We start from the raw sequence: 57,671 nt of genomic DNA, 5'->3' as shown, positions 1-57,671 counted from the left end.
ACCGGCAAGCCGAAGGGTGAAGCGGGGGCAATGTCAGAGCTGACCCTCACGGTCATGCGGCTGGGTTTCCTGGCCGTACTGTGGCTGTTCGTGATCGTGGCCGTGCAGGTCATCCGCAGCGACCTGTTCGGAACGCGTGTCACACAGCGCGGCTCGCGCAGGGAAGCCGCGAGGCCCCAGCAGGCCGCGCGACAGGCCGCGCCTCCGCAGCAGCGCCAGCAGCAGGCGCCCGCGAGCGGCGGGCGGCAGCGCCGTGGCGCACCGTCCAAGCTGGTCGTCTCGGAGGGCACCCTCACGGGCACCACCGTGGCGCTCCAGGGACAGACCATCACCCTGGGCCGTGCGCACGACAGCACCATCGTGCTGGACGACGACTACGCGTCCAGCAGGCATGCCAGGATCTACCCCGACCGGGACGGCCAGTGGATCGTCGAGGACCTCGGCTCCACCAACGGCACGTATCTCGACCGGAGCCGGCTGACGACCCCGACGCCCGTTCCGCTGGGCGCGCCGATCCGCATCGGCAAGACCGTCATCGAGCTGCGGAAGTAGTACGACAATGAGCGAGCGGAGCGAGCACGCAGCGGCGGTCCACACAAGGGACCCCGGCGCGCTCCCGACCGGAGGGTGGGCACCGTGCGGATGTACCCGGAGCCGACGGGCGAGGTGCGCATGAGTCTGTCACTGCGCTTCGCCGCCGGATCGCACAAAGGCATGATCCGCGAGGGCAACGAGGACTCGGGCTACGCCGGTCCCCGCCTGCTCGCGATCGCCGACGGGATGGGCGGCCAGGCCGCCGGTGAGGTCGCCAGCTCAGAGGTGATCTCCACCATCGTCGCGCTCGACGACGACGTGCCCGGATCCGACATCCTCACCTCGCTCGGCACCGCCGTGCAGCGTGCCAACGACCAGCTCCGGATGATGGTCGAGGAGGACCCGCAGCTCGAGGGCATGGGCACCACGCTCACCGCCCTGCTGTGGACCGGCCAGCGGCTCGGTCTCGTCCACGTCGGCGACTCCCGCGCGTACCTGCTGCGGGACGGCGTGCTGACGCAGATCACCCAGGACCACACCTGGGTGCAGCGTCTCGTCGACGAGGGCCGCATCACCGAGGAGGAGGCCACCACCCACCCGCAGCGCTCCCTGCTGATGCGCGCGCTGGGCAGTGGCGACCACGTCGAGCCCGACCTCTCGATCCGCGAGGTCCGCGCCGGCGACCGCTATCTGATCTGCTCCGACGGCCTCAGCGGCGTCGTCTCCCACCAGACGATGGAAGACACCCTCGCCAGCTACCAGGGCCCGCAGGAGACCGTGCAGGAGCTCATCCAGCTCGCGCTGCGCGGCGGCGGCCCGGACAACATCACCGTCATCGTGGCCGACGTCCTCGACATCGACTCCGGCGACACCCTCGCCGCACAGCTCTCCGACACCCCCGTGGTGGTCGGCGCGGTCGCCGAGAACCAGCATCAGCACCAGCTGCACGACAACGGCGCCATGCAGACCCCCGCCGGACGCGCCTCCGGCCTCGGCCGGCCCGTGCCCGGACAGGGCGGCGGCGGTGAATTCGGCCCGCCCGGAAGCGGCGACACCACCGGCTACGTCTCCAACGGCAGCTTCGGCGACTACACCGACGAGGACTTCGTCAAGCCCCGCGGCGGACGCAGGTGGCTGAAGCGATCCTTCTACATCGTCCTGACGCTCGCCGTCATCGGCGGCGGCCTCTACGGCGGTTACCGCTGGACGCAGACGCAGTACTACGTCGGCGCCCAGGACGAGCACGTCGCGCTCTACCGCGGCATCAGCCAGGACCTGGCTTGGGTCTCGCTCTCGAAGGTGGAGAAGAACCACCCCGAGATCGAACTCAAGTACCTTCCGCCCTACCAGCAGAAGCAGGTCAAGGCGACCATCGCCGAAGGCGGCCTCGCCGACGCGCAGGCCAAGATCGACGAACTCGCCGTGCAGGCGTCCGCCTGCCGCAAGGACGCAGAGCGCCGCGCGGCCGAGAGCCAGAACAGCGCGAAGCCCAGCGCGAGCAAGGCCGCCGGAACCACGGGAACCACAAAGGCCTCCCTCACGTCCAAGGCCACGTCCAGCCCGAGCCCGAACCCTTCGAGCTCGGCACCCTCGTCCTCCAAGTCCACGACCGCACCCACTCCCACACCCGGCCCCAGCCTCTCCGACGAGGAGCAGAAGCTGGTCTCGCTGTGCGGTAAGCAGTAAGAAGCCGTGAGGGGCCCTGTCACACGATGAGCAGTAGTACGAACACGCCGACGCACCACACGTCCACGATCGGATCGATCGGCACACCGAGCCGACGCAACACCGAACTGGCCTTGCTGGTGTTCGCCGTTGTCATCCCGGTGTTCGCCTACGCCAACGTGGGCCTCGCCATCGACGACAAGGTGCCCGCCGGCCTGCTGAGTTACGGCCTGGGCCTCGGCCTGCTGGCCGGCGTCGCCCATCTCGCCGTACGCAAGTTCGCTCCGTACGCGGACCCGCTGCTGCTGCCGCTGGCCACGCTGCTGAACGGCCTCGGGCTGGTGATGATCTGGCGGCTCGACCAGTCCAAGCTGCTCCAGTCGATCAAGCAGGCGGGCACCGCCGCGCCCCGCCAGCTGATGTACACGGCCCTGGGCATCGCCCTGTTCGTCGGTGTGCTGTTCTTCCTGAAGGACCACCGCGTCCTTCAGCGCTACACCTACATCTCCATGGTCGGCGCCCTGGTGCTGCTGCTCCTGCCGCTCGTGCCGGGCCTCGGCGCCAACATCTACGGCGCCAAGATCTGGATCCACATCGGCAGTTTCTCCATCCAGCCCGGTGAGTTCGCCAAGATCGTCCTGGCGATCTTCTTCGCCGGCTACCTGATGGTGAAGCGGGACGCGCTCGCCCTCGCGAGCCGCCGCTTCATGGGGCTGTACCTTCCCCGCGGCCGCGACCTCGGCCCGATCCTCGTGGTCTGGTTCATCTCGATCCTGATCCTGGTGTTCGAGACCGACCTCGGTACGTCGCTGCTGTTCTTCGGAATGTTCATCATCATGCTGTACGTCGCCACCGAGCGCACCAGCTGGATCGTCTTCGGTCTGCTGATGTCCGCGGCCGGCGCGGTCGGTGTGGCGACCTTCGAGACGCACGTGCAGCAGCGTGTCCAGGCCTGGCTCGACCCGATGCACGAGTTCATGCTCAGCCGCCAGAACGTCGGCGGTCACACCGAGCAGTCCATGCAGGCACTGTGGGCCTTCGGCTCCGGCGGCACGCTCGGCACCGGATGGGGCCAGGGCCACTCCGAGCTCATCCGCTTCGCCGCCAACTCCGACTTCATCCTCGCCAGCTTCGGCGAGGAACTGGGCCTCGCCGGGATCATGGGCATCCTGGTCATCTACGGCCTGATCGTGGAACGCGGCATCCGCACCGCGCTCGCCGCCCGCGACCCCTTCGGCAAGCTCCTCGCCGTGGGTCTCTCCGGCGGCTTCGCGCTCCAGGTGTTCGTGGTCGCCGGCGGCGTCATGGGCCTGATCCCGCTGACCGGTATGACGATGCCGTTCGTGGCCTACGGAGGCTCCTCCGTCATCGCCAACTGGGCGCTGATGGGCATCCTGATCCGCATCAGCGACACCGCCCGCCGCCCGGCGCCCGCTCCCGCTCCCAGCCCCGACGCCGAGATGACCCAGGTGGTCCGCCCGTGAACAAGCCCCTGCGCCGGATCGCGATCTTCTGCGGGCTCCTGGTCCTCGCCCTGCTCCTCCGCGACAACTACGTCCAGTACGTCCAGGCGGACAGCCTGCGGACCAACTCGAACAACCGCCGTGTCGCCATCGAGCGGTACGCCACTCCGCGCGGCGACATCATCGTCGACGGCAACCCGGTCACCGGGGCGGCCAAGTCGAAGAAGACCGGGATCAGCGACTTCGTGTGGAAGCGCACCTACAAGGACGGCGCCATGTGGGCGCCGGTCACCGGGTACGCCTCGCAGGCCTTCGACGCCTCCCAGCTGGAGAAGCTGGACGACGGCATCCTCACCGGCAACGACGACCGGCTCTTCTTCCGCAACACCCTCGACATGATCACGGGCAAGGGGAAGCAGGGCGGCAACGTCGTCACCACCCTCAACGCCGCCGCGCAGAAGGCCGCCTACAAGGGCCTGCTGAGCCGGGGCAAGGGCGCCGTCGCCGCGATCAACCCGCAGACCGGCGCGATCCTGGCGCTGGCCTCGACCCCGTCGTACGACCCGTCGTCCTTCGCCGGCAACTCCGACACCGACGCGCAGGCCTGGAACAAGCTCCAGAAGAAGAACGACCCCGACGACCCGATGCTCAACCGGGCGCTGCGCGAGACCTACCCGCCCGGCTCCACCTTCAAGGTGGTCACCGCGGCCGCGGCCCTGGAGAACGGCCTGTACACGGGGGCGGACCAGCACACCGACACCCCGCTGCCGTACATCCTGAAGGGCACGCGGACCGAGCTGAAGAACGAGGGGAACATCCCCTGCAAGAACGCCACCATGCGCGTGGCGCTCAAGGTCTCCTGCAACACCGTCTTCGGCAAGATCGGCGCCGACCTCGGCAAGGACAAGATGCTGGCGGAGGCCGAGAAGTTCGGCTTCAACTCCGAGCAGCTCACCCCGGTGCGCTCCAACGCCTCCGTCTTCCCCAAGTCGATGGACGACGCGCAGACCGCGCTCAGCTCCATCGGCCAGTTCGAGACGGCCGCGACCCCGCTCCAGATGGCCATGGTGGCCTCCACCGTCGCCAACAACGGCACGCTCATGAAGCCCTACATGGTCGACAAGCTCCAGGCACCCAACCTGGACGTCGTCTCGCAGACCGAGCCCGAGAAGCTCAGCCAGCCGCTCTCCGAGTCCAACGCCCAGATCCTCCAGTCGATGATGGAGACGGTCGTCAAGGAGGGCACGGGCACGAGGGCACAGATCCCCAACGTCACCGTGGGTGGCAAGACGGGTACCGCCCAGCACGGTGTCGCCAACAGCGAGAAGCCGTACGCGTGGTTCATCTCCTACGCCAAGCTGCCCGACGGCAGCTCCCCGGTCGCCGTCGCGGTGGTCGTCGAGGACGGCAGCGCCAACCGCGGCGACATCACCGGTGGCGGTCTGGCCGCCCCCATCGCAAGGGACGTGATGAAGGCAGTCATCGACAGCAAGAAGTGACCCCGCTCACGTCCCCATCACATCGGTGCACGTTGCGATACCGGTCCTGTCACGGGTGACGGTCCAGGCCAGGTCACAGGAAGCGATCCGGGTACGGTATGCCCGGACAGCACACCGCCGGACCACACAAAGGTGCGGTCGGGACCGACGGAGAGGGCTGGTAGGTAGCTATGGAAGAGCCGCGTCGCCTCGGCGGCCGGTACGAGCTGGGCCACGTGCTCGGCCGTGGTGGCATGGCGGAGGTCTACCTCGCGCATGACACCCGGCTCGGCCGTACCGTAGCGGTGAAGACGCTGCGGGCCGACCTCGCACGCGACCCGTCGTTCCAGGCCCGGTTCCGCCGGGAGGCCCAGTCGGCCGCATCGCTCAACCACCCCGCGATCGTCGCCGTCTACGACACGGGTGAGGACTACATCGACAACACCTCCATCCCGTACATCGTGATGGAGTACGTCGACGGGTCCACGCTGCGCGAGCTGCTGCACTCGGGCCGGAGACTGCTGCCCGAGCGGTCCATGGAGATGACGATCGGCATCCTCCAGGCCCTGGAGTACTCGCACCGCGCCGGCATCGTCCACCGCGACATCAAGCCCGCCAACGTCATGCTGACGCGCAACGGCCAGGTCAAGGTGATGGACTTCGGCATCGCCCGCGCCATGGGCGACTCCGGTATGACGATGACGCAGACCGCCGCGGTCATCGGCACGGCCCAGTACCTCTCCCCGGAGCAGGCGAAGGGCGAACAGGTCGACGCCCGCTCGGACCTCTACTCCACGGGCTGCCTGCTGTACGAGCTGCTGACGGTGCGGCCGCCCTTCGTGGGCGACTCCCCGGTGGCCGTCGCCTACCAGCACGTGCGCGAGGAACCCCAGCCCCCGTCGGTGTTCGACCCCGAGATCACGCCCGAGATGGACGCGATCGTGCTGAGGGCCCTCGTCAAGGACCCGGACTACCGATACCAGTCCGCCGACGAGATGCGCGCCGACATCGAGGCCTGCCTCGACGGCCAGCCCGTCGCGGCCAGCGCCGCCATGGGCTCGGTCGGTTACGGCGGCTACGGCGACGACCAGCCGACCACGGCCCTGCGCTCCGCGGACGCCCAGGCCACGTCGATGCTGCCGCCGATGAACCCCGACGACGGCGGCTACGGCTACGACGACCGCCCGGACCGCCGCCGCCAGAAGAAGAACAACACCTCGACGATCCTCCTGGTCGTCGCGGGCGTCCTGGTGCTGATCGGCGCGATCCTGATCGGGAAATACGTCGTCTCGGGCAAGGGGACGGGCAACGAGGCCTTCGAGGTGCCCAACTTCGTGAGCCAGACGCTGCCGGACGCCCAAAAGATGGCGGACAACCGCGAGCTGAAACTCGACCCCACCCGCAAGCCGTGCGACAAGGAACCCAAGGGCAACATCTGCTCGCAGGACCCGGCCGTGGGCTCGACGGTGAAGAAGGGCGACACGATCAGTGTGGTCGTGTCCACCGGTGCGCCGAAGGTGGCCGTGCCGAACGTGACGGGCAGGACCCTGGACAAGGCCACGGAGATCCTCGGTGGTGACAAGTACAAGTTCAACGTGAAGACGAAGTTCGAGGAGTCCACGGAGGCCCCGAACACCGTCCTGGACCAGAACCCGCGCCTCGGTGACGAGGTGGAGAAGGGTTCGACGATCACGCTGACCGTCTCCAAGGAGAAGAAGCAGTCCACCGTGCCGGACGTCACCGGCAAGGACTGCGAGACGGCCAAGGCCCAGATGTCGGCCAGCAACCTCGTCGGTCAGTGTGTCGACACGGACACCGACGACCCGAACCAGGTCAACAAGGTCATCCAGACGACCCCGCAGATCGGCGCCCAGGTGGACCCCGGCTCCACGGTGCAGATCCAGATCGGCAAGGCCAAGCAGCAGACGACGGTTCCGAGTGTCGTCGGCAAGACGGTGGCCGAGGCGCGGCAGATCCTTCAGAACGCCGGCTTCAACAACATCCAGTTCCAGCCGGGCAGCGACGGAAGCGACGACGCCAGGGTGATCGGCCAGGACCCGCAGGCCAACAGCGCGCCCAACGGCAGCCCGGACAACACTACGGTCACGCTGACGACGGTGAAGCTGGGCGGCAACAACGGCGGGAACAACGGCGGCGGGTTCCTCGGCGGGAACAACGGATAGGACCCGCCCGGCGACCGCCCACTGAGGCAGGCCACGGAAAGGGCCCCGGCACTTCACAGTGCCGGGGCCCTTCGCGTGACCGTGGAGTCCGTCGCCGTGGAGCTGCGTCGCCGTGGAGCTGCCTGGCCGTGGAGCTGCCTGGCCGTGAACACGGGCAGGGACTAGCGCAGTTCCTTCGGCGGTGTGCGGGCGCTGTCGACCTTGTCGACGCGTTCCAGTTCGCCCCACACCACGTAGCGGTAGCGGGAGGTGTACACCGGGGTGCAGGTCGTCAGGGTGATGTAGTGGCCCGGCTTCGTCCTACCGGACTCCTTCGGCACCGTCTGGAGCACCTTGACGTTGTACTTCGAGGTCTCCGGGAGGATGTCGAAGACCTTGTAGACGTACCACTTGTCGCGGGTCTCGAAGACGATCGCGTCGCCCTGGGCGATCTTGTCGATGTTGTGGAACTTGGCACCGTGGCCGTCCCGGTGGGCGGCGAGGGTGAAGTTGCCGTCCTTGCCGGTCATCGGCAGGGACGCCTTGACGGGTTCGGTGTAGTAGCCGGCGACACCTTCGTTGAGGACCGTCGTCGCCGTGCCCTTCTGGACGAGCACCTCGCCGTTCTTCATCGCCGGGACGTGCAGGAAGCCGATGCCGTCCTTGGTGTCCAGGGCGCCGGGACCGCTCGGGGCCTGCGCCCAGTGGTCGCGGACCTTGTCCCCCTGCTTGTGCGCCTCGCGGTCGGCCACGACGTTCGTCCACCACAGCGAGTAGACGACGAACAGGCCGAGCACCAGCCCCACCGTGATGAGGAGTTCACCGAAGACGCTGACCGTCATCGCGAACCATCCCATGCGCCGGCGTCCGCCGGTCACGTCACCAGGGGCGGCGTAGCCGGCGTCCGATCCGGCGCGTTCGTCGTGGTCGGTCCTCGCTGCCACTGTTCATCTGCCCCGTCTGGTCTGTCTCAGGTTGTCTCTCGTGCGCGTGACGCCCGCGGTCCGTCCCCGCGCCGGCGTCCGTCCTCAGCCCATCAGCGCGTCGGGCTTGCCCTTGCTGCGCGGCCGGTCCTCGACCATCTTGCCCCAGACGATCATCCGGTACTTACTGGTGAACTCCGGTGTGCAGGTGGTCAGGGTGATGTAGCGGCCCGGCGCGGTGAAGCCCGAACCCTTGGGGACCGGGTCGAGCACGCTCGTGTTGCTCGGGCTCGTCACCGGCAGGATCGACGTCATCTTGTAGACGTAGTAGTCGTCCTGCGTCTCGACGACGATCTCGTCGCCCGGCTTGAGGCGGTTGATGTAGCGGAACGGTTCGCCGTGGGTGTTGCGGTGCCCGGCGAGCGCGAAGTTGCCCGTCTTGGCGTTCGGCATCGCCGTCTTGAGGGGCGCCTCGCCGTAGTGCCCGACCATGCCGCGGTCGAGCACGTCCGTCTTGCTCGTGCCCTCCGCGATCGGCGCGACCACGTCCAGCTTCGGGATGTGCAGGATGGCGAAGCCCTGCCCGGGCGAGAACGTCCCCGGGTTCCGCTTCCCGTTCGCCCAGTCCTGCTGAAGGCTGCTCGCCTCGCTGCCCGCCTGCTGGTGCGCCCGCACGTTCGACCACCACAGCTGGTACGTGACGAACAGCAGCATCAGCACGCCGGTGGTGATGAACACCTCGCCGACCATCCGGCTCACCAGGACCGCCGCGCCGGGCTTCGACGCCCGCGCCGCACGCCGGGCGTCCATCCGGCTCCGAGGGGTGCCGACGGCCTCCTGAGCCGCCTCCTGGGGCTCGTGGGGGTCCAGTGGCCCCCCGTGCCGCCCGTGGCGTCTGGCGGCCTTACGACGGGCCGCACGGCCTCCGGAGGCGGGGCCGCTCGTGCTGTCGGCCTCGCGCGCGCGGCGCTCCGCCCTCGTGGACGAACCGGGAAGGCGCAGCGCGACCGTCCGGTCGTCCAGCGGCAGGCCCGGCAGGACCGGTTCCGCCGCGGGGGCGGCCATTGTGGCGGCCGTGGGAGGGGTCATCGGGGCGGCGGCCGGTCCGATGTAGTGACCGGCCGCGGTCTCCTCGTACGGCTGCGCGTACGTCCGCTCGTAGTCGTCCGCGTACGAGGGTGCCGGAGCCGGGGTGGACGGCATCGCCTGCGCGGGAGCCTGGGCCGCTCGGGCCTGGGCGGCGTACGCCTGGGCGGCCTGTGCCTGCGCAGCCTGCGCCTGCGCCTGTGCCTGCGCGGTCTGGGCCGCGTGAAGATGCGCGGCCTGCATCCGGGCCGCCTGCTCCTGCTGCTGTTGCTGCGCCGCGTACCAGTCGGGTCCGTACCCGCCGTGGTCGTAGCCCTGCTGCGGTGCGCCCGGGGCCTGGCCCTGTGCCTGGCCGGGCAGCGGATCCGTCAGCGGGTCCGCGAGTCCTCCGACCGCCGCCTCGAACGCGCCGGCGCCCCCGTACGCGGCCTCGCCGCCGTAGGGGGAGCTGTCGCGCTCGGGGCGCAGCGCGGTCACGCCGTGGCCCTGCCCACCACCGGGGCGAGCCCCGCCGACCTCGCCACGGCCACCTTGTCACCGCACTCGAGCAGCCAGTTGGCGAGCATCCGGTGGCCGTGCTCGGTGAGCACCGACTCCGGGTGGAACTGCACGCCCTCGACGGGCAGTTCACGGTGTCTGAGACCCATGACGATTCCGTCGTGCGTTCGGGCGGTGACTTCCAGCTCGGCCGGGACGGTCTCCGGCTCGGCGGCCAGCGAGTGGTAGCGGGTCGCCGTGAAGGGAGAGGGCAGTCCGGCGAAGACGCCCTTGCCCTGGTGCTCCACGAGCGAGGTCTTTCCGTGCAGCAGCTCGGGCGCCCGGCCGACCACACCCCCGTAGGCCACCTGCATCGACTGCATCCCGAGGCAGACCCCGAAGACGGGGACCCCGGTCGCGGCGCAGTGCCGGACCATGTCGACGCAGACACCGGCCTGTTCGGGAGCGCCGGGCCCCGGGGACAGGAGCACACCGTCGAAGCCGTCCTGGGCGTGCGCGGTCGACACCTCGTCGTTGCGCAGCACTTCGCACTCCGCGCCCAACTGGTACAGGTACTGGACCAGGTTGAAGACGAAGCTGTCGTAGTTGTCCACAACGAGGATGCGCGTGCTCACTGGTTGTCCACCGTCACATCGTTGAAGGGAAGCAGCGGTTCGGCCCACGGGAAGACGTACTGGAAGAGCACGTAGACCACCGCCAGGACGAGCACGAGCGAGATCAGCGCCCTCACCCATACGCTCCCCGGCAGATGCCGCCAGATCCAGCCGTACATGCCGTCCCTTCCGTAGCCGTACGCCAACAGACTAACGGCGCAGAGCCGCCGGTTTCCCTGCCTCCACAGGCTGTGTGGAATCGAGGTGTGCCCACACGATCAACCGATGGCTGTGCCCCCACTCCGGATCGCACGTGGTCAGCGTGAGATAGCGTCCCGGACGCGTATACCCGGACTTACGTGGCACAGGGTCGATCACCTCAATGTCCGAGGGCACTGTTTTGTAGGGCCCTTTGTCGATCCGATACGTGAACCAGGTGGTTCCGTCCGTCAGCACCACCGCGTCACCCTTGCGGAGCTCGGGAAAGTCCTTGAAGGGATCCCCGTACGTGCGCCGGTGACCCGCGACCGAGAAGTTTCCCTCCTGGCCGAGCCGGGCGGTCCCCCGGTAGTGGCCGAGTCCCTGCTTCAGCACCTGGGTGGCCGTGCCTTCGAGCACCGGCTTGTTCCACGTGAAACCAAGACGCGGGATGTACATGACGGCGAACGGGCCGCCGAACGTGTAGGGGCCGGGCGCCTTCGGACTCCCGGGAGCCGATCCGCCCGTACGGCCCGGTGCTCCGGAGGAGTCGGAGCCGGGCTTCGGCGACTGGGCCACCGCTCCCTTCGACCACTGCTCCTGGAGCACTTCGATCTGGTGGTTCATCGCGCTGTCGGCCTTGATCCCGGTCCAGAACAACACGTAGACCACGAAGAGCACGATCAGGGCCCCCGCGGTCAGGCACAGCTCACTGATCGTCCTGACGACCACTCGCACCGACACAAGGCCCCCCGGCGGCGGCTGGCTCCACAGGCTTCGCCCACTGCTCCGCGAGGACCGGCTCCTACTGCACGGGCTTCGCGTAGTGCAGATCCACTGTGCCCGAGTAGCCGGGAAGAGTCACCGTCCCGTTCTCCTCGACTTTCCAGCCGAGCCCGTAGACGTTGACGTACACCATGTAGTTCTGGATCGCCGGGGAGGCGGCGAGCGACTTCTGGAGCTTGGCCGGGTCGCCGATAGCGGTGATCTTGTAGGGAGGCGAGTAGACGCGGCCCTGGAGGATCAGGGTGTTGCCGACGCAGCGCACGGCACTGGTGGAGATCAGACGCTGGTCCATGACCTTGATGCCCTTGGCGCCGCCCTGCCACAGGGCGTTCACCACCGCCTGGAGGTCCTGCTGGTGGATGACGAGGTAGTCGGGCTGCGGCTCGGGGTAGCCGGGGAGCTTCGCCGTCGCGTTCGGCGGGGCGTCGTTGAGGGTGACCGTGAGGGCCTGCCCCTTGGTCTTCCGGGTGCCCGCGTTCTTCTCCAGCGCCGCGAGCCTGGCGTCCCCGGCGGCGCTGCTGCCGTCCTCGCGGCCGGCGAGGCCGTCCACGTCGCGGCGCAGGGCACCATTGGACTCGTCCAGCGTCGCGTTCTTGCGGCTGCGTTCCTGGATCAGGTCGGAGAGCTTCAGCATCGACGAGTCCGTACGGATGTTCGTACCCTTGGCCGTGTCGAAGCTCGTGAAGAAGATGAGTCCCGCGAGCGCGAAGACGGCCACGGTGAGGACGCGTACCGGACGGAAACGGTGCGTACCGCCAGGACTGGAATTCGTCCCGGGGGAGTCGGCAGAATTGCTCAACGTACCCTTATCTCCTTCGGCGCCGCGGAAGCACTACGCTAACTGACGCCCGGGGGAGCGCTCAGTTTCCCCTTGTACGCTGCCCCGGAGCCCGCCCCAGTTCCCTGCGCGGCCACGCAGCGCATCGACAGGAGAGACCCTCGTGCCGAAGTCACGTATCCGCAAGAAGGCCGACTACACGCCGCCCCCGGCGAAGCAGGCGACCACCATCAAGATGAACAGCAACGCCTGGGTGGCACCGGCCATGCTGGCCATGTTCCTCATCGGCCTCGCCTGGATCGTCGTCTTCTACGTGACGGACGGCTCCCTGCCGATCGACGCGCTCGACAACTGGAACATCGTGGTCGGCTTCGGCTTCATCGCGGCCGGTTTCGGCGTCTCCACCCAGTGGAAGTGACCGTCTTCGCCCGGATGGAAGCAACGCGGGCCCGAGCTCTGCCCACAGCTGTCCACTGAGTTATCCACAACACTTGTCCACAGGTGGAAAAGAAAGACGATCTGTGGATAACTAATCCGCGGTTGACGCCGGTGTGACCGGCCCCCAAGCTCCCGCAAACCTGTTCGCCCCCTGTCCGACCTGGGAAAACCCGGGTCAGCGACAGGGGGCACAGCTGTTCCCGCACAGGGTGCACAAGATCGGCCGCGGTCTGTGGACAACATCACTTCTCAGGTGAGCCGAACGGGGTCTCAGGTGAGCTGTGCCGTTCTGAGCAACGTCGTGACGATCACCGCGGCGAGCATCAGCCCGGCCACCCCGTACTGGACGAGGTTCCTCCGCTCGCGCGGAGCGTGGACCATCGCGTAGCCGACGACGACGCCACCGATCAGACCACCGACGTGGGCCTGCCAGGCGATGTTGAACCCCGGCGAGAAGCTGATGATCAGATTGACCACCAGCAGGCCGATGACCGGGCGCATGTCGTAGTTGAGGCGTCGCATGAGGATCGCGGTGGCACCGAAGAGACCGAAGATCGCGCCGGAGGCACCGAGCGACGGCAGGTTCGGGCCCGCGAGCAGATAGGTGAGCGCACTGCCGGCCAGGCCCGAGACGAAGTACAGCGTGATGTAGCGGGCACGGCCGAGGGCCGCCTCCAGCGGGCCGCCGATCCACCACAGGCTGACCATGTTGAAAAGAATGTGCATGACGCTGCCGTGCAGGAACATCGACGTCACCATGCGGTACCACTGGCCCTCGGCCACGCCCTGGACCTCACCGGAGAGCCAGGCACGGCCGAACAGGTCGAAGCTGTTGGTGAAGGCGTCGCCCACCGAGACCTGGACAAGATAGAGGGCCAGGTTGAGGCCGATCAGCACCTTGGTGACGAGCCGGGGGTCGGACGCGACGGCGCCGCCCGCGATCGTGCGGGGCTGATTGGCCGCCGGGGCATGTCCGGTGCCGGAGCCGCCGCGGACGCAGTCGGGGCACTGGAAGCCGACCGAGGCGCTGACCATGCACTCGGGGCAGATCGGGCGCTCGCAGCGGGTGCAGCGCACGCCGGTCTCGCGGTCCGGGTGCCGGTAGCAGCCGGGCAGGCTCCGGGCGTCCTGTGGTCCCTGATCCGGCGGTCCCTGCGGGCTGCCGGGCGGCTGCTGGTCCATGGGGTCCCCTCAATCTCCGTACGGCGGCTCGCACACGGTCACGGCGGGTCCGGGTCCGGGTGCAACGCACCGCCCCGTCCATCCTTACGGATGAACGGGGCGTTTGGTTCCCTGCGGGATCCTTCGGGCTCGGGGAAGGAGAGCCCTTGGAAATCGCGGCGCCGGCTCAGCGCTCGCGGGTCTCGACCACGACCGACTCGATCACGATGTCGTCGACCGGGCGGTCCGTGCGGGGGTTGGTCGGGGCGCCGGCGACGGCGTCCACGACCTTCTGGCTGGCCGCGTCCGTGATCTCACCGAAGATCGTGTGCTTGCGGGTCAGCCAGGCCGTCGGGGCGACGGTGATGAAGAACTGCGAGCCGTTGGTCGCCGGGCCGGCGTTGGCCATGGCCAGCAGATAGGGCTTGTCGAAGCGAAGGTCCGGGTGGAACTCGTCCTCGAACTGGTAGCCGGGGCCGCCGGTCCCGTTCCCCAGCGGGTCACCGCCCTGGATCATGAAGCCGCTGATCACCCGGTGGAAGACCGTGCCGTCGTACAGCTTGTCCATGGACGTCACACCCGTCTCCGGGTTGACCCACTCACGCTCACCCGTGGCGAGTTCGACGAAGTTCCGGACCGTCTTCGGCGCGTGGTTCGGCAGGAGCCGGATCTCGATGTCGCCTTGGTTGGTCTTCAGGGTGGCGTAAAGCTGCTCGGCCACGATCTGCCTTCCGTTGCCTTCTCTTGACGGCCTGATCCTCGCACGGACCGGGCCGCTCGACCCCCGACCGCCACCTCCGGACGCACGTGCGGACGGCGGCCCCCGGAAGGAACGCCGTCCGCACGGAACCGCGTGCGCACGGAGAGCCGAACGCACGCAAGCCCGAACGTACGGAAATCCGGTCGAGTCGCGTCGGACGGGAGCGGGCCGGGGCGATCCGTGGCATTGTCGACGGCAAGCTCCCGTTGCCCCGTATTGATCCGCTATCTCACTTGATCGACACCTGACCGGCTCCGTCCCGGGAGTCCCCGGGAGTCGGCACCCGTGACACGGATGCCCGCCCTCACATGCCCCGGGCCCCTTGGGCGGGCATGATCCCCCTAGGGGTGGAAAGGTGAACTGTGTGTCTTTGGGGGTACCTGGTACCCCCGACGTACGCCACCGAGGAGGAGGAGACCCGTGACCCGCATCGACAGCGTGCGCGCCGCGACCGGCTCGGCGAAGGAAAGCGTGCTGCACGCCGCGGAAGTGGTGGCGCCTTACGCCGACACGGCCAAGGACAGGGCCTCGTACTACGCGACCGAAGCACGTGTCCGGCTCGCGCCGAAGGTGTCGCAGGCCGCCGAACAGGCCCGCGTCCAGTACGACGCCCATCTCGCACCGCGCCTTGAGCAAGCCCGTACCCATGTGCCGCCGAAGGTCGAAGAGGTCGCCCAGGAGGCGGCCATCCGCACCCGCAAGGCCGCCCGCCAGGCCGCCGACTACTCCAAGCCGAGGATCGAGCAGGCCGTGGCCGCGGCCCAGCCCGTTCGGGACGAGGCGGCCGCGCGCGGTGTGGCGGCCATCGCCGCCCTGCGCGGCCAGGTCACACCACAGGAGATCCAGAAACTGCTCCGCAAGCACGAGCGGCGGGCGAGGGCCGGCCGTCTCGTGAAGGGGCTGGCCGTACTGGGGATCCTGGCGGGCGGCGCTTTCGCCGCCTGGAAGTGGTGGGACAAGCAGGCCAACCCCGACTGGCTCGTCGAACCCCCGGCGGCCACCGAAGTGCCCGAGGGCGGACGTCTGTCGTCGGTCGACGGCAGCGGCCGGTCCGATCTGGACCCCGAGGTACAGGTCAAGGAAGCCGAGGAGAAGGCGGCGGAGCGCGACGACCGCCACTGAGCCGGCATCCAACATCGCCGCGGGGCAGGAGACTTGAGGGTCTCCTGCCCCGCGGCGATGTTTCACGTGGAACAACGCCCACCGAGGCCGCGGACGCTCGGCCGAGGATTTACCCGCACCGCTCGCGATGACGTTTGCAACGGTTCCCGTGTGCAGCATCCATGGAGATGTTGTTGACGCACTGCGTCGAAGCGGTCACCCGGCAGCCAGCTCGGCAGCTCGCACAAGGGTCCTGGCGCGCGGCCGCGACTCCGACGTCGCATCGGCCGTGCGTGCGGCGGGCCCGTGGACAGCGCACCCACCCAGCCGTTTGCGCAAAGAACTGCAACGCCTGCAAAGCCAGTCTTGTGACTCAGGTCACTGGGATGCCCCGGCCTCCGGCGCGTCCGGCCCGGGCGCCGTCCTGGCAGGGGAGCGGGCGAGGCTTCGGAGGGCATGAGAAAACCGGCCGGACGCCGCTAGGGGCGTCCGGCCGGTTCGGTGTTGTGGAGCCTAGGGGAGTCGAACCCCTGACATCTGCCATGCAAAGACAGCGCTCTACCAACTGAGCTAAGGCCCCGTAAGAGGAGCGTCCGGCCACAGGAACCATCTGTCGACGGGCGCCGCAGACCAGAGTACCGGGTCACCCAGGGGATCTCGCAAAATATTGGGGGTCCCCGTGGACGACCACTCTCCGTAAGATGCTCGACGTGGTTCGCTGTCGCGAACCGCGGTACTTGGGGAAGCGATGGGGAGACGCAATGGACGCCGCACAGCAGGAAGCAACCGCGAGAGCCCGGGAGCTTCAGCGGAACTGGTACGGGGAGCCGCTGGGGGCGCTGTTCCGTAGGCTCATAGAGGACCTGGGCCTCAACCAGGCGCGTCTCGCCGGCGTACTGGGCCTGTCCGCGCCCATGTTGTCGCAGCTGATGAGCGGTCAGCGTGCCAAGATCGGCAATCCCGCCGTGGTCCAGCGCGTCCAGCTTCTTCAGGACCTGGCGGGGCAGGTCGCGGACGGAAGCGTCAGCGCCGCCGAGGCGACCGAGCGGATGGACGAGATCAAGAAGTCCCAGGGGGGATCGGTGCTGAGCAACACCACGCAGTCGACGACCAGTTCGGGAGCCCCGACGGTCAAGCGGGTGGTCCGCGAGATCCAGTCCCTGCTGCGTTCGGTGGCGGCCGCCGGGGACATCATCGACGCGGCGGACACCCTCGCCCCGACCCACCCGGAGCTGGCAGAGTTCCTCCGGGTCTACGGTGCCGGCCGTACGTCCGACGCGGTCGCGCACTACCAGTCCCACCAGAGCTGAGCCGAGCCCGGCCGCCCGACCGTCCGGCGCTGGAGGCAGTGCGCCCTCCAGCCGCCGCACGTCATGCAGCCGGGCACCTCGGAAGAGGTCTCCGGACCGATCGCCGAAGGGGAGCGACGTACGACCATGGGTGAGGTCTTCGCAGGCCGGTACGAACTGGTCGACCCGATCGGGCGCGGGGGAGTCGGTGCGGTGTGGCGCGCCTGGGACCACAGGCGGCGCCGTTACGTGGCCGCCAAGGTCCTCCAGCAGAGCGACGCGCACGCCCTGCTGCGGTTCGTGCGGGAACAGGCGCTACGGATCGACCATCCCCATGTACTCGCTCCCGCCAGCTGGGCCGCCGACGACGACAAGGTCCTGTTCACGATGGACCTGGTCGCCGGGGGCTCCCTGGTCCATCTGGTCAACGACTACGGCCCCCTGCCCCCTTCGTTCGTCTGCACCCTGACCGACCAGCTCCTCGCGGGTCTGGCCGCCGTGCACGCGGAGGGGGTGGTCCACCGAGACATCAAGCCCGCCAACGTGCTGCTCGAAGCGACCGGCACGGGCCGGCCGCGGTTGCGTCTGTCCGACTTCGGCATCGCCATGCGGCTGGGCGAACCACGGCTGACCGAGACCAACTACGTGGTGGGGACGCCGGGTTACTTCGCCCCCGAGCAGATGCTGGGCTCCGAGCCCGACTTTCCCGCCGACCTGTTCGCCGTCGGCCTGGTCGCCCTGTACCTCCTGGAGGGCTCCAAGCCCGACGCCAAGGCGCTGATCGAGTACTTCGCCGAGCACGGCACACCGTCCGCGCCACGGGGCATACCCGAGCCCCTGTGGCAGGTCCTGGCGATGCTCCTCCAGCCGGATCCGCACGCCCGCTTCCGGACCGCCACGGGAGCGCGCAAGGCGCTCGCCGCGGCCGTCGAGCTGCTGCCCGAGCCCGGGCCCGACGACGAACTGATCGAGGTCTTCGACCAACTCGGGCCCCTGCCCGAGGGTTTCGGCCCCACGGGCCCCCTGGGAGCGGGAGCCGCCTCGTCGGGGGGCGCGCGGACGCTGTCCTCCCGTGGACTCGCGGACACGACGGCCGCGGCTCCCGGGACCGACTCCGACCCGAGCTCCGGCACCGACGGCTCCAGCGGCCCCGGAGACTTCGCCAACTCCACCCGCTCCACCCACTCCGCCGGCTCCGGTGTGCTTCCCGCCCCGCCTTCGTCGTCGGGCCCGGACGAGGGAACCGGCTCCGGGCCCGTTCCGGCCCTCGACCAGCCGCATCCGCAAAGCGAGTTGGAGCACGCTCCGGATGCAGGGGCGAAAAACGGGGGCGGGGACGAATATCGCGCCCCCGGGACCGGGGACGAGGTCCGGCCATCCCGTCCCGCCGGGGCCGGGGGGAGTTCCGCCCCGGACCCGGCCGGGCTGGAGGCGGCCCAGGCCGGCGCACCGGCTCCGGCAGGAAACGGGGAGGCTGTGGTCCATCCTGGCCAACAGCACGTGCGGCCGCCGGTCGCCCCCGACGACGTACGGGCTCGGCCCGTGTCCGAGGACGACCGGTCTCCCGCCGCACTGGTCGACCCCCCTGGGGAGCCGGCTCCCGAGATCGCCCCCAGGCCGTCCTCGATGTCGGACACCGGAAGTTTCCATCTGCCCCCGCCTCGGCCCGCGACCGCCGCCGATCCCCGGCTGGAGCCGCAGCCCGGGTATTCCGGCGGCGACCGGTCCGTGTCCCCGCAGACCCGACAGCCCCGGCCCGACCCGCAGGCACCCACTCCCCCCACTGCGGTCACGCTCTTCCCGCCCGTGTCCCCGCCGTTCGGCCCGCCGCCCTTCGACCCGACACCGACACCGACCCCGACTCCCCCGACGGCGCCCCTTCCCGCGTACGCGAACTCCCCTCAGCGGTCCCCGCACCCGCCTGCCGCGATGCCGCAGCACACCTACGCCCCCACCGCTTCGTACACCGCTCGGCCCGTTCAGGTTCCGCCCGCGACCGCGGCCGTTCCAGGCCACCGGAGAAGGCGCGCACGGCCGCGGCCGGGGCCGCCCGCCGCGGTCGCCGTGCCGGTGCTGCTGCTCGCTCTCGCCTGTTTCGCGGTGGGGTTCTGGGCACTGACCCAGGTCTGAGCCCGGGAGAGGACGGATCCGGGCGCTACCGGCCCCGTGTCACGCCGTGCTCCCAGGGAGCCGGCATCGGCAGGGAGGCCGAGGCCGTGTCCGCGTCCTCCTGTCGGGGCCCGGCCGGCCGCGCGGCGCGACGGCGCGCGACCACGGTCCAGACTCCGAGTCCCAGCGTCAGCAGGGTGCCTGCGCCGATGCCGCCCGCGGCGACCAGCTTCATGACCTCGCCGCGTCCCGCGCCGCCCCCGCCGTTGCCGGTGCCCGCCGCGCCGTCCCTCGCCCGGTCACCGGCCGCGCCGTCGGAGCCGCCCGCCGGAACGGCGAACACGTCGCGGGGTGACGGCTTCCCCGCGTAGGCGGGTCCCTTCCCTGCCGTTCCGGACACACGCACCCGAAGGGTCAGCCCGAACGGTCCCTCGCCGAAGCGGTCGGCGACCTGCTCCGCGAGATGGACGACGAGGTAGTAGGAACCGGCGAACCGCATCCCGCTCACCCGGTCGTTGAGCGCGTAGCGGTTCTCGTACGCGACGGGAGGCAGGGGGTCGAGCGCGGCGGAGCGCTGACGGCCGTCGTATCCGGCGCCGACGTCGTCGACGAAGCCCCGTACCGGGTTGTAGAGGGACATGACGAGGGCGGTGCCGACCGAGCCCTGCCCGCGGCTCGCGCTGCCCAGGTCCGCGGTCGCGTGGACCTGCTGCCCCCAGTCGACCGGAACCTTGTAGAAGCGGGTCTGCCCCGGGCTGATGCCGTCCTTCCAGACGCCCTGTCCGAGCGGGGCGGCATCGCTGAATCCCGCGCCGCCGCCGCGGTGCTCCGCCTCCCCCACGAGCGCCTCGGGCGACGCCGAGTTCCAGACCTCCGGAGCGCTCGTCGGGCCGGACGCCTTCTTCAGCGCGGGCTCCGACACATAGCCGAGTTCCAGGTCCCAGGGCCGGGACGCGGAAGGCTCCGTGCCGGACGCACCTCTCGTACCGCCGGCCGCCCCGCCCGCCCCGGTGCGTTCGACGACCGCGTAGTACGTTCCCGCCGTCTGGCAGGCGTACTGCTCGCCGCTCGTCTCGCGGGCCGCCCAGGAGGTGATGGGGTGCGGGCTCTGGGTGGCGCCGAAGTGGACGGTGCCGGTGAAGGAGCAGTTGCGGCCGTTGGCGTCCTGGAGGGAGACCTTGAGGCCGTCCGAGTAGGAGACCGTCGCACCGGACCGGGGGACGGCGGTGGCGGAGACGTAGGCGTCGGAGACCGCGTCGAGTTCGAGCCGGTAATACAGCCTGCCGCCCGCTCCCGCGACTCCGACGGAACTCCTGTACGTCCGGCCTGGCCGAAGGAGCACGGAGTCGGTCGTGTCGGTCGTGCCCTCCACGGTGACGGCGTCCTCGGCGAAGGCGTACGGCCCGGGCGTCCCGTCGGCGGCCGTCCTCGCGGCCGTGGCGGCGGTCCGCGCGCTGCCGCCGGTCCCCGGAAGGGCGGCGGCTCGGCCCGTGGGTACGAGGGTCACGCACAGTGCGGCCACGGCGGCCGCGGCCGCGATCAACCTGCCGTGCCACGGTCCCGGCCGTCGGCCCCCCATGCGCCGCCCCGTCACGCGCCACCCCCGTCCTGGTCCTGGCGGCCCATCCTGCCCCGTCGGCCACCGCGGCACCCGGGCTATCGGAGGGAGCGTCCGAAAGGAAGCGGCCGGATTCCGGTCATTTTCGCCCGTGCAACCGATTCGCTTGCTTTCGTGAACCGGCGGGGTCCGGGAAGTGCCCGAGATCCGGGAAACACAAAACCCCGACCGCGAGGCGGCCGGGGTCTGCTCCGAGACTGTTGTCGATCCTCACGAACCCGTGGGCACGGAGTCGGTCGCCTCCGTCCACAGATCCTGCTCGGCGCGATCCGCCTGGATCTGGCGGTACACGAGGAGCCCGCCGATGGCGGCCAGTGCGACCAGGAGAAGCTTCTTCACCGCGCGACCTCGTCCTTCGTTGACGTAGGGGACTTCTGGCGCCCGACTATACACACCGACCGATATCGATCGGTGACCTGGATCGGCCCCCAACTGCGGCCCCGCGCCCAGCGGTAGCCCAGGATGCCACCGCTCCGATCTCACGGTGATCACACGTCACAGAGTGCGACTTTTATGCGCATCTACGGACTTCTCCGATCACTTGCGGCCATCCGGGTGGTGTTCATCTGAACATCAACGCGCCACGGATGCAGATCCACCACTTTGCGGCCCGCATACACATCATGAGGAAAGTACGCAAATCGCCCGACCCGAAAGTGAGGGGCCGTGACCCAGAACAAGGTCATGAAGCTGTGGAGCGCGATCGTCACCGCCTTCCTGGCGCTGTGCACGACGCTCGGACTCGTCACGACCACCGCGGCCGCCGCGGTACCGCAGGCCGGCCCGGCCCGCAACACCGAGTCCTCGGTGGCCGCCCAGGCGATCGTTCCGGCCCCGGCCCACTGGACCCGGTCCTCGACCAGGGCCCTGCCCCCCACCATGAAGCAACGCATCCGCGCCGAGGCGCACGGATCCTCGCCGAGCTGCCGCCACCGCGCACCGGCGGAGGACGGTACGGCGGACGCCGCCGCCCCCGGCAGTGCGGAAGACCTCGCGGAACCCGACGCCTGTGCCGTGCCCGAGAACCTCGTGACGCCCGCCACGGAGCCGCTGGGGGCCCTCACCCCCGTGGCACAGCTCCAACGCTGAGCGGGCGCCGCTCCAGGCGCCAGGACAGGCGCCGATCCCTCCTCGACCCGGACAAGCGCCGGACAGACGTGGCACCGGCTCCGGACCCACCAGGGCCCCGGCCTCCGACCGACCCCTCAAGGCGCCGGACGGACGCGAGCACACACACCGCGGCCGACGCCGCGGGAGACGGAAAGCACCGTACGAGACGCCGGTACGGGCTTCGGGCGGACACCAGGGACCGTCGTCCCCGGCACCGCCCCGGACAGCCCCCGCAGCTCTCTTCGGCCCCGCTGGACCTCTCGACCCGGCCTGTCCACGAACCCGCGGTCCTCGACCCCTGCTCGGCCCCTGCTCGGCCTCTCCTCGGCCCCAAGAGCCTCCGGAGCACGTCTCCCGCACCCTCCCGGTCCTCACCCCTCACAGACACCCTGAAGTAGCGGCGAACTTGCGTACAAAGCACCCAGGGCAAAGGCCCGGCGACTCGGAAGAGCCGCCGGGCCTCAGACATGACCGCGTCCCCCGGGCAGTCCACCGGCCGTCCGTGGCAGGAAGATCCGCTGATCGGCCGGCGCGCCCCAGAGCTGACAGCCGTGCTCCGGTGCGACCTAGCCGGAATGTGAAGCATCAAGCAAGACCAGCACGTAGAGCAGGGTGAAGAGGACGAACACACCCAGGACGACCCAGCCGCAGGAGGCTTGATCGAACTTCCCTCGTTCGTAGGGATCGTCGTAGAGCGGGTCCCTGCCGCCGTCTCTGTCGGGATCAGTCATCACGCCTCTTGGGTTGATGTCAGCCGTAGATGACAAAGGCCCCCGGTCCGTATGGACCGGGGGCCTTTGCACTGGTGGGGCTAACAGGATTTGAACCTGTGGCCTCATCCTTATCAGGGATGCGCTCTAACCAACTGAGCTATAGCCCCGCCGCGCTTTGCGGTGTGTGTCCCGCGCGCTGACCTCTGAAGATTAGCGCACGACGCGGCCAGTCCCAAAATCGATACTCGGAGGGCGTTTGGACGCGCCCTCACTCGTCCTCTGCGAGGGTCAGCTCCACGCCGCCGACGAAGCCGGCGGAGAGGTTGTAGATGAACGCGCCGAGGGTCGCCAGAGCGGTTGCGAGGACCACGTCGATGACCGCGATGACGGACGTGAACATCAGGACGTGCGGGAGCGAGAGGAACGACTGGAGGTCGAAGCCGTTGCCCTCGTTCGACCCGGTCGCCTCGGAGATCGTGCCGCCGACCGTCGAGAAGACGCCCATGGCGTCCATGACCATCCACAGCACCGCGGCCGCCACGATCGTGCAGATGCCGAGCGCGATGGAGAGCAGGAAGCTGACCTTCATCACCGACCACGGGTCGGCCTTGGCCACCCGCAGCCGCGCCTTGCGCACCCGCGGAGTCGTCCGCGCACCGGTGCGCGGACGGCGGACGGCGCCCGCCGGCGGCTGCGCCGGGTACGCCTGCGGCGGGTGATACGGCTGCCCGGGCTGCTGCCCCGGCCGCTCGCCCGGCAGCGGCGAAGGCGCCGCCGCCGGTGCCGTCTGCGGCACGCCCGGAGCGACCGGGGCCGCCTGCCCGCCCGCGTGCTGCTGGGCCTGCTGGCCCCGGGTGTCCGTCACAGTTCCCCCCTGGGATCCATGAGTGTCATGGGAGTCGTTCCCGTCCATGGCGGTGCCACGGCCGCCGTCCGTTTCCGTACCGGTCGATCCGGCGCCCGTGGCTCCGCTCACGACGATTCACTCCTCGCGCTACTCGGCCGAGGACGGCTCGCCCTCTTCCGTACCGACGGCCTCGACGCCCTCGGCGGTCTCGTCCACGGCATCGTCGCCGTCGACCTCCTCCGCCTCACGGCCGGCCTCGGCGTTACGAGCGATGCCGACCACGGCATCGCGCTTGCCCAGGTTGATCAGTTGGACGCCCATGGTGTCACGGCCCGTCTCCCTGACCTCGTTGACTCGCGTACGAATCACACCGCCGGACAGCGTGATGGCGAGGATCTCGTCGGTCTCCTCGACCACCAGCGCGCCGACGAGGGAGCCACGGTCCTCGACGATCTTGGCGGCCTTGATACCGAGGCCGCCGCGACCCTGGACGCGGTACTCGTCGACGGCGGTCCGCTTCGCGTACCCGCCGTCTGTGGCAGTGAACACGAACGTACCGGGTCGAACAACATTCATCGAGAGGAGCTGGTCGCTCTCGCGGAAGCTCATCCCCTTGACGCCCGAGGTCGCACGGCCCATCGGTCGCAACGCGTCATCCGTCGCGGTGAACCTGATCGACTGGGCCTTCTTGCTGATCAGAAGCAGATCGTCCTCTGCGGAGACGAGTTCGGCTCCGATCAGTTCGTCGTCGGATCCATCCTCCGTCTCGCGCAGGTTGATCGCGATGACACCCCCGGAGCGGGGCGAATCGTAATCCTTGAGCGGGGTCTTCTTGACCAGTCCGCCCTTGGTGGCGAGCACCAGGTACGGCGCCGCCTCGTAGTCGCGGATCGCGAGGATCTCGGCGATCGCCTCGTCCGGCTGGAAGGCCAGCAGGTTGGCGACGTGCTGTCCACGCGCGTCACGGCCGGCGTCGGGGAGTTCGTAGGCCTTCGCGCGGTAGACCCGGCCCTTGTTCGTGAAGAACAGCAGCCAGTGGTGCGTCGTCGACACGAAGAAGTGGTCGACGATGTCGTCCTGCTTCAGCTTCGTGCCGCGGACGCCCTTGCCGCCGCGCTTCTGCGAGCGGTAGTCCTCGGTCTTGGTGCGCTTGATGTAGCCACCGCGCGTGATGGTGACGACGATGTCCTCTTCGGCGATCAGGTCCTCGATGGACATGTCACCGTCGAAGGGCACCAGCTTGGAGCGGCGGTCGTCGCCGAACTTCTCGACGATCGCGGCGAGCTCCTCGCTGATGATGGCGCGCTGGCGCACCGGCGAGGCGAGGATCTCGTTGTACTCGCGGATCTTGGCCTGGAGCTCGTCGTGCTCCTGGATGATCTTCTGACGCTCCAGGGCGGCCAGCCGGCGCAGCTGCATCTCGAGGATCGCGTTGGCCTGGATCTCGTCGATCTCCAGGAGGCCCATGAGGCCCTCTCGCGCGATCTCCACGGTGTCACTGCGCCGGATGAGCGCGATGACCTCGTCGATGGCGTCCAGGGCCTTCAGGAGGCCGCGCAGGATGTGCGCGCGCTCCTCGGCCTTGCGCAGCCGGAACTTCGTGCGGCGGACGATGACCTCGATCTGGTGCGTCACCCAGTGACGGATGAACGCGTCCAGGGAGAGCGTGCGCGGCACGCCGTCGACGAGCGCCAGCATGTTCGCGCCGAAGTTCGTCTGGAGGTCGGTGTGCTTGTACAGGTTGTTCAGGACGACCTTGGCGACGGCGTCCCGCTTGAGGACGATCACGAGCCGCTGGCCCGTACGCGAGCTGGTCTCGTCCCGGACGTCCGCGATGCCGCCGACCTTGCCGTCCTTGACCAGGTCGGCGATCTTCTGGGCCAGGTTGTCGGGGTTGACCTGGTACGGGAGTTCGGTGACCACCAGGCACTGGCGGTTCTGGATCTCCTCGACCTCGACGACCGCGCGCATCGTGATGGAGCCGCGGCCCGTGCGGTACGCCTCCTCGATGCCCTTGCGGCCGACGACGAGCGCGCCGCTCGGGAAGTCGGGGCCCTTGATGCGCTCGATGAGGGCGTCCAGGAGCTCCTCGTGCGAGGCCTCCGGGTTCTCCAGGTACCACTGGGCGCCGGCCGCGACCTCGCGCAGGTTGTGCGGCGGGATGTTCGTCGCCATGCCGACCGCGATACCGGCGGATCCGTTGATCAGCAGGTTCGGGAAGCGGGCCGGCAGGACGGTCGGCTCCTGGGAGCGGCCGTCGTAGTTGTCCGTGAAGTCGACGGTCTCCTCGTCGATGTCGCGGACCATCTCCATGGACAGCGGCATCATCTTGCACTCGGTGTACCGCATCGCGGCCGCCGGGTCGTTGCCGGGAGATCCGAAGTTGCCGTTGGAGTCCACCAGCGGCATGCGCATCGACCACGGCTGCGCGAGGCGGACCAGCGCGTCGTAGATCGAGGAGTCGCCGTGCGGGTGGTAGTTGCCCATGACGTCGCCGACGACGCGGGCGCACTTGTAGAAGCCCTTCTCGGGCCGGTAGCCGCCGTCGTACATCGCGTACAGGACACGGCGGTGGACGGGCTTGAGGCCGTCCCGCACGTCCGGCAGGGCGCGCGAGACGATGACGGACATCGCGTAGTCGAGGTACGAGCGCTGCATCTCGGTCTCGAGCCCGACGGGCTCGATCCGGAGGACGGAATCGCCCTCTTCAGGAGTGCTCGGAGTGTTCTCGTCGGTCATTGCTGGTGAAGATCCTTTCTGACGCGGTCAGCTGAGACCGACTCAGATGTCGAGGAAGCGGACGTCCTTGGCATTGCGCTGGATGAACGCGCGGCGCGCCTCGACGTCCTCGCCCATGAGGACCGAGAACAGGTCGTCGGCCTGGGCGGCGTCGTCGAGCGTGACCTGACCGAGCACGCGGTGCTCCTGGTCCATGGTCGTGATGCGCAGTTCCTCGGCGTTCATCTCACCGAGACCCTTGAAGCGCTGGATCGAGTCCTCGCGGACGCGCTTGCCGGCCTGGCGGCCGAGCTCGATGAGCGCGTCGCGCTCACGGTCCGAGTACGCGTACTCGAAGTCGTCCCGGCCCCACTTGATCTTGTAGAGCGGCGGGCGGGACAGGAACACGTGCCCGGCCTCGACCAGGGGCCGCATGAAGCGGAACAGGAAGGTCAGCAGCAGGGTGTTGATGTGCTGGCCGTCGACGTCGGCGTCCGCCATCAGAATGATCTTGTGATAGCGGAGCTTCTCGATGTCGAAGTCCTCGTGGACTCCGGTGCCGAAGGCGGAGATCAGTGCCTGGATCTCCTGGTTCTGGAGGATCTTGTCGATCCGCGCCTTCTCGACGTTGAGGATCTTTCCGCGGATCGGGAGGATCGCCTGGTACTGCGGGTTGCGGCCGGACTTGGCCGAGCCGCCCGCGGAGTCACCCTCGACGATGAAGATCTCGCACTTGGTGGGGTCGTTCGACTGGCAGTCGGAGAGCTTGCCCGGCAGGGACGCCGACTCCAGCAGGCCCTTGCGGCGGGTGAGGTCGCGCGCCTTGCGGGCCGCCACGCGCGCGGTGGCCGCCTGGATCGACTTGCGGATGATGTCCGCGGCCTCGTTCGGGTTGCGGTCCAGCCAGTCGTTCAGGTGCTCGTAGACCGCCTTCTGGACGAAGGTCTTGGCCTCCGTGTTGCCCAGCTTGGTCTTCGTCTGGCCCTCGAACTGAGGCTCGCTCAGCTTGACCGAGATGATCGCCGTCAGACCCTCGCGGATGTCGTCGCCCGTGAGGTTGTCGTCCTTCTCGCGCAGCAGCTTCTTGTCGCGCGCGTACTTGTTGATGAGCGAGGTCAGCGCCGCACGGAAGCCCTCCTCGTGCGTACCGCCCTCGTGGGTGTGGATGATGTTGGCGAAGGAGTACACTCCCTCGCTGTAGCCGCTGTTCCACTGCATCGCGACCTCGAGGGACAGGCTCTTGTCCTTGTCCTCCGCCTCCAGGTCGATGACGGTGGGGTGGACCGCCTCTCCCTTGCGGGAGTTGAGGTACTTCACGAAGTCGACGATGCCGCCCTCGTAGTGGTACGTGACGGTCTTGACCTCGTCCTTCTCGTCGGCGCCCGCCTCGTCCGCGCCGGCGGTGGCCTTCGCGGAGTCGCGCTCGTCCGTGAGCTTGATCGTCAGGCCCTTGTTGAGGAACGCCATCTCCTGGAAGCGCCGCGAGAGCGTCTCGAAGGAGTACTCCGTGGTCTCGAAGATGTCCGCGTCGGCCCAGAAGGTGACCGAGGTGCCGGTGTCCGCGATCGCCTCGTGCTGGGCCAGCGGGGCCGTCGGGACGCCCATCTTGTAGTCCTGCGTCCAGCGGTGGCCGTCGGTCCTGACCTCGACCGAGACCTTGCTCGACAGGGCGTTGACGACGGAGACGCCGACGCCGTGCAGACCGCCGGAGACCGCGTAGCCGCCGCCGCCGAACTTGCCGCCCGCGTGCAGCACGGTCAGCACGACCTCGAGGGCCGGCTTGCCCTCGGAGGCGACGATGCCCACCGGGATGCCGCGGCCGTTGTCGACGACGCGCACACCGCCGTCCGGCAGGATCGTGATCTCGATCGTGTCCGCGTGGCCTGCCAGCGCCTCGTCGACCGAGTTGTCCACCACCTCGTACACGAGGTGGTGCAGTCCACGCTCACCGGTCGAGCCGATGTACATGCCAGGTCGCTTGCGGACCGCGTCCAGACCCTCGAGGACGGTGATGGCACTGGCGTCGTACGAGGATGTGACCTCGCCGTTCGCGCCGGCGTCGGTGGACGGGATGTTCTCGTTGGGGTTGCCGGAATCGGCCACGAAGCGCCCTTTCTGGCACAGCACAAGCCGTACTCCCGGCGGGTGGCCGGAGCGGCTGCGGCGTGTTGCGTTGGTAAGCCTTAGTCAGCGTTGCTCGGTGCGTCCCACTAGTGGGGCGGGATTAGCTTCCAGTCTACCGGTAGCGCTGACAGTGATGGGGGTTTGCCGGTACCTGAGTCCGCATGTGCCGCCCTGAACCGGTCTCGCCCGACTCCCCATATGCGGACCCGGGCCCAAAGAGGCTTACAGCGGCACTCAGCCCTTCCGGGTGTCAACCCTCGACCGCCGGTCCGCCGCGCGGCCGTCCGCCGTCGCTCGCGGTCACCCGAGACGGTCGGCCGAAGCCCACCAAGACGGGGTACGGCGGGCTCCGGAGACCGGCTACAGGCACCCTCCTACATGGCCCTGACCTGCGGATATCGCTGGATTTCCGCAGCACGGGGCAGGGGGCGACGCGGGGAGGCCCAGCCTGCGGTCGACGGCCTTCGAGGGTGCGGGGGAACAGGGGGTCACGTGCGGGCGCGACCGGTGACGGGTCCGGTGGGGCGCCGAGCGGCCGCCGTGCGCGCGGGCCGGCGTCGGGACGCACCGCGGACCCGGACCTGACACGCTCCGGTCACGTCGCCGACGACGGCCGGAATCAGCCCCTCGGTTTCGGGCGGTCCGGGTCCCGAGGAGCCGTCGGCGAGGCTCCGGTCATCGCACACGGAGGGCTCGGACGGGCCGCGGGCGCGAAGAAGGGGCGGCGCGCTCGGTTCTGCCGCGGTCGGCGGGGGCGGGAGTGCCGGCGAGCGTCGCGGGGTGGTCCGGAGGCACCCGCAAGGGCGCCGTCGGGCAGGGCCGTGCGATTGCCATCGGGCAGGGCCGCGAAGGCGGTCACCAGAGGCTGTGTGGTGTCCGCCCACCTGCTGTTTCATCGGCCGGGTGACGTCCACCGACCCGGTGGGTGGCCGCCGACCCGGTGGTGGCCGTCGGCCCGGTGATAGCCGTCGTTCGACTGGTGTCCGCCGACCTGCTGGTGGCCGTCGGCCGGCCGGATCCGCCGGGCCTGCCGGGTTCCGCGCGGGTGCACCCGTCGGCGGCCCGGTCAGCCGTACGTGTCGCCGGGGCCCGTGCTGCCGGGCGCGCGCAGCGGCCCGTACCGGCACGGGGGGCCCGTCGGCCCCTGGACCTTGATCAGGCGCACCGTGCCGTGGCCGAGGTCCTGGTTCAGCCGCGCGACCAGCTGCGGTGCCAGGAGGCGCAGCTGGGTCGCCCAGGCGGTCGAGTCGCACTGCACCGTCAGCACCCGCTCGGCCGGGTCGTCGTCGTAGCGCAGCGGGACGCAGTGCTTGGCCAGGTCGTCGCCCACGATCTGCGGCCAGCGGCCCATCACACCGCCCACCGCGGCCGGGGTCTCCCATCCCCGCTCGGTGAGCAGCCGGTTGATGGCGGAGCCGAGCGCCATGGGGTCGCGCCCGTCGGCTCCCGATCCGGAGCGCAGACCGCCGCCGCGCCGCGCCTGCTTCTTCTGCTGGGCCGCGTCCCCGCGCGCGCGGGCCTGCTCCTTCGCGGCGCGCAGCGCCACGCGCGCGAGGTCGACGCCGGACGGCTCCGGGGTCTTCTTGCCGGAGGCGGCACCCTCGGCGCCCGCTCCCGATGTGTTCTCCGTCATAGCCGCTCCACCGTGCCTTCGGACACGGCGAACCGCGTCCCGGTCAGGACATCCGGTACGTCGTCGTCCACGGCCGCCGTCACGAGCACCTGCTCTCCGGGGGCGACCAGCTCCGCGAGGCGCTCCCGTCGGCGGCTGTCCAGTTCCGCGAAGACGTCGTCGAGGACCAGCACCGGCTCGTTGCCCTCGGCCTTGAGCAGGTCGTACGAGGCGAGGCGCAGCGAGAGCGCGTACGACCAGGACTCTCCGTGCGAGGCGTATCCCTTGGCGGGCAGCTGGCCGAGCTTGAGGAGCAGTTCGTCCCGGTGGGGCCCCACGAGGGTCACTCCGCGTTCGATCTCCGGCTTGCGGGCCTCCTCCATGGCGGCCATCAGCTGTCCGTAGAGCTCCTCGCGGGCGTGGCCCACGACGCCGGGCGAGGACGCCTTGTACTCCAGGGCGAGCGGCCCGCCCCCGGGCGCCAGCTGCTCGTAGGCCTTGTCGGCCAGCGGCTGGATCGCGGCGACCAGGTCGAGCCGCTGGGCCATCAGTTCGGCGCCCACGCGCGCGAGGTGCTGGTCCCACACATCGAGTGTGGACAGGTCCATGGTGCGGCCGCCGTGCCGGCGGGCCAGCGCGGCCGACTTCAGGAGGGTGTTGCGCTGTTTGAGGACCCGGTCGTAGTCGGACCGGACACCCGCCATGCGCGGGGAGCGGGCGGTGATCAGTTCGTCGAGGAACCGGCGGCGCTCGCCGGGGTCGCCCTTGATCAGGGCGAGGTCCTCGGGCGCGAACAGGACCGTGCGCACGATGCCGAGCACGTCACGCGGCCTGACCTGGGACGACCTGTTGATCCGGGCGCGGTTGGCCTTTCCGGGGTTCAGCTCCAGCTCGATGAGCTGCTGGCGCTCGCCCTGGCGGACGTTGGCCCGGATGATCGCGCGGTCGGCGCCCATGCGGACGAGGGGCGCGTCCGAGGAGACGCGGTGGCTGCCGAGGGTCGCGAGATAGCCGACGGCCTCGACGAGGTTCGTCTTGCCCTGTCCGTTGGGCCCCACGAACGCGGTGACGCCCGGGTCGAGCGGGACCTCGACCCGGGCGTACGAGCGGTAGTCGGCCAGCGACAGATGCGTGACGTGCATGGTCGTTCGCCGACCTCCCCCAGCGTGGTGTTTCGGGTGTTGCGGGTTGTGCCCGGGGTCCTCGCGGACCCCGGTCCTCAGGTTCTTCCCCCGGCTGTGGACAACCGGGTCACCCCGGGGTGTGGAGATCCCGGGGCGTCGATCAGGCCTTCTCGACGGCGTGGCCGCCGAACTGGTTGCGCAGCGCGGCGATCATCTTCATCTGCGGCGAGTCGTCCTGCCGCGAGGCGAAGCGGGCGAAGAGCGACGCGGTGATCGCGGGCAGCGGCACCGCGTGGTCGATGGCGGCCTCCACGGTCCACCGGCCCTCGCCCGAGTCCTGCGCGAAGCCCTTGAGCTTCTCCAGGTGCTCGTCCTCGTCCAGCGCGTTGACGGCGAGGTCCAGCAGCCAGGAACGGATGACCGTGCCCTCCTGCCAGGAACGGAAGACCTCGCGCACGTCGGTGACGGAGTCGGCCTTCTCGAGCAGCTCCCAGCCCTCGGCGTAGGCCTGCATCATGGCGTACTCGATGCCGTTGTGGACCATCTTCGCGAAGTGGCCCGCGCCGACCTTGCCGGCGTGCACCGCTCCGAAGTCGCCCTCGGGCTTGAGCGCGTCGAAGATCGGCTGGACCGCGGCGACGTGCTCGGCGTGGCCGCCGTACATGAGCGCGTAGCCGTTCTCCAGGCCCCAGACGCCGCCGGAGACGCCGCAGTCGACGAAGCCGATGCCCTTGATGCCGAGCTCGACGGCGTGCTTCTCGTCGTCCGTCCAGCGCGAGTTGCCGCCGTCCACGACGACGTCGCCCGGCTCCAGCAGGGCGGCCAGCTCGTCGATGGTGGACTGGGTCGCGGCGCCCGCCGGGACCATCACCCACACCACGCGCGGGCCCTTGAGCTTGCCCACGAGTTCTTCCAGGCTGTGGACGTCGGCGAGGTCCGGGTTGCGGTCGTATCCGATGACGGTGTGACCTGCGCGGCGGATCCGCTCGCGCATGTTGCCGCCCATCTTGCCGAGGCCGACGAGACCGAGCTCCATCAGTTGTTCCTTAGGGGTTGCGACGTGGCGTGAGGGCACTCTCGTACCTGGTCCGAGCCTAAACCGGGGGGTACCACCCACGCCTTTCGGGCACCGGTGGAACTCACGCACATCTGCGGGCACAACCGCTCATACGTATGCCCGCCCTCGGTGCGCCCGCCGGTCCCGTGGACCGGCGGGCTCCGGGGTCAGCCGGAGAGGCGCACCGGCATGATCAGGTACTTGTAGGCCTCGTCCGCCTCGGCGTCCACGGCGGGCTTGCCGCTGAGCAGCGCCGGCTTCGTGGAGGTCGTGAAGGAGAGCTGGGCCACCGGCGAGTCGATGGCGCTCAGGCCGTCGAGCAGGAAGGTCGGGTTGAAGGCGATCGAGACGTCGTCGCCCTCCAGCTGGGCGTCGACCCTTTCCACAGCCTGTGCGTCGTCGCTGGAACCGGCCTCCAGGATCAGCACGCCCTGCTCGAAGCTCAGCCGCACGGGGGTGTTGCGCTCGGCGACCAGGGCCACACGCTTGACGGCCTCCACGAAGGGGGCGGTCTCGATGACGGCGATCGAGTTGAACTCCGTCGGGAACAGCGAGCGGTACTTCGGGAGGTCGCCTTCGAGCAGACGGGTGGTCGTACGGCGTCCGGCGCCCTCGAAGCCGATCAGGCCCTCGCCCGCGCCGGAGCCGGACAGCGCCAGGATGACGCTGTCGCCGCCCGTGAGGGCCTTGGCGGTGTCCAGGAGAGTCTTGGCGGGCACCAGGGCGACCGCGGACGCCTCGGGGTTCTCCGGCTTCCACAGGAACTCGCGGACCGCGAAGCGGTAGCGGTCGGTGGAGGCCAGGGTGACCTTGTCGCCCTCGATCTCGATGCGCACACCGGTCAGGACGGGGAGCGTGTCGTCGCGTCCCGCGGCGATGGCCACCTGGGCGGCGGCGGAGGCGAAGACCTCACCGGGGACGGTGCCGGTCGCCGACGGCATCTGGGGCAGTGCCGGGTACTCCTCCACAGGCAGGGTGTGGAGGGTGAAGCGTGAGGAGCCGCAGACCACGGTCGCCCGTACACCGTCTGTGGAAATCTCCACCGGCCGGTTGGGCAGCGCGCGGCAGATGTCCGCGAGGAGGCGGCCGGACACGAGGACCGTGCCCTCCTCGTCGATCTCCGCGTCCACGGAGACCCGGGCCGAGACCTCGTAGTCGAAGCTGGAGAGGCTCAGTGCGCCCTCCTCGGCCTTCAGCAGGAGGCCGGCGAGGACAGGAGCCGGCGGACGGGCCGGGAGGCTGCGTGCCGCCCAGGCCACTGCCTCCGCGAGTACGTCGCGTTCCACCCGGATCTTCACCGTTGCCGCCTCCGTCTGTTGCCGGCGCTCTCGCCCTGCTGGCCTTCGTCGTCTGACCGGTGTCGTTCCGACCGCTGAGGGGAAGGACACCGGGGACCAGTCTGACGCACCGCGCTGACAGTCGTTGCCCCTCGGGGTCAAGTCGTGCCGAGCGGCAGTCGAGCGTCCGAGGGCAAGTTGTGCACAGCCCCCACTTCGAAACGATTCCCAGGCTCTCTCTAGTTGGTCTTAGTAGTAGGGCCTGTGGATACCGTGGATAACCCCGTTTTCGCAGCTCAGAGGCGATTTTTTGTCCACCGACCCTGTGGGTGGAGGCGGTGGACAACCCGGGGTATCTGTGGACGACGAAAAGTTCTGCACACTCGGTCCACAGCGAGGGGCGACTTCTCCCCAGCGTCGTCCCCAGCTTTACCCCGGTTCCCCACAGGCCAATCCGGCACCTCGGTGTGACGCCTTTCACTCGACGCGGTGAGATGGCTCGGCGCGTTGCCGAACAGTGGACAGAGATGTGGAGAAGCGGGAGATCGCTGGGGACAACCGGCTCGGATCTGTGGGCCGACGGTGGACAACTCTGCGCACACCCTGTGGATCTTTTCATCGTCCACAGGCTGTGGAGAGTCTTCGTCCACGAATCCACAGGGGGCTGACCTGGTCTGATGGTCTTTCAACAGTGCTGCCTGTGGACAGGATCTGGACAACTTCCCAGTCCCCAGGATGTGGACGGAAGAAAGTCGCCACATCTGTGGAGAGTGGCCGTAACCTCGCTCCGATTCGAACAGCAGATGTCGGTCCGGTAGCGCCGGAAACGGGGCGGGAACCCTCGGAACATGGCTCCGAAGGCCTCGGAGCACGGCTCCGAGGGCGTCGGAACCGGCTTCGAAGCCCTCGTGACGCTGTCGCGGAAGTTCTCCGAGCGCGTGTCCGAGCCTCTCCGGACGAGCACCCGAGCCCCTCGGGACGCGCGTCCCGAGGCCGGCGCGGGACGCCTGTCGAACCTCGCGGCGGGCATCCCGCGAAGAGCCGGGAACGGCGAAGGGCGCCCCGGGACGATGTCCCGGAGCGCCCTCGGACGGGTGCGGCCGCAGGCCGGCCTCCGTCAGCCGTTCTTGATGCGGTTCGTGAGTTCGGTGACCTGGTTGTAGATGGAACGGCGCTCGGCCATCAGCGCGCGGATCTTGCGGTCGGCGTGCATCACGGTCGTGTGGTCGCGGCCGCCGAACTGCGCGCCGATCTTCGGCAGCGACAGATCCGTGAGCTCACGGCACAGGTACATGGCGATCTGCCGCGCCGTCACCAGGACGCGGCTGCGCGAGGACCCGCACAGATCGTCCACTGTGAGCCCGAAGTAGTCGGCGGTCGCCGCCATGATCGCGGTGGCGGTGATCTCGGGGGCCGAGTCCTCACCACCGGGGATCAGGTCCTTGAGGACGATCTCCGTCAGACCGAGGTCCACCGGCTGCCGGTTGAGCGACGCGAACGCCGTCACCCGGATCAGCGCGCCCTCCAGCTCGCGGATGTTGCGCGAGATCCGGGACGCGATGAACTCCAGCACCTCCGGCGGGGCGTTGAGCTGCTCCTGGACGGCCTTCTTGCGCAGGATGGCGATACGGGTCTCCAGCTCGGGCGGCTGGACGTCGGTGATCAGGCCCCACTCGAAGCGGTTGCGCAGCCGGTCCTCCAGCGTGACCAGCTGCTTGGGCGGCCGGTCGCTGGACAGCACGATCTGCTTGTTCGCGTTGTGCAGGGTGTTGAAGGTGTGGAAGAACTCCTCCTGCGTCGACTCCTTGTCCGCGAGGAACTGGATGTCGTCGACGAGCAGGATGTCCATCTCGCGGTACCGCTTGCGGAAGCTGTCGCCCTTGCCGTCGCGGATGGAGTTGATGAACTCGTTGGTGAACTCCTCCGAGCTCACGTACCGCACCCGGGTCCCCGGGTAGAGGCTGCGGGCGTAGTGCCCGATCGCGTGCAGCAGGTGCGTCTTGCCGAGTCCCGACTCCCCGTAGATGAAGAGCGGGTTGTAGGCCTTCGCCGGCGCCTCGGCGACGGCCACCGCGGCGGCGTGCGCGAAGCGGTTCGAGGCACCGATCACGAACGTGTCGAAGAGGTACTTCGGGTTCAGCCGCGCGGTGGGCTCGCCCGGACCCGGCGCCGGCGCGGGCTGCGACGGCTTCGCACCGGGTCCGCCGCCCGAGGACGGCAGGGCGGGGCCGCCCCTGCGTCCCTGACCGCTGTCGGAGTGGTCGTTCTGGTCGCGGCGGTCGGAGCGCTCGTAGTCCTGGCGCTGCTCGTAGGGCGAGCGCTCCACCGGCTGGGGCCGGTAGTCCTGGGGCGGCGAGGCGTAGGGGTCCCGCTCGGGGAAGCCGAGGCGCTGCTGCTGCCAGCCGTAGTCGTCCTGGGAGTGCCGCGGCCAGGCGCCCGGCTCCGGACGCTGGTAGTCCGGGTACGCGGGACGGGCGGTCGGCAGCTGGTCGCCAGGGGCTCCGGGGAGCGGTTCGGCGCGGCCGCCGCGGTGGTCGTCGGCGCGGTGGCGGCCGTAGCCCTCGTACCCGTCGCGGCGGGAGTCGTACGGAGCGCGATCGTCGCGGCCCTGCGGCTCGTACGTCCCGCGGTCGTCGCGGCCCTGGCCGCCGTCGTAGCCGCGGTCGTCCCGCGCCGGGCTCTCGTAGCCGCCGCGGTCGTCCCGGGACTGTGTGCCGTCGTACGAGCCGCCGTCGTAGCCGCCCCGGTCGTCGCGGCCCTTGTTGTCGTACGGGTCGCGGCCCTGGCCGGGGCCCGCGGGGAGCTCGGGCTCCTCGTAGCGGGGCGGGGCGGGCATGGAGGGCTCGCCCGCGGAGTCGTCGACGGTGATGGCGATACGGATGGGGCGGCCGCACTCGCGGCTCAGCGTCTCGCTGACGATCGGAGCGAGCCGGCCTTCCAGTACGTTCTTGGCGAACTCGTTGGGGACGGCGAGCAGAGCGGTGTCGGCGACCAGGGCCAAGGGCTGGCAGCGCTTGATCCAGTGCTCGTCCTTCACCTCGACACCCTGCCCGCGGCCCTCGCCCAGGAGTTGTTCCAGTACGCGTGGCCACACTGCGGCAAGATCGGCAGGTACGTCAGCCACGGGGCACGCTCTCTCACGGGTCCCACGAACGTGTGGTTCTGGGAACAGGTTGGGAAGTCAGTCGCTTGGGGCGGGGGGAACAAAGCCGCTGGGGCGGCGGGAAGGGAACGAATCGGAGTTCAGCCACGGTAGTCAGGGCGACGGGTGCGGTTCAAGTTGTTGTCCCCAGCCTGTGGATAGTGTCCCCCGCCGGGGGTTGGTTTGACCGGATGGCGTAGCCGCGCGTACCGTAACCAGGTCGAGTTGTCGATGGCTGCTGCCGCCTGCCTCCGATGGGCACAGATCACGAAGAGTGATCGGGAAGCGGTGCACTCGGGCGTAATGCGAGTTTCCTCGTGGGCGCACGGTGACAGCCAGGACGGCACCCCGCCACCACCGATTCTTTCTGGAGCCCCCGAGTGAGCAAGCGCACCTTCCAGCCGAACAACCGTCGTCGCGCCAAGACCCACGGCTTCCGCCTGCGGATGCGCACCCGTGCCGGCCGCGCGATTCTCGCGAACCGCCGTGGCAAGGGTCGCGCCAGCCTGTCCGCCTGATAACTCACAGGTCATGATCTCGTGCTGCCTACCGAGCATCGGCTGAGGCGGCGCGAAGACTTCGCGACCGCGGTACGCCGAGGACGCCGGGCCGGACGCCCGCTTCTCGTCGTCCATCTACGTAGCGGTGCACCGGACCCGCACGCGCCTGGGGAGACCGCTCCCTCGACGCGTGCGGGTTTCGTCGTGAGCAAAGCCGTGGGCGGAGCGGTCGTGCGCAACAAGGTGAAGCGCAGACTTCGCCATCTGATGCGCGACCGAGTCGCCCTGTTGCCCCCCGGTAGCCTGGTAGTCGTACGAGCGCTGCCCGGTGCGGGTGACGCCGACCATGAACAGCTGGCCCGAGACCTGGACGCCGCTCTCCAGCGGCTACTGGGAGGGGGCGCGCGATGAAGTACCCACTGCTTGCTCTCATCAAGCTGTACCAGTGGACGATCAGCCCGTTGCTCGGGCCGGTCTGCAAGTACTACCCGTCGTGCTCCCGTTACGGCTACACAGCCATCGACCGGCACGGTGCGATCAAGGGAACGGCACTTACCGCCTGGCGCATCCTCCGGTGCAATCCGTGGTCGCTGGGCGGTGTGGACCATGTTCCGGAGCGCAAGCGTCCGCGGTGGCACGAATTGCTGCGTAACGCCTGGCGTGCACGCAAGGGCGGGACCTCCGCCGCCGAACCGGCCACCGGGGACACCACTGCCCCGGGCCCGGCCGCCGAGACCCCGTCCCATGCTCAAGGAGCTTGATTAGTGGACACGATTGCCAGTCTTTTCAGCTTCATCACGACACCTGTTTCCTGGGTCATCGTCCAGTTCCACGCCGTGTACGGGCAGATCTTCGGCCCCGACACCGGCTGGGCCTGGGGCTTGTCCATCGTGTCCTTGGTGGTCCTGATCCGAATCTGCCTGATCCCGCTCTTCGTGAAGCAGATCAAGGCCACTCGGGCGATGCAGACGCTTCAGCCCGAGATGAAGAAGATCCAGGAGCGCTACAAGAACGACAAGCAGCGCCAGTCCGAAGAGATGATGAAGCTGTACAAGGAGACGGGTACCAACCCGCTCTCCTCGTGCCTTCCCATCCTGGCCCAGTCGCCGTTCTTCTTCGCCCTGTACCACGTGCTCAACGGCATCGCGACGGGCACGACGATCGGTGTCATCGACGACCAGCTGCTCGCCAGCGCCCGTAAGGCCCACATCTTCGGGGCCCCGCTCGCGGCGAAGTTCACCGACAGCGCCGAGACGGTCGCCAAGCTCGGCGCCACGCTCATGGACGTCCGCGTCGTCACCGCGATCATGATCGTGATGATGTCGGCCTCGCAGTTCTACACCCAGCGTCAGCTGATGACGAAGAACGTCGACACCACGGTGAAGACGCCCTTCATGCAGCAGCAGAAGATGCTGATGTACGTCTTCCCGGTCATGTTCGCCGTCTTCGGCATCAACTTCCCGGTCGGTGTCCTCGTCTACTGGCTGACCACCAACGTGTGGACCATGGGCCAGCAGATGTACGTCATCCGCAACAACCCGACTCCGGGTTCGAAGGCTCAGGCCGCTTACCTCGAGCGTCTTCAGAAGCACGTCACGCAGCACGGCAAGACGCGTGGACGCGGTGAGAAGGCCATCGTCAAGGCCATCGTCGCCAAGGGCCGCGACCGCAACGAGTTCGAGCGCAAGTTCATCAACAGCCTGACCAAGGCGGGCCTCGTGGCCCAGCCCGACGGCCTGGTGGTGACCGGCGAGAACGCGGTCGTCGTCGAGTCCGAGGACGGCACCACGACGACCACCGCGCCCGCCGCTCCCAAGCGTCAGCAGCCCAAGCGCCAGTCCAAGGCGCAGCGGCAGTCGGGCGGGGCGTCCAGCGGTGCGCCGACGGACGAGTCCGAGCCCAAGACCTCGCTGACCAAGTCCGACGAGCAGCAGGACGCCGAGCCCTCCGCGCCGAAGCCGGCCGCCGGCACCGGCAACAAGCCCGGCACCGGTACCCGCAGCAAGGCCCAGTCCGGACAGCGCAAGGGCCCGCAGCGGCCCAAGTCCCCGTCCAAGAAGTAAGAAGGAGTCCATCCCGTGACGGAAGGCACCACCTCCGCCGCCGCTGAGGGCGACACCCTGACCCGCCTGGAGCAGGAAGGCGAGATCGCGGCGGACTACCTCGAGGGTCTGCTCGACATCGCCGATCTCGACGGCGACATCGACATGGACGTCGAGGCCGACCGCGCCGCTGTCTCGATCATCAGCGACTCGGGAGGCCGCGACCTTCAGAAGCTGGTCGGCCGCGACGGCGAGGTGCTGGAGGCACTCCAGGAGCTCACCCGTCTGGCCGTGCACCGGGAGACCGGGGACCGCAGCCGGCTGATGCTGGACATCGCGGGATTCCGGGCCAAGAAGCGCGAAGAGCTCTCCGAGCTCGGTGCCAAGGCCGCCGCCGAGGTCAAGAGCTCCGGTGAGCCGGTCAAGATGGACCCGATGACGCCCTTCGAGCGCAAGGTCGTGCACGACGCGGTCAAGGCCGCCGGTCTGCGCAGCGAGTCCGAGGGCGAGGAGCCGCAGCGCTTCGTCGTCGTGCTTCCCGCCTGATCGCTACATGCGTTCCTTCGGCCCCGTCTGTTGCGCAGACGGGGCCGAATTTTGTCAGCCTGATAGTCCTGGTGAACAGCGCTCAGTGCGCTCAAGCGGTACGGAAGGACGGTCCCCCGTGACGGAGGCAGCGGAGCTTCCCCCCGCGCCCGAGCAGGCGCGCGAGGTATTCGGTGATCGCTTCGCGGACGCGGTCCGGTACGCGGAACTGCTGGCCGAGGCAGGAGTGCAGCGTGGGCTGATCGGCCCGCGGGAAGTGCCCCGGCTCTGGGAGCGGCACCTGCTGAACTGCGCGGTGCTCTCCGAGGTCGTGCCCGAGGGCGTGACCGTGTGCGACGTCGGTTCCGGTGCGGGTCTGCCCGGCATCCCTCTGGCGCTCGTCCGTGAAGACCTCAAGATCACGCTGCTTGAGCCGCTGCTGCGCCGGACCAACTTCCTCACGGAGGTCGTCGAGCTGCTCGGCCTCGACCATGTGACCGTCGTCCGCGGCCGCGCCGAGGAGGTCATGGGGAAGCTCCAGCCGGTTCACGTGGTGACCGCCAGGGCGGTCGCCCCCCTTGACCGCCTGGCGACGTGGGGTATCCCGCTGCTGCGCCCGTACGGCGAGATGCTGGCCCTGAAGGGCGACACCGCCGAGGAGGAGCTGAAGGCCTCTGCCACGGCGCTGAGCAAGCTCGGCGCCGTGGAGACCTCCGTTCTCCAGGTCGGTGAGGGCATCGTGGACCCGTTGTCCACCGTGGTGCGGGTGGAGGTGGGCGAGAGCCCCGGAGGTGTGCGCTTCGCGGCGAAGCGGGCCAAGGCAGCCAGGACGACCCGGACGCGGCGCCGGCGCTGACCCTGGACGGCCGGCCACGGAACCCGGACGGCCCCGGCGTTGAACCCGGACGATGTGAGCATCGCTACTCCCGGTCCCTCATGAGGGGGGCCGGGAGTTTCCTTGTCCGGATCCAGGAGTTGTTTCTCACGTAGGGCGCTTCGATCCCGATGATGTGACCTATTGCGCAAAAGCTGGCAAACCTGCGCATATCGGAGTGTCGCGCCGCCCTGACCTGCGTGGCTCGGCATCGTGTTTCACGTGAAACGTCGCTCACTGTTGCAGGGCATCATCAGTCGCGGCCGGGCTGCGGCCGAACCTCGCGATCGGAAGCCTCTCGGCTCGCTCGGGAGAGCCCCGGAGTTGTCCACAGAGGTGGATTTCTCCACAGAACAACGGGCCTCGCTGGTTCACGACCCCAATGGCATGGGAGGCTCTGTTCATTGCGAGCCTGAAGTCGAGGAGAGTGAATCCTTGCGGTCCGACGCCAACATCGCGGGACCGATGACCGATCCGGTCCCCGGTCCCCGTACCGAGTCGATGGGGGAGGATGTTTCACGTGAAACACCGCCCCCGATGGACGACACTCCTATCGGTCGTGCTGCCCAACTGGCTGTGGAGGCGCTAGGTCGCGCCGGTGAGGGCCTGCCACGGCCCGAACAGACCCGAGTCATCGTGGTCGCCAACCAGAAGGGTGGGGTGGGTAAGACCACGACCACGGTCAACCTTGCCGCCTCGCTGGCTCTGCATGGCGGCCGGGTCCTGGTGATCGACCTCGACCCTCAGGGCAATGCCTCCACGGCTCTGGGCATCGATCACCACGCCGAGGTTCCGTCGATCTATGACGTGCTGATCGACAGCAAGCCGCTCTCCGAAGTCGTTCAGCCGGTCCCCGACGTCGAGGGTCTCTTCTGTGCCCCGGCCACCATCGACCTCGCCGGTGCGGAGATCGAACTCGTGTCGCTGGTTGCGCGTGAGAGCCGGCTGGACCGAGCGATCCTGGCGTACGAGCAGCCGCTGGACTACGTCCTCATCGACTGCCCGCCGTCGCTGGGTCTGCTGACGGTCAACGCCCTGGTCGCCGGCGCGGAGGTGCTCATCCCCATCCAGTGCGAGTACTACGCGCTGGAGGGTCTGGGTCAGCTCCTGCGCAACGTGGACCTGGTGCGAGGTCACCTCAACCCCGACCTCCACGTCTCGACGATCCTGCTCACCATGTACGACGGCCGGACCCGACTCGCTTCCCAGGTCGCGGAGGAGGTGCGCAGCCACTTCGGCAAGGAGGTGCTGCGGACGAGCATCCCGCGTTCGGTACGAATTTCGGAGGCCCCGAGCTACGGGCAGACGGTTCTGACTTACGATCCGGGTTCGAGCGGTGCTCTCTCGTATCTTGAGGCCGCGCGCGAAATCGCCCTGCGAGGAGTCGGAGTGGCGTACGACGCGCAACATGCCCACGTGGGCGGACAGAACGATCAGAACATGGTGGAGGGGATCCAGTGAGCGACCGACGACGGGGTCTGGGGCGGGGCCTTGGCGCGCTGATCCCTGCGGCTCCGACAGGTGAGCGTCCGGGTGGTGCGGGGAGCGGGGCTCCTTCCGCGCCGACCACCGGCCCCGTTCTCACGGCGGAGCGCGGGGTGGCCGCGGCGAAGGTGACCACGCTGCCGTCTGTTTCACATGAAACGGAGGACGGGGCGTCGAGCGGATCGCTGGAGACGCTTCCGGCTCCCGTCGGTGCCCACTTCGCCGAGCTGCCCCTCGACGCCATCACGCCGAACCCGCGCCAGCCGCGCGAGATCTTCGATGAGGACGCTCTTGCCGAGCTGGTGACCTCCATCAAGGAGGTCGGGCTCCTCCAGCCCGTCGTCGTCCGCCAGGTGGCCTCCGGGCGCTACGAGCTCATCATGGGAGAGCGCCGCTTCCGGGCCTGCCGTGAGGCGGGACTTGAGGCCATTCCCGCGATCGTGCGCGCCACGGAGGACGAGAAGCTCCTCCTGGACGCGCTCCTGGAGAACCTCCACAGGGCCCAGCTGAACCCGCTGGAAGAGGCGGCGGCCTACGACCAGCTGCTCAAGGACTTCAACTGCACCCACGACCAGTTGGCGGACCGGATCGGACGGTCGCGTCCCCAGGTCTCCAACACCCTGCGTCTGCTGAAGCTCTCCCCGTCGGTTCAGCGTCGTGTTGCCGCCGGAGTTCTCTCCGCGGGACATGCGCGGGCCCTGCTCGCGGTCGACGACTCGGAGGAGCAGGACCGTCTGGCCCACCGCATCGTCGCCGAGGGGCTCTCGGTGCGGGCTGTGGAGGAGATCGTGACGCTCATGGGGTCGCGTCCGCAGACGGCTCAGCGCTCCAAGGGCCCGCGGGCCGGCAGCCGGGTCTCCCCGGCGCTGAGCGATCTGGCGACACGGCTCTCGGACCGCTTCGAGACCCGGGTGAAGGTCGACCTGGGGCAGAAGAAGGGCAAGATCACGGTCGAGTTCGCTTCGATGGAAGACCTTGAGCGCATCCTCGGCTCGCTCGCCCCGGGCGAGGGACCTGTCCTTCAGAAGAGCCTCCTGGACGACGACGCAGACGACGCGGAAGGCTGAGTCGGCGTTCTGATGGGCCGATGTCCGATCGGTCCACCAGGTGAGCGGGTCGTGTCCGGTGTGTGCCGGAAAACGGCCCGCTCTTTGCTTTTCGGCGGTATCGATGGAATCGCATCGTGGATACGATGCGATGGGTATGGCGATCCACCTGGCAGCACCTTCATCGGGGAGGCGGGGGTCATGCAGACCGTGAGCCGTACCGGACTGGTGACCGTAGGTCTGGGCCTGGGAGCGGTCGGCGGGTTCGTCGGCAGCCTGCTCAGAGAGCGGAGCCATCTGACAGCCGCCCGTGACGCCGCGGGCGAACGAAGCGAGGAAGATCCTTCATGGGGCGCCGGCTCGTACCGCTCACGCTGGACAACCTTCAGGACCTTCCCAACCGCTGTCGTGCGTGCGTCTTCTGGGAACTGGATCCTGTCCGCGGTGAAGCCGCGCTGAAGGCGGGCACGAGCGCCCCGGAGAAGGAGGCGTGGATCTCCTCGGTTCTCCTGGACTGGGGATCCTGCGGCCGAGTCGCCTACGTGGACGATGTGCCGGTGGGGTACGTGCTCTACGCGCCGCCCGCCTACGTCCCCCGCTCCACGGCCTTCCCCACAAGCCCCGTCGCGCCGGACGCGGTTCAGCTCATGACTTCGTTCATCATGCCGGGGTATCAGGGACAGGGACTGGGCCGGGTGATGGTGCAGACGGTGGCCAAGGATCTGCTGCGCCGGGGGTTCAGGGCGATCGAGGCTTTCGGGGACGCACGGTGGAAGGAACCCGCCTGCGTACTCCCCGCAGACCATCTCGTCGCAGTGGGCTTCAAGACCGTGCGCCCGCACGCCCGGTACCCGCGCCTGCGGCTGGAGCTGCGGACCACGCTCTCCTGGAAGGAAGACATGGAGATGGCGCTGGACCGGCTCCTCGGAGCGGTACAGAAGGAGCCCGCGCTTCGCCCCTTGTGAGGGGCCGGGGCCAAAGGAAATGGGCCAGCCCGCTCGGGCTGGCCCATCTGTGTTTCACGTGAAACACACGCCGCGTGTGCGGCCGCCGACGACTTACTCGGCGATGAATTCCTCGAGGTCGCGCACGATCGCGGCCTTCGGCTTGGCGCCGACGATGGTCTTGGCGACCTCGCCGCCCTGGTAGACGTTCAGGGTCGGGATCGACATGACACCGTACTTGGCGGCCGTCGCCGGGTTCTCGTCGATGTTGAGCTTGACGATCTCGATCTTGTCGCCGTGCTCCGCGGCGATCGCCTCGAGCGACGGGGCGATCTGGCGGCACGGACCGCACCAGGCAGCCCAGAAGTCGACCAGTACGGGCTTGTCGCTCTTGAGGACGTCCTGGTCGAAGGAGGCGTCGGTCACGTTCTTGAGGGTGCCGGCCACGGCGGGCTCCTTAATCTGTTGGTGCAGTGGGAGGACGGGGGTGATCAGACGGTGGCGGCCGCGGTCTCGCTGTCCGCGAGGGCGGCGAGGTAGCGCTCGGCGTCGAGGGCGGCGGAGCAGCCCGTACCGGCTGCGGTGATCGCCTGGCGGTACGTGTGGTCGACGACGTCACCGGCGCCGAAGACACCCGTCACGTTCGTGCGGGTCGACGGCGCGGCGACCTTCAGGTAGCCCTCGCCGTCCAGGTCGAGCTGGCCCTTGAAGAGCTCGGTCCGCGGGTCGTGACCGATCGCGATGAACAGACCGGTCACCGGCAGCTCCGAGGTCTCGCCGGTCTTGAGGTTGCGCAGGGTCAGACCGGCCAGCTTCGGGTCGCCCTTGATCTCGGCGACCTCGCTGTCCCAGACGAACTTGATCTTCGGGTCCGCGAAAGCACGCTCCTGCATCGCCTTGGAGGCGCGGAGGCTGTCCCGGCGGTGCACGATGGTGACGGACTTGGCGAAGCGCGAGAGGAAGGTGGCCTCCTCCATCGCGGTGTCGCCACCGCCGATCACGGCGATGTCGTGGTCCTTGAAGAAGAAGCCGTCACACGTCGCGCACCAGGAGACGCCACGCCCGGAGAGCGTGTCCTCGTTGGGGAGACCCAGCTTGCGGTGCTGCGAACCGGTCGTGACGATCACGGCCTTGGCGCGGTGGACCGTGCCGGCCGTGTCCGTGACGGTCTTGATCTCGCCCGTCAGGTCGACGGCGACGACATCGTCCGGGACCAGCTCGGCGCCGAAGCGCTCGGCCTGGGCGCGCATGTTGTCCATGAGCTCCGGGCCCATGATGCCGTCCTGGAAGCCGGGGAAGTTCTCGACCTCGGTGGTGTTCATCAGCGCACCGCCCGCGGTGACGGCGCCTTCGAAGACCAGCGGCTTCAGCGACGCGCGCGCGGTGTAGAGCGCCGCCGTGTAGCCGGCGGGCCCAGACCCGATGATGATCACGTTACGGACGTCGCTCACGGCTTGATTCCTCGTCTCTGGAGACTGCTGCGTACCGGTGGGAGCATCTCTCAGTACTCTCACCCCACCCAACGGATCCTAAGGGGCTTCAATTCCCGCTGTGGCAGGGCACACGGTGCTGGATACCGGAAGGAGATGCCAAGGGATGCCGGGGCGGCACGGCTCTGTGCCGCGAGGTGTCTGGGAGTGCGGCTGAGGCGTTCGGGACGTTCGCCGTCCGAGGTGCCGGAAGCCCGCGGCCGGTGCCGTCAGGAACGCGCGTACGACCGCGTCAGGAGCAGCTTGCCGGGTGACGGCGACGCCTGTTTCTCGCAGGCGGCGTCAACGATGTAGGCGGTGACCTTCGTCCTGTCGGAGGAGTCGGACACCACGAGGAGATAGACACGCTTCCCCTGGAACGAACCGCCCTTGGCGGCGAGGAGCACACCGGGGTCCCCGGTTCCCTGCTCGACACACTGGGGAACGGCGGGTGTGGGGGTGATCAAGGTCTTCACATCGCCCGAGTCGGTTCCGGCATCCTGCGACTGGACACCCCAGGGCTTGGCGCTGGCCGAGCCGTGACCGGACTCCTTGGTCTTCGGGAGGAGGGCGGAGACCTCACCGTGCAGTGTCCTCTCGGAGAAGGTGCTCTGTGCCGCCGACTCGTTCCGGGTTGCCGTCCGAGCGCTGTTGCCGAAGCCGTCGCCCCCCAGGGACTGAACGAGGATCGCGCCCAGCCCCAGAGCCACGGCCGCCAAGGCGGTGGTGAGGATGACCGTCCTGCGGCGCCCGCGGCGTGCGCGATGCGAACGGCCGGGGCCGGTGGCTCCACGAGGATGTCCGGACGGACCGTCGGCGGTCGACGTTTCACGTGAAACATGAGCAGCACGGTCGGCGCCGGAGTCGGTCGTCTCGTCGGGAGCTGTGGCACCCAACAGGGCTTCCGCGGCAAGAGCGGCATCGATGCGTTCGGCGACATCGTCCGGCATGGGGGCGGGCCCTGGCAGAGTGCCGAGAAGACCGCGGATCTCTTCCAGGGAGTCGTACACGTCGGAGCAGAGGGTGCACCCCTCGAGGTGCTGTCGAACGTCCTCGGTGCGGGAAGGCGAGAGCAGGCCCTCGGTGAGGTCGGAGATCTCCGCGACGTCCGGGTGTCCGGCCTTGTCCGTCGTGGATGTCACGCCCGCCCACCTCCGCCCTTCACAGCAGCTGAATCGCTTGGCCCTGGGTCGCGGGGACCCGACGCGTGGGGTCCCGCTGCGGGTGGGACGGATGTCCCCTGCGTCCGGTTCCGTCCGTCGCCCGCCTTCTTCGTCTTCTTGTCACCCGGCTTCTCCGGTCGGAGATGGGCGAGCAGGGGAAGCAGTCTGGCTCTGCCGCGCGCGCAGCGGCTCTTCACCGTGCCGGTCGGGACATCGAGGATCCGGGCGGCCTCGGCCACGGGGTAGCCCTGCATGTCCACCAGGACGAGGGCGGCGCGCTGGTCCGCGGGGAGGGTGCCGAGCGCGCCGATGAGCTCACGGTGGAGGTCCTTGCGCTCGGCCGGCGCGGCGGCGGACTCGTGGGGTTCGAGGAGCTGCTCCAGGCGCTTGGTGTCGTCGACGGGAGACGTCTTCCTGGAGGCCGCCTTGCGGGCTCGGTCCAGGCAGGCGTTCACCGTGATGCGGTGCAGCCAGGTCGTGACGGCCGACTGGCCCCGGAAGGTGTGGGCGGCCCGGTAGGCGGAGACAAGGGCGTCCTGGACCGCGTCAGCGGCCTCCTCGCGGTCTCCCAGCGTCCGGAGGGCCACCGCCCACAGACGGTCGCGATGGCGCCGTACAAGCTCACCGAAGGCTTCCGGATCGCCCTCGACATGGCGGGCGAGGAGGTCCTGATCGCTTGTTTCGCCGCATGCGGTCTCATCGGCCATCGAACCCCCTCCCCTCCGTCGACGGGCGTCAGCCGGTGAACTTCACATCCGTGATGCCCTGCTTGTAGCCGGCGCCGCTGTACTGATCGCCGGACGCGTAGGGCATCGCGGTGATCCAGAGCAGCATGTACTGAGTCGGCACCTTCTTGGTGATCGTGACCTTCGCCGACGTGCCTGTCGTCGTGATGGTCCCGATCTTCGTCATCGAGTCCACCGGAGTCGTGGAGCTGGTGGAGTCCGTCGCGTACAGGGTGATCGTGGTGTGGTCACCGACGTAGCGGAGTCCTATCGAAGCCGCCGAGACGGTCTGCTTCGAACCGAAGTCGTAGACGATGCCGACGCCGGGCTTGAAGGCCGGCTTCATCTCCGGGCCGTCCAGGAAGCTCCGGCTCCGCCAGTACGTGGAGCTGTCGTTGTCGAAGGTGTTGCCCACGTCCTGGGGTGCCTGGGGGTCGCCCTTCGCGACGTACTCCTGCGCCCTTTTGATCGTGATCGGCTTGAGCGGCGTCGTCTTGGCGCCGCCCTTTTCGTTGCCGTCCGTCGTCTGGGTCTTCTTGGTGTCGTCGGGCTTGTCGTGGTCCATCAGCGCGTCCGCGAGCTGCCAGCTGCCCAGGCCCAGTGCGGCGATGAGGAGGGCCGAGACGGCCCACTTCAGGGCGGTGCCGGTCCGGCTCTGAAGCGGGGGCGGCGGGGTCGGCAAGGGCTGGGTGACACCAGGACGCGGCGCCTGGCGGCCGTACGTGCCCTGCTGGTACGTCGTGCGCTGGTACTCGGGCGGCGCGGTGAACGCCGGCTCCGGCGGGCGGATGCGGGGCATCTCGCCGATCGCCTTCACCAGCTCCTCCGGCGTGGTGCACGGGGACTCGTGGCGGGAGGCGGTCGCGCCGTCGTTGGCGAGCGCGCGCATGGCGAGCTCCGACAGGCCCCGGTGGACCCCGGCGCGCACCTGGTCGGGTGCGATGAGGCCGACGCCCTTGGGCAGCCCCGACAGGCCGTACGCGTCGTTCTCGTACGGCCAGCGCTGGGTCAGGGCGGCGTACAGGAGTGCGCCGATGGCTTCCGTGTCGGTGCGCTGCGGGGTGTCCGAACTGATCCCGCGCAGTGCGGCGTTCACGGCGAGCCCGCGGATGCGCCACTGACCGGTCGACGTGCGCAGCACGGCGCCCGGGGTCAGCTTGAGATGCGCGAGGCCCTCGCGGTGCGCGGCGGCCATGGCCCCCGACACCTGGCTGACCATCTGGTAGGCCTCGTGCACCTCAAGAGGACCCGAGGCGAGGAGGGCGGTGAGTTCCGTGGCGTCCGGCAGCCACTCGTGCACCACGTAGACGAGGTCGTTCTCCTCGACCGCGTCCAGCACCTGGACGAACCGGGGATCGCCCAGCAGGGCGGAGGACCGGGCCGCCGCCAGTACCGAGCGGGCACGCGGATGATCGGCGGGCAGCAGATGCACCCCGACGGCACGGCGGAGTTTCTCGTCCATCGCGCGCCAACTGCTGAAACCGTCCAGTCGGGTGACGCACTCTTCGAGGCGATAGCGCCTGGCGAGTTTGTGACCACTGTGCAGTTCGGGCGGTGAGGCCTTCCCGGGACCTTCGGTCCCGCCGCTCCCCTGTGCCTCTTCGCTGTCCGTGTCCCGCTCCCCGTTGAGGGTCACCCCGTCGGACGTGGTTTGGTCCGCCTTGGCGGTCAGCGGTTCGTCACCGCTGTTGTCTGCCACGTCGACGGCAGCCGTGCTCCGTTCCGCCACCGTCGTCCCTGCCTCCCCATCCATTGCGCGCTGTCCGACGCAGAAACCAATTGTGCCCACAGTCCGGCGCTATGCACGACACACGGCGACGGACGATGGTTGTGCGCGTACCCCCGCCTCAGCGCCCCAGACGCCCGCGGACCATCCCGACCATTGAGTTGAGTTCTTCGATGCGCATCTTGCGCGCGGCGACGTAGAAGACTCCGAGCAGGGCGATCGATCCGATGACGAGCGCCGCGATCGAACCGATCACGCCGTGCCCGAGTACACGGGTGATCGCGAAGCCTACGGCGCCGCCCACCACGGCGCCAGGGACGGAGGCCAGGCACAGGCGCGCGTAGGTGCGCAGCACGCGGTCGCCGTCCAGATCGCCGCCGAGCCGCTTGCGCAGCCGCTGCCAGGCCACTCCGACGCCGACCGCGTACGCGAGTCCGTAGGCGCCGGCCATGCCGACGACCGCCCACTGCGCGGGCAGGATCACGTAACAGATGGCCGAGGCGGCCGCGTTGACGCCGGCCACGATGACCGTGTTGTAGAAGGGGGTGCGGGTGTCCTCGTAGGCGTAGAAGCCACGCAGGACCACGTACTGCACCGAGAACGGGATCAGGCCGAGGGCGAAGGCCATGAGGACGTAGCCCTGGGACTCGGCGGCGGCGATGCCGCTGGAGCCGAAGAGCAGGGTGCACATGGGGATGCCCAGGGCGACGAACATGAAGGCCACCGGGACGATCGCGACCGCCGAGGTCCGCAGACCCTGCGAGATGTCGTCCCGGACGGCGCCCGGGTCACCGTCGTGGGCCGCTCGCGAGATCCGCGGCAGCATGGCCGCCATGACGGAGACCGTGATGATGGCCTGCGGCATGCCCCAGATCAGCTGGGCGTTGGCGTAGGCCAGGATGCCCGCCCCGTCCTTGCCCGAGGCCTTGCCCGCGGCAGTGGCCAGCTGGGTGACGACGAGGACGCCGGCCTGGTTGGCGAGGACGAAGAGCACGGTCCACTTGGCGAGCTTGACGGCCTTGCCGAGGCCGTGGCCCCGCCAGTCGAAGCGCGGACGGAACCGGAAACCGGCCTCGCGCAGATACGGCACCATCGCCGTGGCCTGCACGACCAGGCCGAGCAGCGTGCCGATGCCGAGGAGGCGGAGGCCGTCCGGCGGGATGTTGTTCACCGTCATGCCGGAGTGCCGGGAGGTTCCGTAGACCCACAGGAACATGCCGAAGGTGAAGATCATGACGATGTTGTTCAGGACCGGGGTCCACATCATCGCGCCGAACTTGCCGCGGGCGTTGAGGATCTGGCCCATCACCACGTGGACGCCCATGAAGAAGATCGTGGGCAGGCAGTACCGGGCGAAGGTGACGGCCACGTTGTTGGACGCCGGGTCGCTCGCGATGGAGTTCGACATCAGCTGGATCAGCAGCGGCGCGATGAAGACCGCGGCGGTGACGATCACACCGAGGGCGACCATGACGAGCGTCAGGAGGCGGTTGGCGTAGGCCTCGCCCCCGTCGTCGTCCTCCTTCATGGAGCGCACCAGCTGGGGCACGAAGACCGAGTTGAGACCGCCGCCGACGGTCAGGATGTAGATCATCGTCGGCAGGGTGTACGCGACGGTCCAGGCGTCACCGAGCGTCGCGGCACCCAGAGCCGCGGTGATGATCATGGTCCGTACGAAGCCGGTGAGACGGGACACCAGCGTGCCCGCCGCCATCACGGCGCTCGACTTCAGCAAGCCGGAGGCACGGCCGCCGGACTTCGCCTGAGCGGCAGCGGGCGGCTGGACGGCGGCCGGAGCCGGCTCCGGGGCGGGCGCGGGGACCGCGGCGGGGCCGGAAGAGGCGTAGGCGTGACGGACGCCGCCCTGCTGCTGGTCGCGGAAGAGATGAGCGAAGGCGTCGGGCTCATGCTGTTCCTCCCCGGCCTGGGTCACCAGATCGTCCACCCCCACGTACTGGGTGGTCCGGGCGTCGTCGCCGTACGGCAGGTGCCGCGTCGGTCCCGACGGCTCCGGAGGCGGGGTCTGGGCCCAAAGCCGGGGGTCGGGCGCGTACTGCGAAGCGGGCGGCTGCGCGTACAGCGGCTGCTGGGGGGCGTACGTTCCGGGCGCCGGCGGAGGGTGCGCGGCACGGTCGTAGAACGCCTCGGCCACCGGGTCCTGGGCCGAGAGGTCCTGAGCGCGGTACGGATCCTGGTCGTAGGCGTCCTGGAGGTACATGTCCGCGGGAGACCCCTGGGGCATCGGAGCGGCCTCCGGCGTGCCCTCGGGGTGGCCGGAGCGGCCCGCGTCACGGCCCGGGTGGTCCTCGGGGTAGCCCGAGGATCCCGCGCCCTGGCCGCGGTCACCGTCGTACGGCGCGTTCATGGTTACCCCACCTCATCGTCCCCGGGCCCACCGGCCACGACATCGCTCAACGGTCCACTCTCTCACCCGTGTCCGAAGGGTCGGCGCTTTCCGGTGCGGTGTCCGGTGTCGGGTCACTCGGCTGCTCCGGGTCGTCTGCCCCGGACCCCTGGTCGGAAGCCCGTTCGGATCCGGCCGCGGAGTCGTCGGTGGAGTCAGTGTCCACGGTGCCTTCCGTGTCCGCGCTCCCACCCCCTGCCTCGGGACCGTTCTCCGTGTCCTCCTCGGCCTGCCGGGCCGCGGCGCGCTTACGCTGCGTGTACATCCGGAAACCGGCGAGGACGAGAAGAAGGACGCCGCCGCCGATGACGAGCATCACGGTGGAGGTGATCTCGGTGACCTTCACCTCGAAGGGAACCGGGTCGCCGTACGGCTGCCCGTCCTCCGTGTAGAGCTGGGCGACGACCTGCACCGGGCCGTTGGCCTGGGTGGACGTCGTGAACTTGACCGACTGGCTGTGCTCGCCCGCGACCTGGATCGTCCGCTCGTCGTACGGGCCGTTGCCGATCTTGAGTCGGGTGGGCTGCTGCGAGGTGAGGCGCAGCACCAGATGGCCGACGCCCTGCACGAGGTTGTTCTGGACGGTCACGGGGATCGTCGCGCTGCGCCCGGAGAGCTTGGCGTCCGACTTCTGGATGAGATGGACCAGGCCCGTCAGTCCGTCGAGGTACGTCTCCACGCCCTGCCGGAAGTCCGCCGCCTCACCGGCCCGGCCGCGCCAGGACGACGACATCCCGCGGTCTATGGCGCGTCCGAAGGGCGTGACCACCCGGGCCTCGTCGCTCAGGATCATCCGGAACTTGTCGAGCTTGGCCTGGGTCGCCTGGATCCTCTCGAACGCCGAGCGCGGAAGTTCCCGGTGGCGCAGCGACGAGGGGTACGCGGACGCGGGCGGCACCTTCGTGGTGGCGCCGGGGTCCGGCTTGGCCTTGGCGGCCTCGATCAGTGTCTGGGACTGCGACCAGTTCCCCTGCTGGAGCGCGCGCAGGCCCTCGGCCATGGACTGCGCCTGGCTCGCCGTGGGCATCCGCTGCGGAGCGACGACGATGCTGCGCTCGTTCTTCGACTCCTGAAGATTGATCATCAGGCTCTGCGCGAGGAACTTCTGGACGGCGAGCGTGGAGTCGTCCGCCTTCATCATGTCGCCCTGGAACGCGGTCGACAGCCGCTCGTCCGCGACCACCGCGGTGGTTCCGCCGCCGATGGGGCGGGCGGCACTCGGCGTGTAGGACAGTCCGCCCGTCTCGCGCAGGCTGTCGCTGCGGGCGATCACCTTGTCGGCGCCGGCCGACGTGGCCACCTTGACGATCGACGGGTCCACCGCGCCGTCCGCGGGCCAGGCGAACTCCGTGTTCGGCTTCACATGGACGATCGTCTCCACCGTGCCGGCCGCCACATCGGTCGCGTCCTTGAGGTGACTCAGGGAACCGGTGACGTCCTTGCCGTGGTGGGCGAGCGACGCGAGGTCGGGATCGGCGAAGGGGAGGGCGACGACGCTCTGGCCGTGGACCGTCTTCTCCAGCTTGTCGAGCCAGGCATTGGCCACCGCCTGGTTCCTGCCGGCGACGGTCGTGCCGTTTTCCTGCTGGACCCGGTAGCCGCCCCGCATGAAGTCGACGGAGGCCAGCAGGTCCGGGTCGAGGACCCAGGTGACGTCGAGCTGGCTGCCCAGCGACAACATCTGGTCCAGGCGTCCGCCCGGGGAGATCTCCTTGGCCAGGTCGTCGTTCTTGAAGACGGGCGTCTGCTGCGCGTCGGAACCGGTCTCCGCCGTGAGGTGGGCGGTGGAGATGAGCGGCCAGAGGTAGGTCGTCTTCGTCTTCGTGTCCGCCGCGTCGGGCTGCCAGGGCAGGAACGTGCGCTTGATGCCCAGGACCTGGTCCCACGACTGCGCGGTGGTCCGGCCGGTCAGCGACACGCCGAGCTGGTAGACCCCGTCGGCGCCGAGGTCGAGTTCCTTGACGGGGACCGAGATGCTGAAGTTCTGCGAGCTGCCGGCGGCGAGCCTGGCGACCTGCGCGACGTACTTGCCCCCCACCTCCAGCGGGTCGAGGCCCGGCTGGAAGCTGCCGCGCCGCGCCGCCGTGTCGATGGCGGAGCGGGTGTTCAGGGACGGGCCCACGCGGATGCCCACGTGGGCGTCCGTGACCGTCTGCTTGCCCGTGTTGGTGACCGAGCCCGAGACCGTGACCGTGTCGCCGTCCGTGGGGGCGCTGGGGCTCAGTGAGTCGAGATGGACGTCCACCGGGCCGGACGACCCCGCGGCGGCCACGGAGGCCTTCTCCGCGGCCTGGGAGGGCGTGCTCAGGGGCAGCTGGAGCAGCCCGGCCAGCAGCGGCGCCCCGGCCAGCAGTGCACCGCTGCGCCGGAGCCACCGGCGGGCAGGTGAGGGACTCGTCCCTTGGAAGTCTGCCGCCTCGGCCACGCGCTCGCCCGTCCCTCGTCGTCGTCAGTGGTCGTCGGAATGTGCGTCCACGCATGGTAACGAGGTGCGCTGAGAGTAAGTGCCGCGGAGTGGTCCACAAGATCAGGGATCAGAGCCGACTGTCCTGTATGTACGCCTATTCTGCCGGGGAAAAGTTGAGGGCACGAGTGTGGGATTTATCCATGCGCCCCCCGTGGCCGCGGCCACGTACCCTTTTCTGTTGTGCCGAACGCCAACGAAGACAATTCCAGTGCCCTGAGCCAGGTGCAGCGCCGAGCGGTGAGTGAACTGCTGCGGGTGTCTCCTGTCGCCGACGAGCTCGCCCGCCGTTTCCAGGAGGCCGGGTTCTCACTCGCCCTGGTCGGCGGCTCGGTCCGGGACGCGCTCCTCGGTCGGCTCGGCAACGACCTGGACTTCACGACGGACGCCCGTCCCGAGGACGTACTCAAGATCGTCCGGCCCTGGGCGGACGCCCTGTGGGAGGTCGGGATCGCCTTCGGCACCGTCGGGGCCCAGAAGGACGCCCGCGTGGGCGACGTGGAGCAGTCGTTCCAGATCGAGATCACGACGTACCGCTCCGAGGCGTACGACCGGACCTCGCGCAAGCCGGAGGTCTCCTACGGCGACTCCATCGAGGAAGATCTCGTGCGCCGGGACTTCACGGTGAACGCGATGGCCGTCGCGCTGCCGCAGAAGGAGTTCATCGACCCGTACGGCGGTCTGGAGGACCTCGCCGCGCGGGTTCTGCGGACCCCTGGCACCCCGGAGGCGTCCTTCTCCGACGATCCGCTGCGGATGATGCGGGCCGCACGGTTCGCCGCGCAGCTCGACTTCGAGGTGGCCCCCGAGGTCGTCGCCGCCATGACGGACATGGCGGGGCGTATCGAGATCGTCTCCGCCGAGCGGGTGCGGGACGAACTGAACAAGCTGATCCGGTCCGCGCATCCGCGCAAGGGCCTGACGCTCCTGGTGGACACAGGGCTCGCCGAGCACGTCCTTCCCGAGCTTCCCGCGCTGCGACTGGAGCGCGACGAGCACCACCGGCACAAGGACGTCTACGAGCACACGCTGATCGTGCTGGAACAGGCGATGGCGCTGGAGGAGAACGGGCCCGACCTGACCCTCAGGCTTGCCGCGCTGCTCCACGACATCGGCAAGCCGCGGACGCGCCGCTTCGAGACGGACGGGCGGGTCTCCTTCCACCACCACGAGATGGTGGGCGCCAAGATGACCAAGAAGCGCATGACGGCGCTCAAATACTCGAACGACCTCGTCAAGGACGTCTCACGTCTGGTCGAACTGCATCTGCGCTTCCACGGGTACGGAACCGGCGAATGGACGGACTCCGCCGTCCGCCGCTATGTGCGAGACGCGGGCCCGCTGCTCGACCGTCTCCACAAGCTGACCCGCTCCGACTGCACCACCCGCAACAAGCGCAGGGCGACCGCGCTCTCCCGTGCCTATGACGGGCTGGAGGACCGCATCGCCCAGCTCAAGGAGCAGGAAGAGCTCGACGCGATCCGCCCCGACCTCGACGGCAACGAGATCATGGAGATCCTGGGCATCGGCCCCGGCCCCGCGATCGGCCAGGCCTACAAGTTCCTGCTGGAGCTGCGGCTGGAGAACGGCCCGATGGAGCGCGACGCCGCGGTGGCGGCACTCAAGGAGTGGTGGTCCGAGCAGGGCTGAGACGTGGCCGGTCGTCATGTTTCACGTGAAACATTGACGCCGGACAACGCGAGGGGCGGTGTTTCACGTGAAACACCGCCCCTTCGGGTCTGCGCGGTCCTACTTGGCGGCGAGCTCCTCCAGGCAGAGCGTGAAGTCGCTGCTGCCGCCCGTCTGGGTGTACTCGGCGTACTTGGTGCGGTCGCAGCCGGAGCTGTCGGACTTCTTCTGCGCGACCTTGAACCTGGCCTTCGAGTCGCCGCAGTCCACGACCTTCAGGCCCGGCTTCGTGGAGCTCTCCGGGTTGCTGATGCTCATGCAGTCGCCGACCTTGGCGGTGTCCGCGTCGTGCCGGCCCGCGAACCAGGTGACGCCGGCGACTATGAGGGCGACGACCGCGATGCCGCCGCGCACGTACTGCTTGATCGGGCGCTTCGGGCGCTGCGGCGGGACCGGGGCGAAGCCGGCGGTCGGCTGCTGGGGGAATCCGGGCTGGCCCGGGTGGGGCGGGTAGGGCTGCGGGGGCTGCTGACCGAACGGCGCCTGACCCTGAGGCGGCTGGCCCTGCGCGAACGGGTTCTGACCCTGAGGCGGCGGAGTTGTCACGTGGGTTCCCCCTGGAACATAGATGCGTACGTCGAAAGTAAGACGCACGTAAGTTATCGGGACCCTGTGACAACGCAGGTGTCAGAAGTGGCTCTGTGGCACTGATGTGACACTTACTGGAGCTCAAAGCGGGCCATAGCGGCCGCAATTGAGGCGTACACAGCCGCCACCGTGAGGACGAGCGCAACAGACCGTCCGTCAGGAGGCAGCATCAGCGCGGCCACTGCGGCCGCTCCGACGAAGGCGACGTTGAACAGGACGTCGTAGACGGAGAAGATCCGGCCGCGGAAGCCGTCGTCGACGGCGGACTGCACGATGGTGTCCGTGGCGATCTTCGCGCCCTGTGTGGTCACACCCAGCAGGAACGCGGCGCCCAGTGTGGGGGCGGGGGCGAACGGAAGGCAGAGCGCGGGGACCAGGGCCGCCGCGGCGCCGGCACAGACCGCGATCCACCGGCCGGGGCTCAGTCGTCCGACCGCCCAGGGTGTCACCACGGCCGCGACGAAGAATCCGGCCCCGGAGACACCCACGGCCAGCCCCAGGAGCGCGAGCCCGCCGTCCGAGCCGGACGCCCACGCGTAGCGGCAGAGCATCAGCACCATGACCGTCAGGGCGCCGTAGCAGAAGCGCATCAGGGTCATCGCCATCAGAGCCCAGGCCGCCTCCCGCCGCGGGGGCTCCGCCAGATGGCGTACGCCCGCGGCGAGCCCGCGCGCGGTCCCCGCGAGGGCCGTGCCCACGTACGGGCGGACGAGATCCCGGTCGGGCCCGAGGGTCTCCGGGGCGATACGCAGCGAGGCGAGTGCCGCGCACAGATACAGCCCCGCTCCCACGAGGACCACCGCCGCGTCGGAGTCCGCGACCGCCAGCCGTACGACGAACGCGAGTGCCGCGCCCGCGGTGGCCGCGAGGGTTCCGGCGGTCGGGGAGAGGGAGTTGGCCAGCACCAGCCGGTCCGTGTCGACGACGCGGGGCAGCGCGGCGGACAGGCCGGCCAGGACGAAGCGGTTGACGGCGGTGACACAGAGCGCGGAGGTGTAGAAGAGCCAGTCGGGCGTCCGGCTCAGGATCAGGACGGCCGTCCCGCACGCCAGCGCCGAGCGCAGCAGATTGCCGTACAGGAAAACCTGCCGGCGCCGCCATCGGTCCAGCAGGACGCCCGCGAAGGGGCCGATCAGGGAGTACGGGAGGAGCAGCACCGCCATCGCGGAGGCGATCGAGGCCGCCGAGGTCTGCTTCTCCGGAGAGAAGACCACGTAGGTGGCCAGCGCGATCTGATAGACGCCGTCGGCGCCCTGGGACAGCAGCCGCACACCGAGCAGGCGTCTGAATCCCTGGAAGCGCAGGAGGACGCGCAGGTCACGCACGACGGCCATGGGTCACACCCTCACATACGAGGAGGGTCCCCGGGCAGTAAGCCCGGGGACCCTCCTCAGCAGCGAGCACGGAATCGTGCTTAGCGCTCGACCTCGCCCTTGATGAACTTCTCGACGTTGGCGAAGGCCTCGTCGTCGAAGTACTGGACCGGCGGGGACTTCATGAAGTAGCTCGACGCGGAGAGGATCGGGCCGCCGATACCGCGGTCCTTGGCGATCTTCGCGGCGCGCACGGCGTCGATGATGACACCGGCCGAGTTCGGGGAGTCCCAGACCTCGAGCTTGTACTCCAGGTTCAGCGGGACGTCGCCGAAGGCACGGCCCTCGAG

Annotated in this window: 50 protein-coding genes and 2 tRNA genes (2 of these 52 only partly in view); 21 read left to right on the top strand and 31 right to left on the bottom strand. The window is 69.2% G+C overall.

What is annotated here, in order from left to right; all coding sequences use genetic code 11:
* The 6 genes from WJM95_RS16420 to pknB form a co-directional block, all read left to right on the top strand.
* On the top strand, positions 1–20 hold the 3' end of the coding sequence (locus WJM95_RS16420) for a DUF3662 and FHA domain-containing protein (RefSeq protein WP_339130475.1). It extends 823 nt beyond the left edge of the window; the window shows 20 of its 843 coding nt (coding positions 824–843); its start codon lies off the left edge, out of view; it ends in the stop codon at positions 18–20.
* Positions 21–30: 10 nt separating this feature from the next.
* A complete protein-coding gene (locus tag WJM95_RS16415) occupies positions 31–552 on the top strand; it encodes an FHA domain-containing protein (protein WP_037614909.1) in 522 nt (173 codons plus the stop codon).
* A gap of 120 nt (positions 553–672) precedes the next feature.
* Complete coding sequence (locus WJM95_RS16410; RefSeq protein WP_339130474.1) at positions 673–2,220, top strand: Stp1/IreP family PP2C-type Ser/Thr phosphatase; 1,548 nt, start codon at positions 673–675, stop codon at positions 2,218–2,220.
* Positions 2,221–2,246: 26 nt separating this feature from the next.
* Positions 2,247–3,683, top strand: coding sequence for an FtsW/RodA/SpoVE family cell cycle protein (locus WJM95_RS16405; protein ID WP_339130473.1), 1,437 nt, complete (start codon positions 2,247–2,249; stop codon positions 3,681–3,683).
* Positions 3,680–5,161: a penicillin-binding transpeptidase domain-containing protein gene (locus WJM95_RS16400; RefSeq protein WP_339130472.1), complete on the top strand. Its 1,482-nt coding sequence runs from the start codon at positions 3,680–3,682 to the stop codon at positions 5,159–5,161. The genes WJM95_RS16405 and WJM95_RS16400 overlap by 4 nt, the downstream gene beginning before the upstream one ends.
* Before the next feature lie 170 nt (positions 5,162–5,331).
* On the top strand, positions 5,332–7,323 hold the full coding sequence (gene pknB / locus WJM95_RS16395) for a Stk1 family PASTA domain-containing Ser/Thr kinase (RefSeq protein ID WP_339130471.1): 1,992 nt from the start codon (positions 5,332–5,334) through the stop codon (positions 7,321–7,323).
* A 161-nt stretch (positions 7,324–7,484) separates the two neighbouring features.
* Here the strand turns inward: pknB and WJM95_RS16390 are convergent, their stop codons facing one another.
* The 6 genes from WJM95_RS16390 to WJM95_RS16365 form a co-directional block, all read right to left on the bottom strand.
* Positions 7,485–8,159, bottom strand: a complete 675-nt coding sequence (locus WJM95_RS16390; protein WP_339135602.1) for a class E sortase — start codon at positions 8,157–8,159, stop codon at positions 7,485–7,487.
* A 171-nt stretch (positions 8,160–8,330) separates the two neighbouring features.
* Positions 8,331–9,788 carry a class E sortase gene (locus WJM95_RS16385; protein ID WP_339130470.1) on the bottom strand — a complete coding sequence of 486 codons (1,458 nt, stop codon included), beginning with the start codon at positions 9,786–9,788 and terminating at the stop codon, positions 8,331–8,333.
* Positions 9,785–10,423 (bottom strand): aminodeoxychorismate/anthranilate synthase component II, encoded by a 639-nt coding sequence (locus tag WJM95_RS16380; RefSeq protein WP_339130469.1) that lies wholly within the window; start codon positions 10,421–10,423, stop codon positions 9,785–9,787. The genes WJM95_RS16385 and WJM95_RS16380 overlap by 4 nt, the downstream gene beginning before the upstream one ends.
* Positions 10,420–10,581, bottom strand: a complete 162-nt coding sequence (locus tag WJM95_RS16375; protein ID WP_339130468.1) for a hypothetical protein — start codon at positions 10,579–10,581, stop codon at positions 10,420–10,422. Before WJM95_RS16375 ends, WJM95_RS16380 begins: the two co-directional genes overlap by 4 nt.
* A gap of 31 nt (positions 10,582–10,612) precedes the next feature.
* The gene (locus WJM95_RS16370) at positions 10,613–11,338 is read right to left on the bottom strand and encodes a class E sortase (RefSeq protein WP_339135600.1); all 726 of its coding nucleotides are present in this window, start codon (positions 11,336–11,338) and stop codon (positions 10,613–10,615) included.
* 67 nt (positions 11,339–11,405) lie between these two features.
* Positions 11,406–12,185, bottom strand: a complete 780-nt coding sequence (locus WJM95_RS16365) for a DUF881 domain-containing protein (RefSeq protein ID WP_339130467.1) — start codon at positions 12,183–12,185, stop codon at positions 11,406–11,408.
* Between the two features lie 142 nt (positions 12,186–12,327).
* Here WJM95_RS16365 and crgA point away from each other — a divergent pair, with 142 nt between their 5' ends.
* Positions 12,328–12,582, top strand: coding sequence for a cell division protein CrgA (gene crgA, locus WJM95_RS16360; RefSeq protein WP_339130466.1), 255 nt, complete (start codon positions 12,328–12,330; stop codon positions 12,580–12,582).
* Between the two features lie 290 nt (positions 12,583–12,872).
* Here the strand turns inward: crgA and WJM95_RS16355 are convergent, their stop codons facing one another.
* Positions 12,873–13,784 carry a rhomboid family intramembrane serine protease gene (locus WJM95_RS16355; protein ID WP_339130465.1) on the bottom strand — a complete coding sequence of 304 codons (912 nt, stop codon included), beginning with the start codon at positions 13,782–13,784 and terminating at the stop codon, positions 12,873–12,875.
* A 166-nt stretch (positions 13,785–13,950) separates the two neighbouring features.
* A complete protein-coding gene (locus WJM95_RS16350) occupies positions 13,951–14,484 on the bottom strand; it encodes a peptidylprolyl isomerase (protein ID WP_339130464.1) in 534 nt (177 codons plus the stop codon).
* A gap of 459 nt (positions 14,485–14,943) precedes the next feature.
* Here WJM95_RS16350 and WJM95_RS16345 point away from each other — a divergent pair, with 459 nt between their 5' ends.
* Positions 14,944–15,645, top strand: coding sequence for a DUF5324 family protein (locus WJM95_RS16345; protein ID WP_339130463.1), 702 nt, complete (start codon positions 14,944–14,946; stop codon positions 15,643–15,645).
* 486 nt (positions 15,646–16,131) lie between these two features.
* Here WJM95_RS16345 and WJM95_RS16340 read toward each other — a convergent pair.
* Positions 16,132–16,204: transfer RNA gene (locus WJM95_RS16340), tRNA-Ala, on the bottom strand.
* A gap of 181 nt (positions 16,205–16,385) precedes the next feature.
* Between WJM95_RS16340 and WJM95_RS16335 the strand changes: the two genes are divergently transcribed.
* Complete coding sequence (locus tag WJM95_RS16335; protein ID WP_037614940.1) at positions 16,386–16,934, top strand: transcriptional regulator; 549 nt, start codon at positions 16,386–16,388, stop codon at positions 16,932–16,934.
* 126 nt (positions 16,935–17,060) lie between these two features.
* On the top strand, positions 17,061–19,043 hold the full coding sequence (locus tag WJM95_RS16330; RefSeq protein WP_339130462.1) for a protein kinase: 1,983 nt from the start codon (positions 17,061–17,063) through the stop codon (positions 19,041–19,043).
* A gap of 25 nt (positions 19,044–19,068) precedes the next feature.
* Here WJM95_RS16330 and WJM95_RS16325 read toward each other — a convergent pair whose 3' ends face one another.
* Both WJM95_RS16325 and WJM95_RS16320 read right to left on the bottom strand, forming a co-directional pair.
* Positions 19,069–20,601, bottom strand: a complete 1,533-nt coding sequence (locus WJM95_RS16325; protein ID WP_339130461.1) for a hypothetical protein — start codon at positions 20,599–20,601, stop codon at positions 19,069–19,071.
* Positions 20,602–20,850: 249 nt separating this feature from the next.
* A complete protein-coding gene (locus WJM95_RS16320; protein ID WP_003999697.1) occupies positions 20,851–20,979 on the bottom strand; it encodes a DLW-39 family protein in 129 nt (42 codons plus the stop codon).
* Between the two features lie 327 nt (positions 20,980–21,306).
* On the opposite strand from WJM95_RS16320, the gene WJM95_RS16315 reads away from it, so the two are divergent.
* Positions 21,307–21,729 carry a DUF6344 domain-containing protein gene (locus tag WJM95_RS16315; protein ID WP_339130460.1) on the top strand — a complete coding sequence of 141 codons (423 nt, stop codon included), beginning with the start codon at positions 21,307–21,309 and terminating at the stop codon, positions 21,727–21,729.
* Between the two features lie 587 nt (positions 21,730–22,316).
* Here the strand turns inward: WJM95_RS16315 and WJM95_RS16310 are convergent.
* The 10 genes from WJM95_RS16310 to dnaA form a co-directional block, all read right to left on the bottom strand.
* Positions 22,317–22,481, bottom strand: coding sequence for a hypothetical protein (locus WJM95_RS16310; protein ID WP_339130459.1), 165 nt, complete (start codon positions 22,479–22,481; stop codon positions 22,317–22,319).
* A gap of 72 nt (positions 22,482–22,553) precedes the next feature.
* A tRNA-Ile gene (locus WJM95_RS16305) sits at positions 22,554–22,630 on the bottom strand.
* A 101-nt stretch (positions 22,631–22,731) separates the two neighbouring features.
* Positions 22,732–23,439 (bottom strand): DUF3566 domain-containing protein, encoded by a 708-nt coding sequence (locus WJM95_RS16300; RefSeq protein WP_339130458.1) that lies wholly within the window; start codon positions 23,437–23,439, stop codon positions 22,732–22,734.
* Between the two features lie 18 nt (positions 23,440–23,457).
* Positions 23,458–26,049: a DNA gyrase subunit A gene (gene gyrA / locus WJM95_RS16295; protein WP_339130457.1), complete on the bottom strand. Its 2,592-nt coding sequence runs from the start codon at positions 26,047–26,049 to the stop codon at positions 23,458–23,460.
* 42 nt (positions 26,050–26,091) lie between these two features.
* Entirely contained in the window at positions 26,092–28,155 is a 2,064-nt protein-coding gene (gene gyrB, locus WJM95_RS16290) for a DNA topoisomerase (ATP-hydrolyzing) subunit B (RefSeq protein WP_339130456.1), read from the bottom strand.
* A gap of 1,063 nt (positions 28,156–29,218) precedes the next feature.
* Positions 29,219–29,785 carry a DciA family protein gene (locus tag WJM95_RS16285; protein ID WP_339130455.1) on the bottom strand — a complete coding sequence of 189 codons (567 nt, stop codon included), beginning with the start codon at positions 29,783–29,785 and terminating at the stop codon, positions 29,219–29,221.
* Complete coding sequence (recF, locus tag WJM95_RS16280) at positions 29,782–30,906, bottom strand: DNA replication/repair protein RecF (RefSeq protein WP_339130454.1); 1,125 nt, start codon at positions 30,904–30,906, stop codon at positions 29,782–29,784. The genes WJM95_RS16285 and recF overlap by 4 nt, the downstream gene beginning before the upstream one ends.
* A 142-nt stretch (positions 30,907–31,048) precedes the next feature.
* On the bottom strand, positions 31,049–31,924 hold the full coding sequence (gnd, locus tag WJM95_RS16275; protein ID WP_339130453.1) for a phosphogluconate dehydrogenase (NAD(+)-dependent, decarboxylating): 876 nt from the start codon (positions 31,922–31,924) through the stop codon (positions 31,049–31,051).
* A gap of 188 nt (positions 31,925–32,112) precedes the next feature.
* Entirely contained in the window at positions 32,113–33,243 is a 1,131-nt protein-coding gene (gene dnaN / locus WJM95_RS16270; protein WP_326786746.1) for a DNA polymerase III subunit beta, read from the bottom strand.
* A gap of 1,096 nt (positions 33,244–34,339) precedes the next feature.
* Positions 34,340–36,346 (bottom strand): chromosomal replication initiator protein DnaA, encoded by a 2,007-nt coding sequence (gene dnaA / locus WJM95_RS16265; RefSeq protein ID WP_339130452.1) that lies wholly within the window; start codon positions 36,344–36,346, stop codon positions 34,340–34,342.
* 398 nt (positions 36,347–36,744) lie between these two features.
* On the opposite strand from dnaA, the gene rpmH reads away from it, so the two are divergent.
* The 9 genes from rpmH to WJM95_RS16220 all read left to right on the top strand — a co-directional run bounded on the left by rpmH (position 36,745) and on the right by WJM95_RS16220 (position 43,801).
* A complete protein-coding gene (rpmH, locus tag WJM95_RS16260) occupies positions 36,745–36,882 on the top strand; it encodes a 50S ribosomal protein L34 (protein ID WP_006381191.1) in 138 nt (45 codons plus the stop codon).
* A gap of 21 nt (positions 36,883–36,903) precedes the next feature.
* Positions 36,904–37,275 (top strand): ribonuclease P protein component, encoded by a 372-nt coding sequence (gene rnpA / locus WJM95_RS16255; RefSeq protein ID WP_339130451.1) that lies wholly within the window; start codon positions 36,904–36,906, stop codon positions 37,273–37,275.
* On the top strand, positions 37,272–37,625 hold the full coding sequence (gene yidD / locus WJM95_RS16250; protein WP_339130450.1) for a membrane protein insertion efficiency factor YidD: 354 nt from the start codon (positions 37,272–37,274) through the stop codon (positions 37,623–37,625). The genes rnpA and yidD overlap by 4 nt, the downstream gene beginning before the upstream one ends.
* 3 nt (positions 37,626–37,628) lie before the next feature.
* The gene (gene yidC, locus WJM95_RS16245) at positions 37,629–38,927 is read left to right on the top strand and encodes a membrane protein insertase YidC (RefSeq protein ID WP_339130449.1); all 1,299 of its coding nucleotides are present in this window, start codon (positions 37,629–37,631) and stop codon (positions 38,925–38,927) included.
* A 15-nt stretch (positions 38,928–38,942) separates the two neighbouring features.
* Complete coding sequence (locus WJM95_RS16240; RefSeq protein WP_266760610.1) at positions 38,943–39,452, top strand: R3H domain-containing nucleic acid-binding protein; 510 nt, start codon at positions 38,943–38,945, stop codon at positions 39,450–39,452.
* A gap of 118 nt (positions 39,453–39,570) precedes the next feature.
* Positions 39,571–40,287 (top strand): 16S rRNA (guanine(527)-N(7))-methyltransferase RsmG, encoded by a 717-nt coding sequence (gene rsmG, locus WJM95_RS16235; protein ID WP_339130448.1) that lies wholly within the window; start codon positions 39,571–39,573, stop codon positions 40,285–40,287.
* 405 nt (positions 40,288–40,692) lie between these two features.
* The gene (locus tag WJM95_RS16230) at positions 40,693–41,766 is read left to right on the top strand and encodes a ParA family protein (protein WP_339135598.1); all 1,074 of its coding nucleotides are present in this window, start codon (positions 40,693–40,695) and stop codon (positions 41,764–41,766) included.
* A complete protein-coding gene (locus WJM95_RS16225) occupies positions 41,763–42,857 on the top strand; it encodes a ParB/RepB/Spo0J family partition protein (RefSeq protein ID WP_339130447.1) in 1,095 nt (364 codons plus the stop codon). The genes WJM95_RS16230 and WJM95_RS16225 overlap by 4 nt, the downstream gene beginning before the upstream one ends.
* A gap of 326 nt (positions 42,858–43,183) precedes the next feature.
* Positions 43,184–43,801 (top strand): GNAT family N-acetyltransferase, encoded by a 618-nt coding sequence (locus WJM95_RS16220; RefSeq protein ID WP_339130446.1) that lies wholly within the window; start codon positions 43,184–43,186, stop codon positions 43,799–43,801.
* A gap of 93 nt (positions 43,802–43,894) precedes the next feature.
* Here WJM95_RS16220 and trxA read toward each other — a convergent pair whose 3' ends face one another.
* The 7 genes from trxA to WJM95_RS16185 all read right to left on the bottom strand — a co-directional run bounded on the left by trxA (position 43,895) and on the right by WJM95_RS16185 (position 53,692).
* Positions 43,895–44,227 carry a thioredoxin gene (gene trxA, locus WJM95_RS16215; protein WP_339130445.1) on the bottom strand — a complete coding sequence of 111 codons (333 nt, stop codon included), beginning with the start codon at positions 44,225–44,227 and terminating at the stop codon, positions 43,895–43,897.
* Between the two features lie 44 nt (positions 44,228–44,271).
* Entirely contained in the window at positions 44,272–45,231 is a 960-nt protein-coding gene (gene trxB / locus WJM95_RS16210; protein ID WP_339130444.1) for a thioredoxin-disulfide reductase, read from the bottom strand.
* A gap of 248 nt (positions 45,232–45,479) precedes the next feature.
* Positions 45,480–46,391 (bottom strand): hypothetical protein, encoded by a 912-nt coding sequence (locus WJM95_RS16205; protein WP_339130443.1) that lies wholly within the window; start codon positions 46,389–46,391, stop codon positions 45,480–45,482.
* Positions 46,388–47,119, bottom strand: coding sequence for an RNA polymerase sigma factor SigM (gene sigM / locus WJM95_RS16200; protein ID WP_339130442.1), 732 nt, complete (start codon positions 47,117–47,119; stop codon positions 46,388–46,390). The genes WJM95_RS16205 and sigM overlap by 4 nt, the downstream gene beginning before the upstream one ends.
* Positions 47,120–47,147: 28 nt before the next feature.
* Complete coding sequence (locus WJM95_RS16195) at positions 47,148–48,866, bottom strand: protein kinase family protein (RefSeq protein WP_339130441.1); 1,719 nt, start codon at positions 48,864–48,866, stop codon at positions 47,148–47,150.
* A 118-nt stretch (positions 48,867–48,984) separates the two neighbouring features.
* Positions 48,985–51,228 (bottom strand): murein biosynthesis integral membrane protein MurJ, encoded by a 2,244-nt coding sequence (gene murJ / locus WJM95_RS16190; RefSeq protein ID WP_339130440.1) that lies wholly within the window; start codon positions 51,226–51,228, stop codon positions 48,985–48,987.
* 46 nt (positions 51,229–51,274) lie between these two features.
* A complete protein-coding gene (locus tag WJM95_RS16185) occupies positions 51,275–53,692 on the bottom strand; it encodes a DUF6049 family protein (RefSeq protein ID WP_339130439.1) in 2,418 nt (805 codons plus the stop codon).
* 222 nt (positions 53,693–53,914) lie between these two features.
* On the opposite strand from WJM95_RS16185, the gene WJM95_RS16180 reads away from it, so the two are divergent.
* Entirely contained in the window at positions 53,915–55,381 is a 1,467-nt protein-coding gene (locus WJM95_RS16180) for a CCA tRNA nucleotidyltransferase (RefSeq protein WP_339130438.1), read from the top strand.
* 99 nt (positions 55,382–55,480) lie between these two features.
* Here WJM95_RS16180 and WJM95_RS16175 read toward each other — a convergent pair whose 3' ends face one another.
* The 3 genes from WJM95_RS16175 to WJM95_RS16165 form a co-directional block, all read right to left on the bottom strand.
* Entirely contained in the window at positions 55,481–55,966 is a 486-nt protein-coding gene (locus tag WJM95_RS16175) for a hypothetical protein (protein ID WP_339130437.1), read from the bottom strand.
* 113 nt (positions 55,967–56,079) lie between these two features.
* Positions 56,080–57,342, bottom strand: coding sequence for an MFS transporter (locus WJM95_RS16170; protein ID WP_339130436.1), 1,263 nt, complete (start codon positions 57,340–57,342; stop codon positions 56,080–56,082).
* Between the two features lie 80 nt (positions 57,343–57,422).
* A protein-coding gene (locus WJM95_RS16165) for an inositol-3-phosphate synthase (protein WP_339130435.1) crosses the window boundary here: on the bottom strand, positions 57,423–57,671 show its final stretch. 834 nt of this gene lie beyond the right edge of the window; 249 of the gene's 1,083 nt are visible here — the last part of the coding sequence; its start codon lies beyond the right edge, outside the window; it ends in the stop codon at positions 57,423–57,425.

The organism is Streptomyces sp. f51, from assembly GCF_037940415.1.
In the GTDB taxonomy this organism is placed as follows: Bacteria; Actinomycetota; Actinomycetes; order Streptomycetales; family Streptomycetaceae; genus Streptomyces.
Note: the sequence above shows the minus strand (reverse complement) of the source record. Positions and strands in the feature narration are given on the sequence as shown.

Bases quoted from the DNA above. Each gene is read 5' to 3' on its own strand.
- WJM95_RS16415 (WP_037614909.1), top strand. From the start codon at position 31: ATGTCAGAGCTGACCCTCACGGTCATGCGGCTGGGTTTCCTGGCCGTA.
- WJM95_RS16410 (WP_339130474.1), top strand. From the start codon at position 673: ATGAGTCTGTCACTGCGCTTCGCCGCCGGATCGCACAAAGGCATGATC.
- WJM95_RS16405 (WP_339130473.1), top strand. From the start codon at position 2,247: ATGAGCAGTAGTACGAACACGCCGACGCACCACACGTCCACGATCGGA.
- pknB (WP_339130471.1), top strand. From the start codon at position 5,332: ATGGAAGAGCCGCGTCGCCTCGGCGGCCGGTACGAGCTGGGCCACGTG.
- WJM95_RS16390 (WP_339135602.1), bottom strand. From the start codon at position 8,159: ATGGGATGGTTCGCGATGACGGTCAGCGTCTTCGGTGAACTCCTCATC.
- WJM95_RS16375 (WP_339130468.1), bottom strand. From the start codon at position 10,581: ATGTACGGCTGGATCTGGCGGCATCTGCCGGGGAGCGTATGGGTGAGG.
- WJM95_RS16355 (WP_339130465.1), bottom strand. From the start codon at position 13,784: ATGGACCAGCAGCCGCCCGGCAGCCCGCAGGGACCGCCGGATCAGGGA.
- WJM95_RS16335 (WP_037614940.1), top strand. From the start codon at position 16,386: ATGGACGCCGCACAGCAGGAAGCAACCGCGAGAGCCCGGGAGCTTCAG.
- WJM95_RS16330 (WP_339130462.1), top strand. From the start codon at position 17,061: ATGGGTGAGGTCTTCGCAGGCCGGTACGAACTGGTCGACCCGATCGGG.
- WJM95_RS16325 (WP_339130461.1), bottom strand. From the start codon at position 20,601: ATGGGGGGCCGACGGCCGGGACCGTGGCACGGCAGGTTGATCGCGGCC.
- WJM95_RS16310 (WP_339130459.1), bottom strand. From the start codon at position 22,481: ATGACTGATCCCGACAGAGACGGCGGCAGGGACCCGCTCTACGACGAT.
- gyrA (WP_339130457.1), bottom strand. From the start codon at position 26,049: ATGACCGACGAGAACACTCCGAGCACTCCTGAAGAGGGCGATTCCGTC.
- WJM95_RS16285 (WP_339130455.1), bottom strand. From the start codon at position 29,785: ATGACGGAGAACACATCGGGAGCGGGCGCCGAGGGTGCCGCCTCCGGC.
- recF (WP_339130454.1), bottom strand. From the start codon at position 30,906: ATGCACGTCACGCATCTGTCGCTGGCCGACTACCGCTCGTACGCCCGG.
- gnd (WP_339130453.1), bottom strand. From the start codon at position 31,924: ATGGAGCTCGGTCTCGTCGGCCTCGGCAAGATGGGCGGCAACATGCGC.
- yidD (WP_339130450.1), top strand. From the start codon at position 37,272: ATGAAGTACCCACTGCTTGCTCTCATCAAGCTGTACCAGTGGACGATC.
- WJM95_RS16230 (WP_339135598.1), top strand. From the start codon at position 40,693: ATGGGAGGCTCTGTTCATTGCGAGCCTGAAGTCGAGGAGAGTGAATCC.
- WJM95_RS16220 (WP_339130446.1), top strand. From the start codon at position 43,184: ATGGGGCGCCGGCTCGTACCGCTCACGCTGGACAACCTTCAGGACCTT.
- sigM (WP_339130442.1), bottom strand. From the start codon at position 47,119: ATGGCCGATGAGACCGCATGCGGCGAAACAAGCGATCAGGACCTCCTC.
- murJ (WP_339130440.1), bottom strand. From the start codon at position 51,228: ATGAACGCGCCGTACGACGGTGACCGCGGCCAGGGCGCGGGATCCTCG.
- WJM95_RS16170 (WP_339130436.1), bottom strand. From the start codon at position 57,342: ATGGCCGTCGTGCGTGACCTGCGCGTCCTCCTGCGCTTCCAGGGATTC.